Source organism: Bacillus sp. ISL-35, from assembly GCF_018613355.1.
Classification (GTDB): domain Bacteria; phylum Bacillota; class Bacilli; order Bacillales; family Cytobacillaceae; genus Mesobacillus.
Genome location: NZ_JAGGQK010000016.1, coordinates 1 through 56,116, shown reverse-complemented (window position 1 = coordinate 56,116; position 56,116 = coordinate 1). Strand labels below are relative to the sequence as shown.

Here is a 56,116-nt window from a genome sequence, read left to right as displayed (position 1 = left end):
GTGAAAAATATGACCAGGAAGGCCAGATGGCGGTTGAAAGAGGATCCAAGCATCCACGAATTCAGTTCTTTGTGGACTATGATGATGGTGAAAGAGATTATTTTTATATATTATACTTTGACCCGCATAATGAGGAATTTTATACAGAAACCTTCGACGAAGAGCTTGAGCAGCCAGCCAGAGTGATTCTTTCGGATATTGATGACATTGTTGATGCGGTCCATGAGGGCTTCCATGATTACATAAACGATGAAGAGGAAATTGAAGTTGTTTATGAAGCGGAGGATGATGACACCTTATACATGGACACTGACGAAGAAGACGATGATGATCTTTATATGACTGAAATCATCGATGATGACGACATCCTTGAAGAAATCGATGTTGAGTGGGAAACCCCTGAGGTCACCGCCTTTTATAAGGAAGATGACGTGGAAGTGACGTACCAATTCGGACTGGTCGAGGCAACTGGAGACGGTGTTCTTCGCCGGATCAACCGAATTTGGACCGAAGACGATGAAATGATTAAAGATGAAACCAACTTCATTTTTACCAAAGAAGAAGCACCAACGATCATCGCAATGATCGCGAGCCATTTGGATTCGATGACGGGTTACGAGGATTAATTGATGTAAGCGGAGGCAGAGAATGATGCCTCTGCTTTTTAATTAGGCTGGTTTTCGCATCAGTTATTTCTTTGCGAAATGATTTTGGACGTAAAAGATGAGCATTTCGAGTTCGCGACTTTCCTTTCGGTTAAAAAAAACAAGGATCGCCTCCCCCTACCTATGTTTCTTACACTATAAAATTTTTTATTGGCGATTTTCCATTTTTATTGGCGGTTTTCACGATTTTATTGGCGATAATCCCTTTTTATTGGCGATAATCTATTTTTATTGGCGAAAATCAGGATTTATTGGCGAACTGGAAATTCCGCGCGTTTTTTTCCAGTTAACGGCCTACCACTACCTATAAAAGGTTCATCTTTAACAGCGCAACGAATCAAAAAAAGACCCCCAACCAAATTGGTTGAGAGCCTTTGAAGCGCCAAAAATTAACGCTTTGAGAACTGAGGTGCACGACGAGCGCCTTTAAGACCGTATTTCTTACGTTCTTTCATACGAGCGTCACGAGTAAGAAGTCCTGCACGCTTAAGTGTTGGACGGAATTCTGGATCAGCTTGAAGCAATGCACGAGAGATACCGTGACGGATTGCGCCAGCCTGGCCAGTGTATCCACCGCCATTTACGTTAACGTGGATATCGTAGCTTCCTACAGTTTCAGTAGCAACAAGCGGCTGCTTAACTACTTCACGTAGTGCTGCGAATGGGATATAATCTTCAATTTCACGATCGTTGATTGTAATTTTTCCAGTGCCTGGTACTAAACGAACTCGCGCAACGGAGCTCTTACGACGACCGGTACCGATATATTGAACCTGTGCCAAGTTAATTACCTCCTTAATAATTATCCGCGAAGTTCGTAAACTTCAGGTTGTTGTGCTTGATGTGGATGCTCGTTACCAGCATATACATGAAGCTTTTTAAACATTTGGCGTCCAAGAGAGTTCTTTGGAAGCATGCCTTTGATTGCAAGTTCAAGCATCTTTTCAGCGTAGTTTGTACGCATTTCAAGAGCTGTTCTTTGCTTCAATCCACCTGGGTGCATTGTGTGGCGGTAGTAGATTTTGTCAGTCAATTTCTTGCCTGTAAGTTCGATCTTAGATGCGTTGATGATGATTACGTGATCACCAGTGTCAACATGTGGTGTGAAAGTTGGTTTATGTTTACCACGTAGAATAGCTGCTACTTCAGTAGAAAGGCGACCTAGAGTCTTGCCTGCAGCGTCAACTACGTACCATTTACGTTCGATATTGTTGGCATTTGCCATAAACGTTGTACGCATGAGTTTCCCTCCTAAATAGTCAAAAAAAAATCAAGTTCATTGTTGGTATATTTTCAAACACGATAAAGCTCTTCCGGGGCTGATCGTGGGTTTAAAATACATACATATGATATCTTAACCTGTGGTTGAGAGATTGTCAACACCAGGATTAGTTGTCATATCACTTTTTTGAAATTAATTTTCGAATTGGTGATCTTCTTCCCCATAAAAAACCTTCCATAGATACAGACCATGTCCAGGTGCGGTCTTCCCGGCCCGGGTACGGTCTTGTGCCTGAAGCAGCTGAAGCATGCTGTCGGCAGCTCTCCTGCCTGTTCCTACCTCCAGCAAGGTTCCGACAAGGATTCTTACCATATTGTACAGGAAGCCATTACCGACAAACCTGAATACCAGCAGACCGTTCTCTTCGAAAAAATCGATTTCCTGCAAGGTCCGCACACGGTCTTCCACTTCTGTTTTCGCCGAACAAAAACTAGTGAAATCATGTGTGCCAAGCAGCAGCCTGGCCGCTTCCTTCATAGCCTCCAAATCTTGTTCATACGGAAATTGATAGGCATAATTCCGCTGGAAGGGATCGCGATGCTTTGACGGCAGCAGAAAGTAGCGGTACTCCTTGCCAACCGCATCAAAGCGAGCATGAAAATCAGGCCTGGCCAATTCCACCGAATGGACGGCAATGTCGTCAGGCAGCAGGGAATTGAGCGCGATTTGCCATCTGGCAGGCTCAATTTCCAGCATCGTGTCAAAATGGATCACCTGGCCGCGTGCATGCACTCCTGCGTCTGTACGGCCTGATGCGCTGACCCTGATGCTTGTCCCCTTATTCAGCTTCTCCAGGGCCTTTTCAAGCTCACTCTGAACCGTCCTTTTGCCTGGCTGCACCTGGTAGCCGTAAAAACCGGTGCCATCGTATGAAATTATACATTTGATTCGCGGCATAATGATTACCCTCTTAAAACGAATAATAGAACCGTGACAGCTGCCAGGAAGAGAAGCATCGAGGTATCGACCATGCCCCATGTCAACTGGCGGTATTTGGTTCGTCCTTCGCCGCCCTTATAGCCTCTTGCCTCCATTGCGACAGCAAGCTCCTCGGCCCGCTTGAACGAGCTGATGAACAGCGGAATCAATAAAGGCACGATCGCCTTGATCCGCTCTTTGACAGGGCCGCTGTTATACTCTACTCCGCGTGCAGTCTGAGCCTTCATGATTTTATCGGTTTCCTGCATGAGTGTCGGAATGAATCTCAGCGAAATGGACATCATCAAAGCCAGCTCGTGAACAGGGAATTTGAGTTTTTTCAATGGATTCAGCAATGTCTCGAGTCCATCAGTAATCTCGATTGGCGTCGTCGTCAGGGTCAGAAGTGAAGTCATGAGAATAAGCAGCAGGAATCTGAGGGATATGAAAATCCCTTGCCTGAGGCCTTCCTCATGAATTTTCAGCCACCCAAGCTCGAAGACGATATCGCCTTCTTTGGTCATGAAGATATGGAGCAGGAATGTAAACAGCACGAGCAAAAACACTGGCTTTAGCCCGCCATACAGAAACCTTAACGGAATCCTCGACAATCCTACCATCAGGAATGTGTAGGCCGCCAGCACAGCATAGGTTGGCACATTGTTGGCTATAAATACAACGATGACAAACAGGAAGACCATGACCAGCTTGGAACGCGGGTCCATCCGGTGAAGGAGGGAATCTCCCGGCACGTAACGGCCAAAAATCATTTTCTCCATCATTTTTGACCGCCTCCTTTCACGAACCCTGCGACCATTTCCGCGAGCTCTTCTTCTGAAAGGCTGATCTTACTGAATTTCGTATCAAAGGCTTTTTCTATCTTCAACTGCAGGCCGACAACTTCCGGTACATCGAGCCCAAGCTCCAGCAAAGCGACTGGATCGGAAAAGATCTGATCGGGTGTTCCTTTTGTAAAAACCTTGCCCTGATGCATGACAACTATTTCATCCGCATACCTGGCAGCGTCCTCCATGCTATGGGTGACAAGAACGGTTGATAAATTCCTTTTTTTATGAAGAGTATAAAATAAATCCATAATTTCTTTCCGTCCGCGCGGGTCCAACCCTGCAGTCGGCTCGTCCAGCACGATGACTTCAGGCTCCATCGCCAGTACACCCGCGATGGCTACACGCCGCATCTGCCCTCCTGAAAGGTCAAATGGCGACTTTTCAAGGATGTCTTCAGGCAATCCTACCAACTTGAGCGCTGCGATGGCACGAGCCTTCGCGTCTCTTTCCGTAACACCGAAATTCATCGGGCCAAACATGATATCCTTTTCCACTGTCTCTTCGAATAACTGATGTTCCGGAAATTGAAAGACAATGCCTACCTTTTCGCGGACACCCTTCAGATTCTTCTCTTTCCGTCCTGCCTTGATCTCCCGGCTGCCAATCAAGACCGCGCCTTTTGTTGGTTTCAAGAGCGCATTCAAATGCTGGAGAACGGTAGACTTCCCTGAACCTGTATGGCCGATCACTGCAAGGTATGTTCCAGAAGGAATATCAATGGAAACATCGGAAATCGCAAGACGTTCGAACGGGGAATCAGCCTGGTAACGATATTCTATATTTTTGAGTGAGATGTCCATAATTCCGTCACCAGCTCTTCTTCTGTTAAATATGTTTTCGGAAGTCCTATTCCTTTTTGACGCATGATTTTGCTCATTTTTACCGGGAAAGGGATATCCAGACCCAGCTTGACAAGCTCCTCATCCATCTCGAAAATCTGTTCAGGAGTTCCTTCACGATAGAGCTCCCCTTTGTTCATGACGATGATCCTGTCTGCTTTGGCAGCCTCTTCAAGGTCATGTGTGATCGAAATGACCGTGATGTTTTCACGGTCTTTCAATTCACGTACGGTTTCGATTACTTCTGCACGTCCGCGTGGATCAAGCATTGATGTTGCCTCGTCCAAGATGATGATGGCCGGCTGCAAGGCAATCACACCCGCGATGGCGACACGCTGCTTCTGGCCGCCTGACAGATGGTGCGGCTCTTGATTCAGAAAGGTTCCCATTTTGACTTTATCAAGTGAAGTCTGCACACGCTCTACCATCGTCTCCCGTGGCACGCCGTGATTTTCCAGACCAAAAGCCACATCATCCCTTACCGTTGTTCCAACAAACTGGTTATCAGGATTTTGAAAGACCATTCCTACATTTTTTCTTACTTCCCACACTGTATCTTCAGACAGCACAGTTCCGCATACTGTGATCGTGCCTTCCTGCGGAAACTGAAGCCCGTTCAATAATTTTGCCAGCGTCGATTTGCCTGAACCATTATGACCGACAATTGCCAGCCATTCGCCTTCTAAAATATCAAAGCTGATATTTTTCAGTGCAGGCGTCTGCTGTCCTTCATAGCTAAAGGATACACCCTCTATGCTTACTAGTGGTTTGCTCATCTCCGCCCTCCTCTCAACTCTTCTTCACTGTCTCTTCTCTTTTTGATTTTCTATCATCCATCATTATACAAAAATCTCTGGATATAAAAAAAGCCTGCACCTCTCCCCGAGCGGAAGCGATCCGCGAATTGCAGGTCCTTAAAAGGACTGGGGAGAAGTGCATGAGCTAGACGAGACAGGCAGAACAGCTCCGGTACGTGATCGATTCATGATCAATCCGCTGCCGATCCAAAGTTCTTCAAGTTCCCTGGAATAACCGGCCGATGGGGCCAGTGAACTCTTCTTTCCCAGTGGCCTGCGCATCATAACGCTCGTTTTTGGCTTGTGCTGCTTTTTTTAAGTTTTCGCAAGGGTCTTGCCCTTATAGTAAAAAAAGGGGATGAAACAAGTTTGTATAAACTGTCCATCGCCCTTGTTTGAGTGTTTAATGGTATTAAACTAACTCGATAATTACCATTGGCGCACCGTCACCGCGGCGTGGTCCAAGTTTCATGATACGAGTGTATCCACCTTGACGCTCTGCGTAGCGTGGAGCGATGTCAGCGAATAGTTTTTGAACTGCATCCTGGTTTGTTTCAGCGTTTGCAACTTCGTGGCGAACCCAAGCAGATGCTTGACGGCGAGCGTGAAGGTCTCCGCGCTTTCCAAGAGTAATCATTTTCTCAACAACTGAACGAAGTTCTTTCGCACGTGTTTCAGTAGTTTCAATACGCTCATTGATAATCAAATCAGTTGTTAAGTCACGTAGCATTGCTTTACGCTGGGCACTTGTGCGTCCTAACTTTCTGTATCCCATGAGTGTTTCCCTCCTTTGTTGAAGTCGTAAGCCGGCAGTGATAGGACTGACAGCAAAATGCCTAGTTAATCAATAACTAGTCATCTTTGCGTAAGCCTAAGCCTAGCTCTTCTAGTTTTGCTTTCACTTCTTCTAGTGATTTTCTGCCAAGGTTACGCACTTTCATCATATCTTCCTCTGTCTTGTGAGCAAGCTCCTGGACAGTGTTGATACCAGCACGCTTTAAGCAGTTATATGAACGAACAGAAAGATCCAGTTCCTCAATCGTCATCTCAAGGACTTTTTCTTTTTGGTCTTCTTCTTTCTCTACCATGATCTCAGCATTTTGAGCTTCGTCAGTCAAACCGACAAAAATGTTCAAGTGCTCAGTCAGGATCTTTGAACCTAGTGCAATGGCTTCCTTAGGACCAGTGCTGCCATCTGTCCATACGTCAAATACCAGCTTGTCATAATTCGTCATTTGCCCTACGCGTGTATTTTCTACTTGATAAGATACTCGTGAAACCGGTGTGTAGATAGAGTCGATTGGAATGACACCGATCGGCTGGTCTTCACGCTTGTTCTGGTCAGCAGGATTGTATCCGCGTCCTCTTCTTGCATTCAGGCGCATACGCAATGAGCCCTTGCTTGATAGAGTTGCAATGTGAAGATCTGGATTCAGGACTTCAACATCACTGTCATGCGTGATGGATGCTGCAGTGACTGGACCCTCGCCCTGTACATCGATTTCAAGTGTCTTCTCTTCATCAGAGTAGATTTTCAACGCTAACTTCTTAACGTTTAGAATGATTGATGTTACATCTTCTACGACGCCTTCAATTGTTGAGAACTCATGAAGTACTCCATCGATTTGAATCGATGTGACAGCTGCACCTGGGAGTGAGGATAATAGGATACGACGTAAGGAGTTACCCAAAGTTGTACCATATCCACGCTCAAGCGGTTCTACGACAAACTTGCCGTACTTGGCATCATCGCTGATCTCAACCGTTTCGATTTTTGGTTTTTCTATTTCGATCATCAAATATACCCTCCTTCAAAACGTCGAAACCCCGGCAGGTTTTTTCCCTTACCGAAATTCCCCCATGTATACGTTCCCGTTTGTGCACAACAACTGGATTAATGATTTCTGTATACCTAGAAAATATTTGTATCATATCCCATTATAGACAGGAGTACAAATTCTATACAGAAAAATTAAACACGGCGACGTTTTGGCGGGCGGCAGCCGTTATGTGGAACTGGAGTTACATCTTTGATTGCTGTAACTTCAAGACCTGCTGCTTGAAGAGCACGGATAGCTGCTTCACGACCAGCACCTGGTCCTTTAACAGTAACCTCAAGAGTTTTCAGACCATGTTCCATAGAAGTCTTAGCTGCAGTTTCTGCTGCCATTTGTGCTGCGAATGGAGTGGATTTACGTGAACCCTTGAAACCAAGCGCACCTGCACTAGACCATGATAATGCGTTACCATGTACGTCTGTAATTGTTACGATAGTGTTGTTGAAAGTTGAACGAATATGCGCAACTCCACTTTCAATATTCTTTTTGACGCGGCGTTTGCGTGTATTAGTTTTACGAGCCATTTAAATGTTACCCTCCTTTACGGATTATTTTTTCTTGTTAGCTACAGTCTTACGAGGACCTTTACGAGTACGTGCGTTGTTCTTCGTGTTCTGTCCGCGAACAGGCAATCCACGACGATGACGCAAGCCACGGTATGAACCGATCTCCATTAGACGCTTGATGTTTAGTGAAACTTCACGGCGAAGGTCACCTTCAACCTTTAACTTGTCGATGATATCACGGATTTTGTTAAGTTCTTCTTCAGTAAGATCGCGAACGCGAGTGTCTTCAGAAACACCAGCCTCAGCAAGAACTTTTTCAGCAGTTGATCTGCCGATTCCGAAAATATATGTTAAAGCAATAACTACACGCTTTTCACGTGGAATATCTACACCAGCAATACGTGCCATCTAGATGCGCACCTCCTTTAATATTAACCTTGTTTTTGTTTATGTTTAGGGTTTTCACAGATCACCATTACTTTGCCTTTTCTGCGGATAACTTTGCACTTTTCACAGATTGGCTTAACAGATGGTCTCACTTTCATTACTCTAACCTCCTTGATAGTACGGAGTCACGGTTTATTTAAAGCGGTAAGTAATTCTTCCGCGAGTCAAATCATATGGAGAAAGCTCAACTGTTACTTTATCTCCAGGCAGGATCCGAATGAAGTGCATTCTGATTTTGCCGGAAACATGAGCCAACACTGTATGACCATTCTCTAATTCTACCTTAAACATTGCATTAGGCAAAGTTTCTATTACTGTGCCTTCAATTTCAATTACATCATCTTTCGCCATAAACTGGTCTCCCTTCTTTATTCAAATTCGTATTAAATCATAGCCCGCTAACGCGGAATGGAACTTTCTATTTGTGATACGGCATGCAATCGAGAATATTGATGAAAAATATTCAACCTTATGATTATAACATAAAGCTGGCTTCCCGTCCGCATAGAAAAATCATTTTTGCCTATTTAAAGACTAAAAAACAGAATCAGACGGCTGAACACCGGATCAGGCTTTTGTTAAAACCTCAAAACCTGTTTCAGTGATCGCGATCGTATGCTCAAAATGGGCACACATTTTACCGTCAACCGTTACAACAGTCCAATTATCGGCTAACGTATTCACATAGCGGCTTCCAGCATTCACCATCGGTTCTATGCATAGAACCATTCCAGGCTTCAGCCTAGGTCCTCTGTTAGGAGGGCCGTAATGAGGAATTTGCGGGTCTTCATGCAATTCTTGCCCAATTCCATGGCCAACATACTCACGAACAATAGAAAAGCCTTCTGATTCCACATACGTTTGAATTGCATGGGAGATGTTCGAAAGACGTTCCCCTGGCTTAGCTTCCTTCAGGCCTTTGAACAATGACTCTTCCGTCACGTCCAAAAGACGCTGGGCTTCCTCATCAACCTTTCCAACCGGGTAAGTCCAGGCGGAGTCCCCGTGGTATCCGTTGTACTTTGCACCGATATCGATGCTGATGATGTCGCCTTCTTTAAGAACCCGATCTCCAGGTATCCCGTGAACTAGTTCTTCATTAACGGATGCACAGATGCTGCCGCGAAAACCATTATAACCTTTAAAAGAAGGAGTTGCACCTTGTTTGCGGATAAAATCCTCAGCGATGGCATCCAGCTCTTTGGTTGTAATGCCGGGAGCAACATGTTTCTTTAACTCCTGGTGTGTCAGCGCTACAATGCGACCTGCTTCCCGCATAATTTCTATTTCACGAGGGGTTTTGCATATGATCATTAATTTAAGCCCCCAAGCAATTCCTCGATATCAGCAAAAACGACATCAATGTCCTGCTGACCGTTGATATTGCGTAAGTAACCTTTATCTTCATAGAAGTTCAACAGAGGCTTTGTTTGCTGGATGTTAACGTCCAGACGGTTTTGAACTGTTTCTGCATTGTCATCAGCGCGCTGGTAAAGCTCGCCTCCACAACGGTCACAAACGCCTTCCTTTGCAGGAGGGTTGAACACAAGGTGGTATGTCGCTCCACAGTTTTTACAAATCCTGCGTCCTGTCAAACGCTCCATTAGGATACTCTGATCCACATCAATGTTGATGACATAATCAATTTTTTTGCCAAGATCAGCAAGCATGCTGTCCAGAGCTTCAGCCTGTGCAACTGTGCGCGGGAATCCATCAAGAAGGAATCCATTTTCACAGTCTTCTTTGCTTAAGCGTTCACGGACAATCCCGATCGTTACTTCATCAGGTACAAGCTCTCCCTTGTCCATAAATGATTTTGCCTGTAATCCAAGTTCCGTTCCTTCTTTGATAGCTGCACGGAACATATCTCCAGTTGAGATATGAGGGATGTTGTATTTACCAACAATTTTATCGGCTTGCGTGCCCTTACCGGCACCCGGAAGCCCCATCAGAACCAAATTCACAAGTTTTCCCCCCTCAGTCTCTATTAAAGATTCAAGGGACACAAGTCCCCTAAATCTTATTTTATAAAGCCTTTATAATGGCGTTTTACAAGCTGAGCTTCAAGCTGCTTCATCGTTTCAAGCGCAACGCCGACAACGATCAGCAAGCTAGTTCCGCCAATCTGTACCGATTGAGGCAGACCAGCGAATTTAATGAAAAACACTGGCAGCACAGAGATTACTGAAAGGAATATCGCACCAACCAAAGTCAGGCGGTAAAGGACCCTTGTCAAGTATTCCTGTGTATTTTTTCCCGGGCGTATGCCAGGAACATATCCGCCCTGCTTCTTCAGGTTCTCGGCGACTTGTTCAGGATTGACCTGGATGAACGCATAGAAATACGTGAACGCGACGATTAATGCCACATAGACAATCATGCCGATCGGCTGTGTGTAATCGAACGTCTTCTGAATCCAGAGTGTCACATCATTCGTGCCGAAGAACTGAGCGATTGTCGGAGGTGTAACGATAAACGAAATCGCGAAGATAACCGGGATGACACCAGCTGCGTTCACTTTCAAAGGAAGGTGAGTGTTCTGGCCGCCAACCGCGTTGTTTCCTACGCTCATGCGTTTAGCGTACTGAATCGGTATTTTACGTGTTGCCTGCTGGATGAAAATAACACCCACAATGATTGCGATAACAGCAATCAGAATCAACAATACAGTCACAATGCGCAAGAACAGAGCGTCACCTGCATCAGAGAACTGCTGTGCATAAATCTGATTGACCATTGTCGGAATTCCGGCAACGATACCTGCAAAGATAATGATTGAAATACCGTTTCCTACGCCTTTTGCTGTGATCTGCTCACCAAGCCACATTAAGAATGCAGTTCCAGCAGTCAAGACCGTCGCAATCAGCAAGTAAGAAGCGATATTGGCATTCTGGATCAATAATCCTCCTGCCATATTGTTAAAGCCATAAGACATACCGAATGCCTGGATAAAACCAAGAACGATCGTGAAATAGCGGGTAAACTGAGCTAATTTACGGCGTCCGACTTCTCCTTGTTTGGACCATTCAGTAAACTTTGGCACAACATCCATCTGCAAAAGCTGGATGATGATTGAAGCAGTGATGTACGGCATGATTCCCATCGCGAAGATAGAGAAGTTCTGCAGTGCACCGCCGCCAAAAGTATTCAGCACACCGAAGACACTCATGTCATCCTGTGCTTTCAAAATATCTGCATTTACGTTCGGTACAGGAATAAATGTACCGAGACGAAATACAATCAACATTAAAAGGGTGAAGAGAATTTTATTTCTAATTTCACCCACGCGCATAAAATTGGAGATTGTCTGGAACATTAAATCACCTCAGTTTGACCGCCGGCAGCTTTAATCGCTTCCTCGGCTGCAGAGGAGAACTTATGAGCTTTAACAGTCAATTTCTTCTCAAGGCTTCCCTTAGCAAGGATCTTAACACCTGCTAGTTCTTTCCTGACAAGACCTGTTTCGATTAGAAGTTCTGGAGTTACTTCTGTTCCATCTTCGAATACGTTCAGGCTATCAAGGTTAACGACTGCGTATTCTTTGCGGTTGATGTTCGTGAAACCGCGTTTAGGCAAGCGTCGGAATAAAGGAGTTTGACCACCTTCAAAACCAGGGCGTACACCGCCGCCAGAACGAGCGTTTTGACCTTTATGACCTTTACCAGCAGTTTTACCTTGACCAGAACCGATACCACGTCCAAGACGTTTGCGTTCTTTACGGGAACCTTCTGCAGGCTTTAATTCATGAAGTTTCATGTTGGCACCTCCTTATTTTAAAAAGGTTAAATTATTTTTCAGTTACTGTAACCAGGTGAGAAACTTTGTTGATCATGCCGCGGATTGCTGCATTATCTTGTTGCTCAACTGTTTGGTTCATTTTACGTAAGCCAAGAGCCTTAACTGTTTCGCGCTGATCTTGCGGACGACCGATCAGGCTGCGAGTGAGGGTAATTTCTAATTTGTTAGCCATTTGATTTCCCTCCTTATCCTAACAGTTCTTCCACAGATTTACCGCGAAGTTTTGCTACGTCTTCTGCACGCTTAAGTTGAGAAAGACCTTCAAGAGTTGCACGAACCATGTTGATTGGAGTGTTAGTTCCAAGTGACTTAGACAGGATGTCAGCAACACCTGCTAATTCTAGTACCGCACGAACTGGTCCGCCAGCGATAACTCCTGTACCTTCAGAAGCAGGCTTCAGAAGGATTTCACCAGCACCAAAGTGTCCGATAACCTGGTGTGGAATTGTAGTACCAACCATAGGTACTTGGATTAGGTTCTTCTTCGCATCTTCGATAGCTTTGCGAATCGCTTCAGGTACTTCTTGTGCTTTACCAGTACCCATGCCGACATTACCGTTTTTATCTCCAACTACTACTAGAGCAGAAAAACGGAAACGGCGTCCACCTTTAACAACTTTAGCAACACGGTTAATCGTAACTACGCGTTCTTCAAGTTCAAGTTTGTTTGGATCAATACGACGCATCTTTGTATGTCCCTCCTTTTTCTATTAAAATTCTAAGCCGTTTTCGCGGGCAGCATCAGCAAGTGCCTGGATGCGGCCATGATATAGGTATCCGCCACGGTCAAATACTACTGACTTATAACCTTTTTCCACAGCACGCTTAGCGATCAATTCACCGATTTGCTTTGCTGCTTCCAGGTTATTGCCTTCAACATTCACTTCTTTATCTAAAGTAGAAGCACTCGCTAGAGTTACTCCCTTTACATCGTCGATTAGTTGAGCATAAATGTGCTTGTTAGAACGGAACACATTTAGACGAGGACGAGCTTCAGTTCCGCTAAGTTTCGCACGGACACGACCGTGTCTTTTACGGCGAGTAGCGTTTTTATCAGCCTTCGTAATCATTTACGTCACTCCTTTCGTTAACCTATGCGGCATTACTTACCTGTTTTACCTTCTTTGCGGCGTACATATTCGCCTTCATAACGAATACCTTTGCCTTTGTAAGGCTCTGGTGGACGTACGTCACGGATGTTAGCAGCCAATGCGCCAACACGCTCTTTATCAGTACCTTTAATAACGATCTTCGTATTAGAAGGAACTTCGACTTCAAGGCCTTTTTCTGCCTCGATTTCTACCGGATGAGAGTATCCTACGTTAAGTACAAGCTTGTTACCTTGCTTAGAAGCACGGTAACCGACACCTACTAGCTCAAGACCTCTTTCGAATCCTTTAGATACACCCTCAACCATGTTAGCAAGAACCGCACGAGTCGTTCCGTGCAATGCACGATGTTCTTTGTTATCAGTTGGGCGAGAAATGTTGATTACGTTCTCTTCGATCTTGATTTCGATGTCAGAGTGAAAAGTACGAGACAATTCACCTTTTGGTCCTTTTACTGTTACGTGATTGTTATCAAGAGTAACAGTAACACCAGCTGGAATTTCAATTGGTTTTTTACCTACGCGTGACATTTGTTGCACCTCCATTCATTCAGAAAAATCTTTTACCAAACGTATGCTAAAACTTCTCCGCCCACTTGCTTAGCGCGAGCTTCTTTGTCAGTTAAAACGCCGTTTGAAGTTGATACTAGTGCGATACCTAAACCGTTAAGTACCTTAGGTACTTCGTTTGATTTTGCATAAACGCGAAGTCCTGGCTTGCTGATTCTCTTAAGACCAGTGATAACACGCTCATTGTTTGCACCGTACTTCAAGAAGATACGGATGATACCTTGCTTATTGTCTTCGATATATTCAACGTCACGCACGAAACCTTCACGCTTAAGGATCTCAGCGATTTCTTTTTTCATGTTAGAAGCAGGTACTTCTAATTTTTCGTGACGAACCATATTCGCATTACGAATACGAGTTAGCAAATCTGCAATCGGATCTGTCATGACCATTTAATTTACCTCCTTCCAGAGCTTTCAGTTTTACCAGCTAGCTTTTTTCACACCAGGAATTTGTCCTTTGTATGCTAATTCACGGAAACAAATACGGCAAAGCTTAAATTTGCGGTATACAGAGTGCGGACGGCCGCAGCGCTCACAGCGAGTGTACTCTTGTACTTTGTATTTAGGCGTGCGTTTTTGTTTCGCAATCATTGATTTCTTAGCCACGTTTTCGCCTCCCTCTTATTAGAGATTACTTTTGAAATGGCATTCCGAATTGTGTTAATAGTTCACGAGCTTCTTCATCAGTGTTAGCAGTCGTTACAATAACAATGTCCATGCCACGTACTTTGTTTACTTTATCGTAATCAATTTCAGGGAAGATTAACTGTTCTTTAACACCAAGTGTGTAGTTACCGCGTCCGTCGAAAGACTTCTTAGAGATACCGCGGAAGTCACGTACACGTGGTAAAGATACTGAAATTAACTTGTCGATGAATTCGTACATGCGCTCACCGCGAAGAGTTACTTTCGCACCGATTGGCATACCTTCACGAAGGCGGAAGCCAGCGATTGATTTCTTAGCACGAGTCACAACTGGCTTTTGACCAGAGATCGTTGCCAATTCCTCAACTGCAACATCAAGAGCTTTAGCGTTGGCAACAGCGTCACCTACACCCATGTTGATTACGATCTTTTCAAGTTTAGGAACTTCCATGATTGACTTATAGTTAAACTTGCTCATAAGAGCAGGAGTAATTTCATTGTTGAACTTTTCTTTTAGGCGGTTCATCGATTGTACCTCCCTTCTTCAATAGACTATTTATCTAGAACTTCACCGGATTTTTTAGCAACGCGTACCTTCTTGCCGTTCTCGACAGTGTAACCAACTCGGGTTGGCTTGCCGGATTTCGGATCTACAGGCATTACGTTTGATACATGGATAGGTGCTTCCTGGTTCAAGATTCCACCTTGTGGATTTACTTGAGAAGGCTTAGCGTGTTTTTTCACGATGTTGATTCCTTCTACAAGAACACGGCTTTGCTTTGGATAAGCTTCAAGGATGATCCCTGTTTTGCCTTTGTCCTTACCAGAGATGACCATTACTTTGTCACCTTTTTTTACATGCATCTGTGTGCACCTCCTTAAAGGCATTTGAAATAGATTATAGTACTTCTGGAGCTAATGAAACGATCTTCATGAAGTTGTTGTCACGAAGCTCACGTGCAACTGGTCCGAAGATACGAGTACCACGAGGACTCTTATCGTCACGGATGATTACACAAGCATTCTCGTCAAACTTAATGTAAGTACCGTCAGTACGGCGCATACCAGTTTTTGTACGAACGATAACTGCTCTGACAACGTCACCTTTTTTAACAACGCCACCTGGTGTTGCCTGTTTCACTGTACAAACGATAACGTCTCCGATATTAGCAGTCTTACGGCCAGAACCGCCAAGAACCTTAATAGTAAGAACCTCACGTGCACCTGAATTATCAGCAACTTTTAAACGTGTTTCCTGTTGGATCATGCGAGTAACCTCCCTTCGGAATAAACCTTAATCCGAACAATTAGATAATAACAGCTTTTTCCACCACTTCTACAAGGCGGAAACGTTTTGTGGCAGATAGCGGACGAGTTTCCATGATACGAACTACATCGCCGATCTTTGCCTCATTTTGCTCATCATGAGCCTTGAACTTCTTAGAGTATTTTACACGCTTGCCGTATAAAGGATGCTTTTTGTAAGTCTCAACAAGAACAGTAACAGTTTTGTCCATCTTGTCAGATACTACGCGTCCAGTATAAACTTTGCGTTGGTTGCGTTCACTCATTGTGAGAACCTCCTCTCAATTATCTGTTAACGCCGATTTCTCTTTCACGAATTACAGTTTTCATGCGAGCAATCGCTTTGCGTACTTCACGAATGCGAGCTGTGTTTTCAAGTTGTCCAGTCGCTAATTGAAAGCGCAGGTTGAATAGCTCTTCTTTTAAAGATTTAACTTTTTGTTCAATTTCAGCAGTGGTAAGGTCACGAATTTCATTAGCTTTCATTAGATTCACCACCAATTTCTTCTCGTTTAACAAACTTGCACTTTACAGGAAGCTTGTGTGCTGCAAGGCGTAATGCTTCACGAGCGATCTCTTCAGAAACGCCAGCTACTTCGAACATTACTTTGCCTGGTTTAACAACTGCTACCCAACCTTCAGGAGCACCTTTACCAGAACCCATTCGGACTTCTAGAGGCTTTGCAGTATATGGCTTGTGAGGGAAAATCTTGATCCAGACTTTACCGCCACGTTTCATGTAACGAGTCATTGCAATACGGGCAGATTCGATTTGGCGGTTCGTGATCCAAGAAGCTTCAAGAGCTTGCAAACCGAATTCACCGAAATTTACTTCAGTACCGCCTTTAGCTTGACCGCGCATCTTGCCACGGTGTTGACGGCGATATTTAACGCGTTTTGGCAATAACATATTATTTGCCTCCTTCCTCAGTTTTCTTCTTCGTAGGAAGGACCTCTCCACGATAAATCCATACTTTAACGCCTAGCTTACCGTAAGTTGTATCTGCTTCAGCAGTAGCATAATCGATATCGGCACGAAGAGTATGAAGTGGAACTGTTCCTTCGCTGTAATGTTCTGAACGAGCGATGTCTGCACCGCCTAGACGGCCGGATACCATTGTCTTGATACCTTTAGCGCCAGCACGCATTGCACGTTGGATAACTTGCTTCTGTGCGCGGCGGAAAGATACACGGTTCTCCAATTGGCGTGCGATGTTTTCAGCAACCAATTTCGCATCGATATCAGCTTTTTTGATTTCAAGAATGTTTATATGAACACGTTTGCCTGTTAGTTCGTTTAGCGCTTTACGAAGTGCTTCAACTTCTGTACCACCCTTACCGATAACCATTCCTGGCTTCGCAGTGTGGACAGTTACATTCAAGCGGTTTGCAGCACGCTCGATTTCTACTTTAGAAAGAGAAGCATCGCGTAAACGCTTAGTGATGTACTCACGAACCTTAAGGTCTTCGTGTAAAAGATCAGCGTAGTCTTTGCCTGCGTACCATTTTGATTCCCAATCACGGATGATTCCGACACGCAAACCGACTGGATTTACTTTTTGACCCACTGATTATCCCTCCTTCTTTTCTGATAAAACGATTGTAATGTGGCTAGTACGTTTGTTAATTGCACTTGCACGGCCCATAGCACGTGGACGGAAACGTTTCAACGTTGGTCCTTCGTTAGCGTAAGCTTCGGATACGACAAGGTTATTAACATCCATCTCATAGTTGTGCTCTGCGTTTGCTAATGCAGATTTCAACACTTTTTCTACGATTGGAGAAGCTGCCTTTGGGGTAAGGTTTAAGATAGCAACTGCTTCACCAACTTGCTTTCCTCGAATTAAATCTAGAACTAAGCGAGCTTTACGAGGAGCAATACGAACTGTTCTTGCAACAGCTTTAGCTTGCATTTGGATGCCCTCCTCTCATTAACGTCTTGTTTTCTTATCGTCATTACCATGTCCTTTGTAAGTACGAGTTGGAGCGAATTCTCCAAGCTTGTGGCCTACCATGTCTTCAGTGACATAAACAGGTACATGTTTGCGACCATCGTAGACAGCAATCGTGTGTCCGATGAATTGTGGGAAGATCGTAGAACGGCGAGACCAAGTTTTAACAACTTTCTTGCCTTCAGTTTCATTTAACTTTTCGATCTTTGTGATTAAGTGCTCATCAACAAAAGGTCCTTTTTTTAAGCTGCGACCCATGATTGAACCTCCCTTCGTGATTGCCCTACGGTTCCCGCGAACCGTAGCTCAATCCCGTTATTTTTTACGACGACGTACAATAAACTTGTCGGATTTGTTCTTCTTCTTACGAGTCTTGTATCCAAGAGTCGGCTTGCCCCATGGTGACATTGGTGATTTACGTCCGATTGGTGAACGTCCTTCACCACCACCGTGTGGGTGATCGTTAGGGTTCATTACAGATCCACGAACTGTTGGGCGCTTGCCTAACCAGCGTGAACGACCTGCTTTACCGATGTTGATCAATTCGTGTTGTTCGTTACCAACTTGACCAACAGTTGCACGGCACTCAGAAAGGATCATACGTACTTCGCCAGAGTTCAAACGAACTAATACATATTTGCCTTCTTTACCAAGAACCTGTGCTGAAGTTCCTGCAGAACGAACCAATTGTCCGCCTTTGCCAGGCTTCAATTCGATGTTGTGTACTACAGTACCAACTGGGATGTTTGTTAGTGGAAGAGAGTTACCTACTTTAATGTCAGCTGTTGGGCCAGACATAACTTCCATACCTACTTCTAGGTTTTTAGGAGCTAGGATATATCTCTTTTCACCATCTACATAATTAATTAACGCAATGTTTGCTGAACGGTTTGGATCATACTCAATTGTGGCAACGCGTCCTGGAATGCCATCTTTTGTACGTTTGAAATCAATGATTCTGTACTGACGCTTATGGCCGCCACCTTGATGACGAACAGTTAACTTACCCTGGTTGTTACGACCGCCTTTTCTGTGCAACGGAGCAAGCAAGGATTTTTCCGGCTTGTCAGTTGTAATCTCAGCAAAATCAGATGCTGTCATATTACGACGACCGTTGGAGGTAGGTTTGTACTTTTTAATCGCCATTTCGTTTCCCTCCTCTTCTTATTGGATTATTATACTTCGAAGAATTCGATTTCTTTGCTGTCTTGAGTAAGCTTTACGATAGCTTTACGACGCTTATTAGTGTAACCGCCGAATTTGCCCATACGCTTGAACTTACCTTTGTAGTTCATGATGTTAACTTTTTCAACTTTTACGCCGAAAATAGTTTGAATAGCATCTTTAACTTGAGTTTTGTTCGCTCTTGTATCGACTTCGAAAGTGTATTTCTTCTCAGCCATTAGATCTGAAGAACGTTCTGTAATAACGGGGCGCTTAATGATATCACGTGCATCCATTATGCAAGCACCTCCTCTACTTTTTCAACAGCTGCTTTTGTCATGATCAGCTTATCATGATTTAAAACATCTAGTACGTTGATTCCATCAGCAGTAACAACAGTTACTCCAGGAATGTTACGTGCAGATAGTGCGACGTTTTCTTCAAGACCTGCTGTTACGATCAATGCTTTCGTGTTAACTGAAAGACCAGTTAGTACACTCTTGAATTCCTTTGTCTTTGGAGCTTCGAAAGCTAGGCTCTCAAGAACAAGGATGTTCTCAGCTTGCACTTTTGATGATAAAGCAGATTTGATTGCCAAACGACGAACTTTCTTAGGCAATTTATAGCTGTAGCTGCGTGGAACTGGTCCGAAAACAGTACCGCCGCCGCGCCATTGTGGAGAACGGATAGATCCTTGACGCGCACGTCCAGTTCCTTTTTGTTTCCACGGCTTACGTCCACCGCCCGCTACTTCAGAACGAATTTTAGTTTTGTGAGTACCTTGACGTAATGAAGCTCTTTGCATTACAACTGCTTCGAACATTACGTGGTTGTTAGGCTCAATACCAAATACTGAATCGTTAAGTTCGATTTCTCCAACTTGTGAACCAGCTTGGTTGAATAATGCTACTTTAGGCATTCTTGTTTCCTCCTTTCCTGTAAAAATTACTTAGCTTTTACAGCAGTTTTGATTTTTAGAAGGGCTTTTCTAGCACCTGGAACGTTTCCTTTGATTAGAAGAAGGTTACGTTCAGCGTCAACTTTGACGATTTGCAGGTTTTGAACAGTGATCTGCTCTCCACCCATGCGTCCAGGTAGCAATTTACCCTTGAATACGCGGTTTGGAGCAACAGGACCCATTGAACCAGGGCGGCGGTGGTAACGAGAACCGTGAGCCATTGGTCCGCGAGATTGTCCGTGACGCTTGATAGCACCTTGGAAACCTTTACCCTTTGAGATTCCTGTAACATCTACGATATCGCCTTCTGCGAAAATATCAACTTTGACTTCCTGACCAACTTCATATCCTGCTACTTCGACACCGTTGAATTCCTTAACGAAGCGCTTAGGAGCAGTGTTTGCCTTTGCAACGTGTCCCTTTTCAGGCTTGTTGGAAAGCTTTTCGCGCTTGTCATCAAAACCTAGCTGGATCGCTTCGTAGCCATCTGTTTCAGCAGATTTCACTTGAAGAACAACGTTTGGAGCAGCTTCTACAACAGTTACCGGGATAAGGTCGCCGTTTTCAGCAAATACTTGAGTCATACCAATCTTTCTTCCTAAGATTCCTTTGGTCATTTCAGTCACACCTCCTGTGAATTATAATGTTTTATTGATTAAAGTTTGATTTCGATATCTACACCTGATGGCAGGTCTAAACGCATTAGTGAATCGACCGTTTGCGGAGTCGGATTGATGATGTCAATCAGACGCTTATGCGTACGCATTTCGAACTGCTCACGAGAATCCTTGTACTTATGCACCGCACGAAGAATTGTGTAAATTGACTTTTCTGTAGGTAGTGGGATTGGACCAGACACCGCCGCACCAGAACGTTTCGCTGTTTCAACAATTTTCTCTGCAGATTGATCAAGAATCCTGTGATCATAAGCTTTCAAACGGATACGAATTTTTTGTTTTGCCATTACTTTCCCTCCTTTTCGCCTATTTTAAAATAGACATTCTCCGCGAAAATTTCCCACACACTCGCCATGGCAAAGCGGCCGGGTGTGTCAGCAACCTTCCGCATCATCGCAGTCAAAGACCAACATTGTCTATTATACATAAAACATAACCCAAACGCAAGAAGTATTCCGCTTTTTAATTATGTTCAACACACTTTTACTATTATAGCGGGCTCAATCGTATTTTACAAGTGGGGAAAGAGATTTCTAACTATTTGGACGTGGAGAAAATAATTCCTTTTGAACGTGGATGATGACTCTGGAGAAAAAACATGCTGGTTTTAGAATTGTTTATATTATAGAAGGAACTGATGCAGGATTCTGTTTTTAAGGTGCGGTATTAACTCATGTAGTTACTCTCATTACTTAATAACTACACTATATAGAAACAAACTGTTCATCACTTAATCGCAAGTTGATCGTTTCTTTATGGTTTCCTTTCATGCGACCGCCAGTTTCCGTTTTTTACTTTCACGGAAACATGTTTCTCTTTTATGTGACCGTCAGCTCCTGTTTTCCACTTTCACGGGCACATGTTTCTTTTTTATGTGACTGTTAGCTTCCGTTTTTTACTTACCCGGGCAGATACTTCCCTCTAAAACTTCCTCTTTCATTCTCGGACAGAAACAAGATCATTGATTTCTTTTTATAATAGATGTTTATCAATCATTTTTCTTTTCAATCATTTTTTTAAATAGCACAATAAAAAAAGCAGCTGGATCGTCATCCAGCTGCTTTCATTGTTTCTATTTAAAATTACTCTTGGATAGTCGCAACTACGCCAGCGCCTACAGTACGGCCGCCTTCACGAATTGAGAACTTAGTTCCTTCTTCGATAGCGATTGGAGCGATTAGTTCAACAGTCATTTCGATGTTGTCGCCAGGCATAACCATTTCTACGCCTTCAGGAAGATTACAGATACCAGTTACATCAGTTGTACGGAAGTAGAACTGAGGACGGTAGTTAGTGAAGAATGGAGTGTGACGTCCACCTTCTTCTTTTGAAAGAACGTATACTTCAGCTTTGAACTTTGTGTGTGGCTTAACAGAACCTGGCTTAGCAAGTACTTGGCCACGTTGGATATCTTCACGAGCTACTCCACGAAGAAGTGCACCGATGTTGTCTCCAGCTTCTGCATAGTCAAGAAGCTTACGGAACATTTCTACACCTGTTACAGTAGTAGATTTTGGCTCTTCAGTCATACCGATGATTTCTACAACGTCACCGACTTTAACTTGTCCACGCTCAACACGTCCTGTAGCAACTGTTCCACGGCCAGTGATTGAGAATACGTCCTCAACAGGCATCATGAAAGGCTTGTCAGTGTCACGTTCTGGAGTTGGGATGTACTCGTCAACTGCAGCCATAAGCTCGTTGATTTTTTCTTCCCATTCTGGAGCTCCTTCAAGAGCTTTAAGAGCAGAACCTTTGATAACTGGGATGTCATCGCCAGGGAAGTCGTATTCAGAAAGAAGGTCACGTACTTCCATTTCTACTAGTTCAAGAAGTTCTTCGTCGTCAACCATGTCACACTTGTTCATGAATACAACAAGGTAAGGTACGCCTACCTGACGAGAAAGAAGGATGTGCTCACGAGTTTGTGGCATTGGACCGTCAGCAGCAGATACTACAAGGATACCGCCGTCCATTTGTGCAGCACCAGTGATCATGTTCTTAACATAGTCAGCGTGTCCTGGGCAGTCAACGTGTGCATAGTGACGAGTTGCAGTTTCGTACTCAACGTGTGCAGTTGAGATTGTGATTCCACGCTCGCGCTCTTCTGGAGCAGCGTCGATTTGGTCGTAACCGCGTGCTTCACCGCCGCCTACTTTAGAAAGAACAGTAGTGATAGCAGCTGTTAGAGTTGTTTTACCATGGTCAACGTGACCAATTGTACCGATGTTAACGTGTGGCTTAGAACGATCGAATTTAGCTTTTCCCATTAGAAAAATCCTCCTTTGATATATGAAAATTAAGTATATTTTAATGTGCTGTGGAGTCGGATAGCCTACTCCACAGCGTATGCTTACATTAGTAGTTATACTTGATTAAAGAGTGAAAATCAATTATTCACCTTTATTTTTTTTGATGATTTCTTCAGAAACTGATTTAGGAACTTCTTCGTAGTGGTCGAAGTGCATTGAGAATACACCGCGTCCTTGTGTGCTTGAACGAAGAGCAGTTGCATAACCGAACATTTCTGATAGTGGAACCATCGCACGAACAACTTGTGCGTTACCACGAGCATCCATACCTTCGACGCGTCCGCGACGAGCAGTAATCATACCCATGATATCTCCAAGATATTCTTCAGGAATAACAACTTCAACCCTCATGACAGGCTCAAGGATGACTGGCTTACACTTGGAAGCCGCATTCTTAAGTGCCATTGAAGCAGCGATTTTAAACGCCATTTCAGAGGAGTCAACATCGTGGTAAGAACCATCGAATAGTCTTGCTTTGATGTCAACAAGTGGATATCCTGCAAGTACTCCGCGATCAAGAGCGTCTTCAAGACCAGCTTGAACCGCTGGGATGTATTCACGTGGAACTACACCACCGACGATACCGTTCTCGAATTCGAAGCCTTTTCCTTCTTCGTTTGGAGAGAACTCGATCCAAACGTGTCCGTATTGACCACGTCCACCGGATTGACGAGCGAATTTACCCTCAACGTTAGCTGATTCGCGGAAAGTTTCACGGTATGCAACCTGAGGTGCACCTACGTTTGCTTCCACTTTAAATTCACGCTTCATACGGTCAACGATGATGTCAAGGTGAAGTTCACCCATTCCTGCGATGATAACCTGTCCAGTTTCCTGGTCAGTGTGTGCGCGGAATGTAGGATCTTCTTCTTGAAGCTTTTGCAATGCAGTTGTCATCTTGTCCTGGTCAGCTTTTGACTTAGGCTCAACTGATAACTGGATTACTGGTTCTGGGAACTGCATGGACTCAAGAATAACTAGAGACTTTTCGTCACATAGAGTGTCACCAGTAGTTGTATCTTTCAAACCAACAGCTGCTGCGATGTCACCTGCATAAACCTTTGAGATTTCCTGACGGCTGTTCGCGTGCATCTGAAGGATACGTCCAATACGCTCACGCTTTCCTTTAGTTGAGTTCTGGACATATGAACCAGACTCAAGAGTACCTGAGTAAACGCGGAAGAACGTTAACTTACCAACATATGGGTCAGTCATAACTTTGAACGCAAGAGCAGAGAATGGCTCGTTGTCGTCTGAATGACGCTCAACCACTTCATCTGTGTCCGGCAGATGACCTTGGATAGAAGGTACATCAAGTGGAGATGGAAGGTAGTCGATAACAGCGTCAAGCATTAGCTGAACACCTTTGTTTTTGAACGCTGAACCACAGATAACTGGGTAGAATTCAACATTCGTTGTACCTTTACGGATAGCAGCTTTGATCTCTTCGATTGTCAGCTCTTCTCCACCAAGGTATTTTTCCATTAGCTCTTCATCAAGCTCAGCTACCGCTTCAATTAGCTTTTCACGGTATTCTTCAGCTTGAGCCATGTATTCTTCAGGAATGTCCCCAACAGTGATTTCTGTTCCAAGGTCATTACCGTAGAAGACTGCTTTCATTTCAACTAGGTCGATGATTGCTTCGAACTCATCCTCAGCACCGATCGGAAGTTGGATCGGGTGAGCGTTCGCTTGAAGACGATCATGAATAGTTGATACAGAGTATAGGAAGTCCGCGCCTAGCTTATCCATTTTATTAACGAATACTACACGTGGAACTCCGTAAGTAGTAGCCTGGCGCCAAACTGTTTCAGTTTGTGGCTCAACACCTGACTGTGCGTCAAGTACAGCTACTGCACCATCAAGTACACGAAGGGAACGCTCAACCTCAACAGTGAAGTCTACGTGTCCTGGTGTGTCGATGATGTTAACGCGGTGTTCTTTCCAAGATGCTGTAGTTGCAGCAGAAGTGATCGTGATCCCACGCTCTTGTTCCTGCTCCATCCAGTCCATTTGAGAAGCACCTTCATGAGTTTCGCCGATTTTATGAATACGGCCTGTATAATAAAGAACACGCTCAGTTGTTGTTGTTTTACCAGCATCAATGTGAGCCATGATTCCAATATTACGAGTTTTTTCTAAGGAGAACTCTCTTGCCATTTGGTCTTTCTCCTTCCTAGTATGAGTGTTTTTAGATTGAAGGTAAGATTACCAACGATAGTGAGCGAATGCTTTGTTTGCTTCCGCCATTTTGTGTGTATCTTCGCGCTTCTTAACAGAAGCACCAGTGTTGTTAGCAGCGTCAAGAATTTCGTTAGCAAGACGCTCTTCCATTGTCTTTTCCCCACGAAGACGTGAGTAGTTAACCAACCAGCGAAGACCAAGAGTTGTACGGCGGTCTGCACGCACCTCAACTGGTACTTGGTAGTTAGCTCCACCTACACGGCGTGCTTTTACTTCTAGAACAGGCATGATGTTCTTAAGAGCTGCATCGAATACTTCGATTGGCTCCTTGCCTGAACGCTCACGAATGATATCAAAAGCTGAATAAAGGATCTTTTGTGATTTACCTCTCTTACCATCGATCATCATTTTGTTGATCAAGCGAGTGATAAGCTTTGAGTTGTAAATCGGATCTGGCAATACGTCTCTCTTTGCAACTGGACCTTTACGTGGCATGTAATTTCCTCCTTTCAAAAAGGGTTAATAGTTTAGTTTATTATTTCTTAGCTGCTTTTGGTCTCTTAGTACCGTACTTAGAACGGCCCTGCATACGGTTGTTTACACCAGCAGTATCAAGAGCACCACGTACGATATGGTAACGTACACCCGGTAAGTCTTTTACACGTCCTCCGCGGATAAGAACAACGCTGTGCTCTTGAAGGTTGTGCCCGATACCAGGGATATAAGCTGTTACCTCGATTCCGTTAGTCAAACGTACACGAGCGTATTTACGCAACGCTGAGTTCGGCTTCTTTGGAGTCATAGTACCAACACGAGTACATACCCCACGTTTTTGTGGAGATGAAACGTTAGTTTGTGCTTTTTTGAAGCTGTTGTAACCTTTATTAAGCGCTGGAGATTTTGACTTCTCCTCTTTAGAGCTACGTGGCTTGCGCACTAATTGGTTAATTGTAGGCATGATTGTTTTCCTCCCTTCACATTTTGTGTAAGCCCACACATCCAGGTGGTTCATTTTTTAACAAAAAACAAAGTTCTTGCAGTCCACTGCAAAAACAGTTTTTACTTTGTTATCGCTACAGCTGAGGCTCCGACGGCAATCCCGCATGCCTTCCCTAATTTTTTCATAGAGTCGACATAGGTGATGGCGGTTTTCATTTCCCTGGCGGTTTGCAATAGGTTTGCTGTCACTTTCATGTCAGCATCCTTCGCAATGACCAGTTCGATTACTTCGCCAGCCTTCAGTGCTTTCACTGTTTGCTTTGATCCTACTATAATCTTGTTAGCTTGAGCTACTTTTTCATAAGACATCGATATCCTCCAAAGTAACCGGTAAATAGGAGCACCTTTGAAATAGTAACATTTAGCGCAAGGGATGTCAACACCATTAAAAAACTTTTTCCGCTAAAACTATTCTTTATTCATAGATCGGCTCTTTTTTCTTTAAAAAGGCGGCACTTTCTGCCGTAGCAGAGAGTACCGCGCTTTATTTTAATCTACAGTGATGGCATCTTCGGCATTTTCTTCTTCCTTTGAAATTGGCTCAGCTCTTCTGTAGCGCTGCATACCAGTTCCTGCTGGAACAAGTTTACCGATGATAACATTTTCTTTCAGACCAAGAAGCTCATCGCGCTTGCCTTTGATCGCTGCATCAGTAAGCACTCTTGTTGTTTCCTGGAAGGATGCTGCAGACAGGAATGAATCCGTCTCAAGTGAAGCTTTTGTGATACCAAGCAATACTGGACGTCCTGTTGCCGGCATTTTGCCTTCAAGAAGTGCTTTGCGGTTAGCGTCAGTGAACTGATGGATCTCAAGCAATGTGCCTGGGAGTACATCTGTTTCACCAGCGTCGATCACCCTGATTTTGCGCATCATCTGGCGAACCATTACTTCTACGTGCTTGTCGCCGATTTCAACACCCTGCATACGGTATACTTTTTGAACTTCCTTCAATAAGTATTCCTGCACGGATTGAACATCTTTGACTCTTAAAAGTTCCTTAGGGTCAATTGAACCTTCAGTGAGTTCCTGACCGCGTTCAACATGGTCATTCACAGCAACCTTCAAGCGGGCTGTGTATGGCGCATTGTATGTGCGGCTTTCGATTTCTCCCTGAATGACAATCTCCTGCTGACGGTCTTTTCCTTCGTTGATGCCGACAACGACACCTTCCAATTCCGTGATGACAGCTTGCCCTTTAGGATTACGAGCTTCGAACAATTCCTGGATACGCGGAAGACCTTGTGTGATATCGTCTCCTGCAACACCGCCGGTATGGAATGTACGCATCGTCAACTGTGTACCTGGCTCACCGATTGACTGGGCAGCGATGATACCGACTGCTTCGCCAACTTCGACTTCCTGGCCAGTCGCAAGGTTGCGTCCGTAACACTTCTTACATACGCCGTGACGTGTATTACATGTGAATGCAGAGCGAATCCAAACTTCTTCGATACCTGCTTCAGTGACTTCAACAGCCAGGTCTTCTGTGATCAATCCGTTTTCAGGTACAATCACAGCTTTAGTTTCAGGATGCTTGATAGCCTTTCTTGCATAACGGCCAATCAGACGCTCATCAAGAGGTTCGATTACTTCAGTACCATCTTTAAGCGATTTGATAAACAAGCCTCTGTCTGTTCCGCAATCGTCTTCGCGAACGATGACATCCTGGGCTACATCTACAAGACGGCGTGTCAGGTAACCTGAATCCGCAGTCTTAAGTGCTGTATCGGCAAGACCTTTACGAGCACCGTGAGTGGAGATAAAGTATTCCAATACTGTCAGGCCTTCACGGAAACTTGACTTGATCGGCAATTCGATGATCCGTCCAGCCGGGTTGGCCATCAGACCACGCATACCAGCAAGCTGCGTAAAGTTGGACGCGTTACCACGGGCACCGGAGTCACTCATCATGAAGATAGGGTTGGAATTATCCAGTGATTTCATCAGCTTAGCCTGGATATTATCCTTCGCCTGGCTCCAGATAGAAATAACACGGTCATAACGCTCATCCTCGGTAATCAAACCGCGTCTGAACTGCTTAAGAACATTATCTACCTTCGTTTGTGCTTCTGAAATGATTTCTTGCTTCTCTTTAAGAACAACGATATCAGCTACACCGACCGTAATACCCGCTTTAGTGGAGTATTGGAATCCTAGACCCTTCATACGGTCAAGCATTTTTGAAGTTTCAGTGATCTTGAACTTCTTGAAAACTTCCGCAATGATGTTTCCAAGAATTTTCTTCTTGAATGGATCAACCAATGGCATACTCTTGATAGCTTCCTTGATATCAGCGCCTTTTTCCACAAAATACTTCTCAGGAGTTTTCTCCTCGAGGTTTTGCTTGGAAGGCTCGTTGATATAAGGGAAGGATGCTGGAAGGATTTCATTGAAAACCAACTTACCAACAGTCGTGATCAAGAGCTGGCCATTTTGCTCTTCCGTGAATGTCTGGTTGCCAAGTGATGATGCGGCAACAGCAACACGTGTATGAAGATGCACATAGCCATTCTGATAGGCAATCAATGCTTCGTTTGTATCCTTGAAGACCATACCTTCACCGACAGCGCCTTCTCTTTCAAGTGTCAGGTAGTAGTTACCCAATACCATATCCTGTGAAGGAGTTACAACTGGCTTGCCGTCCTTAGGGTTCAGGATGTTCTGTGCTGCAAGCATCAACAAGCGTGCTTCTGCCTGAGCTTCAGCAGAAAGCGGAACGTGGACAGCCATCTGGTCACCGTCGAAGTCAGCGTTATATGCTGTACATACGAGCGGGTGAAGACGGATTGCTCGTCCTTCTACCAATGTAGGCTCGAATGCCTGGATACCCAGTCTGTGAAGAGTCGGGGCACGGTTCAGCAATACTGGGTGCTCCTTGATGACATCTTCAAGTACATCCCAGACTTCCGGCTGGACGCGCTCGATTTTACGCTTGGCAGACTTTATATTATGGGCTAAGCCCTTTTGGACTAGCTCTTTCATGACGAACGGCTTGAACAGCTCAAGAGCCATTTCTTTTGGCAGTCCGCACTGGTACATGTGCAAGTTAGGCCCTACGACGATAACAGAACGGCCAGAGTAGTCAACACGCTTACCAAGAAGGTTTTGACGGAAACGACCTTGTTTACCTTTCAGCATATGAGAAAGGGACTTCAATGGACGATTACCTGGTCCTGTTACCGGACGTCCGCGGCGGCCGTTATCGATCAGCGCATCAACAGCTTCCTGCAGCATACGCTTTTCGTTCTGTACGATGATGCTAGGAGCACCAAGGTCAAGAAGACGCTTAAGACGGTTGTTACGGTTGATTACACGGCGATACAGGTCATTCAGGTCAGACGTTGCAAAACGACCGCCATCAAGCTGGACCATCGGGCGAAGTTCCGGCGGGATAACAGGGAGAACATCAAGGATCATCCATGATGGCTCATTGCCTGACCCACGGAATGCTTCTACTACCTCAAGACGCTTGATCGCACGAGTACGACGCTGGCCTTGGGCAGTTCGCAATTCTTCTTTCAGCATATCTGCTTCTTTATCAAGGTCGATATCAGCAAGCAGCTTTTTGATGGCTTCAGCTCCCATCGCAGCCTGGAACTTATTGCCGTATTTTTCACGGTAAGCACGGTATTCTTTCTCTGATAACAATTGCTTCTTTTCAAGAGCAGTGTCACCAGTTTCCGTTACCACATACGAAGCAAAGTAAATAACTTCTTCAAGTGCACGCGGAGACATATCAAGGACTAGTCCCATGCGGCTAGGAATACCTTTGAAATACCAAATGTGAGAAACAGGAGCTGCAAGCTCAATGTGTCCCATTCTTTCACGACGGACTTTTGCACGAGTTACTTCAACACCGCATCGGTCACAGACAACGCCCTTATAGCGGACTCGCTTGTACTTTCCGCAGTGACATTCCCAGTCTTTTGTCGGTCCGAAGATCCGCTCACAGAACAAGCCGTCTTTTTCCGGCTTTAAAGTACGATAGTTGATTGTTTCCGGCTTTTTAACCTCACCGAAAGACCATGAACGGATCTTGTCTGGTGAAGCGAGGCCAATTTTCATGTACTCAAAATTATTAACATCTAGCAAGGGGCCTACCTCCCTTTTAATCTAGGGTTTTACCCTTATGGCCATCCAAAAAGGAACACACGTGGACAATACTGTTATTCAACTGTTTGTACACGTGTGCCAATTAGATGGACCTATTCTTTCATTCCCACTTTTTCTGAATCCATTTCTTCTGCTTCTGGAGCAATTGTCAATGTTTCAGCATGCTGCATCTCTTCATCATCATCGAAGTCGCGCATTTCGATTTCTTTTTCATCGCCTGAAAGGATCTTGACGTCCATACCAAGACTCTGAAGTTCTTTCATCAATACTTTGAATGACTCAGGAACACCTGGTTCTGGTACGTTTTCCCCTTTAACAATCGCTTCATATGTTTTAACACGTCCAACAACATCATCGGACTTGACAGTTAAGATTTCCTGCAATGTGTATGCAGCGCCGTATGCTTCAAGCGCCCAAACCTCCATCTCCCCGAAACGCTGTCCGCCGAACTGGGCTTTACCGCCAAGTGGCTGCTGCGTAACAAGTGAGTATGGTCCAGTAGAACGAGCATGAAGCTTATCGTCTACCATGTGTGCAAGCTTGATCATATACATGACACCGACAGAAACACGGTTGTCGAATGGTTCGCCTGTGCGTCCATCATACAGGATGGTCTTCGCATCCCTTGCCATGCCTGCTTCCTCGATCGTCGCCCATACATCTTCCTCACGGGCACCGTCGAATACTGGTGAAGCAACATGGATTCCAAGGTAGCGTGCAGCCATACCAAGATGAAGCTCAAGCACCTGACCGATATTCATACGTGATGGTACCCCTAGTGGGTTAAGCATGATATCGACTGGTGTTCCGTCCGGCAAGAAAGGCATATCCTCTTCCGGAAGGATTTTTGAAATAACCCCTTTGTTACCGTGGCGTCCTGCCATTTTGTCACCTTCAGAAATCTTACGCTTCTGAACGATGTAAGCACGGACAAGCTGGTTTACGCCAGGAGGAAGCTCGTCGCCATCTTCACGGTTGAACACTTTGACGTCAAGGACAATTCCGCCGCCGCCGTGAGGAACGCGTAGTGATGTATCACGTACTTCCCTTGCTTTTTCACCGAAGATTGCATGAAGGAGTCGTTCTTCCGCAGTCAATTCAGTAACCCCTTTAGGTGTTACCTTACCTACCAGAAGATCTCCATCTTTTACTTCAGCACCAACACGGATGATTCCGCGTTCGTCAAGGTTTCTTAATGCATCTTCCCCGACGTTCGGGATATCACGTGTGATTTCTTCAGGTCCAAGCTTTGTATCGCGGGACTCTGACTCATATTCTTCTATATGGATCGATGTATACACATCGTCCTTAACGAGGCGCTCACTCATGATGATCGCATCCTCGTAGTTATAACCATTCCATGTCATGAAGCCAACAAGGACGTTACGGCCAAGTGCCAGTTCTCCCGCTTCCATAGAAGGGCCATCTGCAAGGATTTCCCCTTTGGTTACATGGTCGCCAACGCTTACGATTGGGCGCTGGTTGTAGCATGTACCCTGGTTGGAACGGATGAACTTCAGCATACGGTACTTATCAAGGTCACCCTTGACTTCCTGTCCGTCTACTTCCTTGACGCGGCGTACCCAAACTTCACGCGCTTCAACATGCTCGACAATCCCTTCGTGCTTACAGATGACTGCCGCACCGGAATCTTTTGCAGAAACGTGTTCCATTCCAGTTCCGACTCTTGGTGCTTCAGGCTGCATCAATGGAACAGCCTGACGCTGCATGTTCGCACCCATCAAGGCACGGTTGGAGTCATCGTTTTCAAGGAACGGGATACACGCAGTCGCTGCGGATACTACCTGCTTAGGTGATACGTCCATGTAATCGACGCGGTCACGTTTGACAACAGTATTTTCACCGCGGAAACGGGCAATTACTTCATCATCTTCGAAGGAACCATCATCAGCAAGACGAGCATTCGCCTGTGCCACTACATAGTTATCTTCTTCATCAGCTGTTAAGTAATCGAAATGGCTTGTCACTTTACCTGTTTCAGGATCAACACGGCGGTACGGAGTCTCAATGAATCCGAAGCGGTTAACCTTCGCGAAACTTGAAAGTGAGTTGATCAAACCGATGTTTGGACCTTCAGGCGTTTCGATCGGGCACATACGTCCATAGTGGGAGTAGTGAACGTCACGCACTTCAAAGCCTGCGCGTTCACGTGTAAGACCACCAGGTCCCAATGCAGAAAGACGCCTCTTATGTGTCAATTCAGCCAGCGGGTTTGTCTGGTCCATGAACTGTGAAAGCTGTGAGCTTCCAAAGAACTCTTTAATGGACGCAATCACCGGGCGGATATTGATTAATTGCTGTGGTGTAATCGTGTTTGTGTCCTGGATGGACATTCTTTCACGGACTACACGCTCCATTCTGGACAAACCAATACGGAATTGGTTCTGCAACAGTTCGCCAACAGAACGAAGGCGCCTGTTTCCTAAATGGTCGATATCATCCGTGTCGCCAACACCATGCAGCAAGTTAAAGAAGTAGCTGATGGAAGCAATGATATCAGCAGGCGTGATGTTTTTGATTGGTTCAGGGACATAGGCGTTTCCTAAAACATTAATTTCTTTCTCGCCCTCAACATCGTTCGGAGAGTAGATTTTAATGCTTTGCAGTGTTACATCCTCTTCAACCACGCCGCCGTAAGGGCTGATTGTCTTGAAGCCAACATTGTTCTCAAGCGCAGGGATAATCTTATCCAAAGTACGGCGATCAAGAGTGACGCCTTTTTCTGCGATGATTTCTCCTGTTTCAGGATCGACCAATGTTTCTGCAAGCTTTTGCCCGAATAAACGGTTTTTAATATGAAGCTTTTTGTTGATTTTATAACGCCCTACATTTGCAAGGTCATAGCGCTTTGGATCAAAGAATCTTGATACCAGAAGGCTTTTTGCATTGTCAACTGTAGGCGGTTCGCCAGGACGGAGACGCTCGTAAATTTCAAGAAGCGCTTTTTCCGTACTTTCCGTATTGTCTTTTTCAAGAGTATTACGGATATATTCGTTATCACCGATCAGATCAATGATTTCTTGATCAGAACCGAACCCTAATGCACGCAAAAGAACCGTAACAGGGAGCTTCCTCGTACGATCGATCCTTACATATACAACATCCTTGGCATCTGTTTCATACTCTAACCAGGCGCCGCGGTTAGGAATAACGGTTGCAGTGAACCCTTTTTTCCCGTTCTTATCAAGTTTTCCACTGTAGTACACACTTGGTGAACGCACTAACTGGGAAACGATAACCCTTTCAGCACCGTTAATGACAAACGTGCCAGTTTCTGTCATAAGCGGGAAATCGCCCATGAAGACATCCTGGTCCTTTACTTCACCTGTTTCCTTGTTCACAAGGCGGACCTTTACTCGCAATGGTGCAGAGTAAGTGACATCTCTTTCTTTTGATTCTTCCACTGGATATTTCGGTTCGCCAAGACTGTAATCGATAAACTCTAACGATAAGTTACCAGTAAAGTCTTCAATCGGTGAAATGTCCTGGAACATTTCACGGAGGCCCTCATCAAGAAACCACTGATAGGAAGAGGTTTGAATTTCAATCAAATTCGGCAATTCCAAAACTTCACTGATGCGAGCATAACTTCTACGTTGGCGGTGTCGTCCATACTGAACTAGTTGACCTGTCAACTGATTCACCCCTCAAATCAAGCGTTATTATTCATCTATCCCTGTCTTGTCCATGAAGTTTCCTCCATTTCAAAAGACAAAAAGAAAAAGGGTTTTCACCTAAAAACCACATTTCCTGCAACGAACAATTATTTTGTTAGTTTTCCCTTTATGCCCAAAATTATACAACTTTCGATGAAAATAGCAATTGAAAAGGAAACTAATATATTGGCATTTTATAATATTAACATAGCGGTTTTCTCACGTCAACATTTAACAGATTTGAGAATAAAGTATCCTTTACTTTTCGCCTCAACCTCTACTTCGCCAAAAAGTTCTTTCATTTTTTCCATCGCGGATGGCGCACCCTGCTTCTTTTGGATGACCACCCAAAACTCTCCGCCTTCTGCTAAATGCTGAAAACTTTGTTCAAAAATATCATGGACCACTTTTTTGCCGGCACGGATCGGCGGGTTGGTGAGGATTGCGGTGAATCCGTCTTCCTCCACTCCATTCAGCCGGTCACTTTCATAGATTTTCACATTGTCCACTTTATTTTCGGACGCATTTTCTTTTGCAAGCATAATCGCTCTTTCATTGACATCCACCATGTGGACCATCGCTTCTGGAAAGGCCCTGGCAATTGAAAGCCCGATCGGCCCATAGCCGCAGCCTACATCAAGAACCAACCCATCAGCTTTATTTAGTTCGAAGGTGTCGATCAATAAGCTTGAGCCAAAATCGACTTCCTTTTTCGAAAAAACGCCGCTGTCTGTCTTGAAGCGGAAGGTGTTCCCCTTCAATTCACTTTGCCATTTGACAGGATTGCTTTCAGTGCTGGGTTTGCGGGAGTAATAATGTTCAGTCAAAATCTCTCACCTCCACGGGGACTCATTTGAAGAATGCGATCGCGGATTGCATTGCTACTGCGGTATTATAAACTTTTAACTACTAAAAAGCAAAGTTTGAAACTAATAAAGCGAAAAAAAAGCCCGCTTTAGCAGCGAGCTTTTTATTGTAAGGTTGATTACTTAACTTCGACGTTAGCTCCAACTTCTTCAAGCTTAGCTTTGATTTCTTCAGCTTCTTCTTTAGAAACGCCTTCTTTAAGAGCTTTAGGAGCGTTGTCAACAACTTCCTTCGCTTCTTTAAGACCAAGACCTGTGATTTCACGAACAACTTTGATAACCTTGATCTTCTGGTCGCCAGCAGATGCAAGAACTACGTCAAATTCAGTTTGCTCTTCAGCAGCGCCGCCAGCAGCAGCTCCGCCCATCATTGCTACTGGTGCAGCAGCAGTTACGCCGAATTCTTCTTCGATTGCTTTTACTAGATCGTTAAGTTCTAAAACAGTCATATTTTTAACTGCTTCAATGATTTGTTCTTGAGTCATGATTTGTTTCCTCCTAATAGGTTGATTTTTTTATTGTTAAACGGTGATGATTTCTAACTTACGCGCCTTGCTCTTCTTTCTGGTCTGCAACAGCTTTTGCAGCAAGAGCAAGATTGCGGATTGGTGCTTGAAGTACGCTGAGTAGCATAGAAAGTAGACCTTCGCGAGACGGCAGGTCTGCAAGTGCCTTGATTTCTTCTACTGTAACGATGCTTCCTTCAACTACACCCGCTTTGATTTCAAGCGCTTCGTGTTTCTTAGCGAATTCGTTAAGGATCTTAGCTGGTGCAACGACATCTTCAGTACTGAACGCGATCGCGTTAGGACCTGTCAAAGATGTGTTTAATTCAGCTAGTTCTGCAGCTTCTGCAGCACGGCGTGTCATAGAGTTTTTGTAAACCTTGAATTCAACGCCAGCTTCGCGAAGCTCTTTACGAAGTTCAGTTACTTCAGCAACTGAAAGTCCACGGTAATCAACAACGATAGTTGATTTGCTTTCTTTAAGTTTGCCAGCAATCTCGTCAACGATTTGCTTTTTCGCTTCGATAATTGTGCTCATCCTTACACCTCCTGTAGATTTCTGCATTTATACCGATCAAATAAAAACCTCCGCATCAAGGCAGACGCGGAGGAAGTATACAATAGCAAGTATGTTGCTCTATCGTATGACCTCGGCAGGATATTAAGCATTAAGCCCCTGCTGTCTGCGGTACAAATGTAATTCTATTTTCACAACAAGAAGAATTATATCCAATCCTTCGTTGATTGTCAAATACTATTATTTTACAGTTGAAGGATCAACTTTAACGCCAGGTCCCATTGTAGTAGAGATCGTAACGTTCTTCATGTATGTTCCTTTAGCTGCAGCTGGCTTAACCTTCATCATTGTTTCGAAGATTGTGTTGAAGTTTTCAACAAGCTTGTTGTCTTCGAAAGAAACTTTTCCGATAGGTACGTGAATGTTACCAGACTTGTCAACGCGGTATTCTACTTTACCAGCCTTGATTTCGTTAACTGCTTTTGTTACATCGAAAGTAACTGTGCCAGTCTTAGGGTTTGGCATCAAGCCTTTAGGTCCCAATACGCGACCAAGCTTACCAACTTCACCCATCATGTCAGGCGTAGCAACGATTACATCGAAATCGAACCAGCCTTGCTGGATCTTGTTGATGTATTCTGAATCGCCAACATAGTCTGCACCAGCAGCTTCTGCTTCTTTTAGTTTTTCGCCTTTAGCGAATACTAGTACACGTTGAGTTTTACCAGTTCCGTTTGGAAGCACAACTGCTCCACGGATTTGCTGGTCAGCTTTCTTAGGGTCTACGCCCAGACGGAAAGCAGCTTCAACTGTAGCGTCAAATTTAACTGTGCTTGTCTTTTTAGCAAGTTCAATTGCTTCAGTAGCTGTATATGCTTGAGAGCGATCTACAAGCTTAGCAGCTTCAAGATACTTTTTACCTTTTTTAGCCATTTTTAGTTCCTCCTGTATTGTGGTTTTAACGGAATAACCTCCCACTTTGAAAAGCGGAGACGCCTTGGCTCAAGAAGCCAGGCGTCGGAGCTAGACAACGAAAGCGGTGGCACCTTCAACGGCACCAGAGCTCGAAAAGCGAAGGCGCCATAAAGGCGCCGTTTCAGACAAAAGGTTGCGGGTGAAATCTAATTCAGCTCCGCAACCCATTCATCCTCTGCAGCAGAAATTAGTCTTCGATATTGATTCCCATGCTGCGTGCAGTACCTTCAACCATGCGCATTGCTGCTTCAACGCTAGCTGCGTTCAGGTCAGGCATTTTCTGTTCAGCAATCTCACGTACTTTATCACGCTTGACTGTTGCTACTTTATTACGGTTTGGTTCACCAGAACCAGACTGGATTCCAGCTGCTACCTTCAAAAGAACTGCAGCAGGAGGAGTTTTCGTAATAAATGTAAATGAACGGTCTTCAAAAACCGTGATTTCAACAGGAATGATCAATCCAGCTTGATCAGCTGTACGAGCGTTAAATTCCTTACAGAATCCCATGATGTTAACACCGGCTTGACCTAGTGCAGGTCCAACTGGTGGTGCCGGATTGGCTTTGCCAGCAGGGATTTGCAATTTAACCATTTTAATTACTTTTTTAGCCACGAGACACACCTCCTTAAAGTCCGTGATGTGGTAATAGGGGATTTTCCCCTCCCACTCATAACAAAAGTCTTTATATAAAATAAAGAACTTGACATATATCTGTCAATCGTCCAAGACATACTGACCTATGAAATATTAACACTTTTTAAAGTTGATTTCAAGTTATTTCAGATTATAATTTTTCAATCTGGGAAAATTCAAGCTCAACCGGAGTATCGCGGCCGAACATATTGACAAGAACTTTAAGCTTCGCTTTATCCTTATCGATCTCTTCAATTGTGCCCGTGAAGTTCGCAAACGGCCCTTCGCTGACCTGTACTGTCTCGCCAAGTTCGAAGTTGACATCTACCCTTTTCTCTTCAACGCCCATGCGCTTAAGGATAAAGGTTACTTCCTCAGGCAGCAGCGGTGTAGGTTTTGATCCAGCACCCGAAGAGCCGACAAAGCCTGTTACGCCTGGCGTATTGCGGACAACATACCAGGAATCATCCGTCATGACCAACTCTACTAAAACGTAGCCAGGGAAAGTCTTTCTCTTCACAACTTTCTTTTTGCCATTTTTGAAATCTGTTTCTTCTTCTTCAGGTACGATCACACGGAAGATCTTATCTTGCATGCCCATTGTTTCAACACGTTTTTCAAGATTCGTCTTGACCTTGTTCTCGTAGCCCGAGTAAGTATGCACTACATACCAATTCTTTTCCATTATCGAGGACTAAATCGTCCGTCCCTCCCCATTTCCAAACGTCCGGGTATTACAGTTGAACAAACACTGCAGCCCAGGCATTGAATGCGAATTTTTTTCAAGCAAATAAAAAACCCGTTATCCGGGCTTTTAAACTTGTCCTGCGTTTATATTTTCCATTATACCATGAGTGTACAGTGGTTATTCAAGAATTAAGCGAATCAATTCAGAAATACCAAGGTCTAACACTGCGAAGAACAGAGCAGCAAAAGCAACTGTAGACAGAACTGTAATCGTGTAGCGAGTCAGTTCCTTGCGTCTAGGCCAGCTGACCTTTCTCATTTCACGTCCAACTTCACTGAAAAACTTAGTGATGCGCTGCATTTTGTAACCTCCAACTTATCGGAATTCCATATGATGATCTATCTGAAAACCTTATTTCGTTTCCTTATGAACTGTATGGGCACCACAGTTGCTGCAGTACTTTTTCAGCTCCAGCCGTTCCGTTTGCGTTTGCTTGTTGCTCGTAGTGGAATAATTGCGGGATCCGCATTCCTGACAAGCAAGAGTCACTTTGTTGTTCATTGACATCTACACCCGCTTCAACAGGCCGATTTCTATGAAACCGCCATCTATTATATCTTTAAAAAGATAACACGGCTGATAGATTGTGTCAATAAGCGCTTTCGGGAGTAAAAGTCAGTTTTGTGGCTATTTTTCGTCAATTTCGCCTATACTGACAGCTCTCTCAGTTCAAGATACCTTTCAAGCTTCCGTTTCACGCGCTGAAGCGCATTGTCGATTGACTTAACATGGCGATTCAGTTCTTCGGAAATCTCCTGATAGGATTGTCCGTCCAAATACAGTGCGAGCACTTTTCGTTCAAGGTCACTCAGCAGCTCTGACATTTTCACTTCAATCTGGTCAAACTCTTCCTGATTAATAAATAACTCCTCGGGGTCCATCACTTTGGCTCCGGATAAAACATCCATCAGTGTCCTGTCCGATTCTTCATCATAAATTGGCTTGTCCAGGGAAACATAGGAGTTAAGCGGGATGTGTTTTTGCCTTGTGGCCGTCTTGATGGCCGTAATGATCTGACGGGTAATGCATAGTTCTGCAAATGCTTTGAATGATGTAAGCTTGTCCTCACGGAAGTCCCGGATCGCCTTATATAAGCCGATCATCCCTTCCTGCACGATGTCCTCTTTATCTGCTCCAATCAAGAAATATGACCGCGCTTTCGCCCGCACAAAATTCCTGTATTTGTGAATCAGAAAATCAAGTGCATCGCTTTCTCCTCTGTGCACTGCTTCTACAATTTCTTCATCTTCCAGCAATAAATAAGCGTCATTTAAACGATTCCCGATGTCAGCACTCATTTCGATCCCCCCGCCCGCACATACAGTTAGAAATATTATACAGCAGGCTTTTTTAAGGCGTCAACAGGTCATTGCTCTCCTCTGCGCCATTTTTCAAAAATTTCTGCCACTTCTTTTGTAAGCGGAATCTTTGCACTTGGCTTTTTTTCCTGGATCACTTTCACGCTTTTTTCTATTTTTTTACTGATTAAATTTGTTTCGTTAAGCAGCTCTCTCGCTGATTTCCTCAAGGCTCCCTGTCCAAAAATTGCCCATTGCTCGGTATAGTCAGAGGTAGCTACATGGATTTGCGTTTGGCGGTTGTTCAGTTCGATTGCCAGCCTTTCAATCCGTTCATCCGCCGTTTCATTTTCTTTTGTAAAAATTACATCCACCTTATAATTTTTATATTTCTTTTGTGTGCCTGATACAAAATGAGCGTCGAAAACGATAATGACGCGATAGCCGGTATATGCCTGGTATTCAGCCATGATTTCCACCAGCCTGTCCCTGGCCGCTGAAAGTTCTTTCTTCTTGAGGCTGACCAGCTCCGGCCATGCGCCGATAATGTTGTAGCCGTCAACAAGCAGGATATCCATTCCTATTCCCCTAGCGGTTGACGTTTGCGGTAAACTTCATACATCAAAAGCGCCGCGGCCACTGATGCATTCAAGGAAGTCACATGTCCAGCCATCGGCAGGCTCAATAGGAAATCACATTTATCACGAATCAGCCTTCCCATTCCTTTTCCTTCGCTGCCAATTACCAGGCCAAGAGGCAATGTGCCATCCATTTGGCGATAATCCTGTTTTGCGGATGCATCGGTTCCGGCAATCCAGACACCGCGTTCCTTCAGTTCATCGATTGTCTGCGCCATATTTGTGACCCTTACAACCGGGATATATTCAATTGCACCGGTAGATAGTTTTGCTACTGTAGCCGTCAATCCTACAGCTCTCCGCTTAGGAATGATAATTCCATGCGCTCCTGAGGCATCAGCTGTCCTCATGATTGATCCAAGATTGTGGGGATCCTCAATTTCATCAAGGAGCAAAAAGAAAGGAGCTTCATTTTTCTTTTCTGCTGCCGCGAACAGATCATCTATCTCCGCATATTCGTAGGCTGCTACCTGGGCGATGACACCCTGATGATTTCCATCGGCAAGCTGGTCGATCTTTTTTTTCGGAACGAATTGAACCATGACATTGGCTTCCCTCGCCATTCCAATGACCTGCTGCATCTGTCCGCTCTGGGAGCCTTCGGCAATCAGGATCTTGTTGATATCACGATCTGATTTCAGCACTTCGATGACCGGATTTTTGCCAATGATGTAATCCTGGTTTTCATTTTGCTCTTGCTGTTGTTCAGGTTTTTGCCTTTGCTTCATGTCACGGCCAGCTGCGGGTTTCTGGACACGCTTTGTATCATGGTCCTGGCTCCTGGCTTGTTTTCTCTTTTGTTTGTCATCATGTTTCTGCGCCAGGTTCCGGGCAGGTTTGCGGTTTTTATCGTCATCCTGCTTCTGCCTGGTGTTCCGGTTCTGTTTTTGTTTTTGTCTCTGGCTCATCTGGAACCCTTCCTCCTATCTATTCTTCAGCGAGTGCAAATACTTTGGCAATCAGTTCTTCTATCCGTTTTTCGTTCCCTGCCAAATGCAAAGAACCGATTAAGGCCTCGAAGGCCGTACTGTAACGATATGTTTGGACATCGGTGTTTTTCGGAACTGAGCCTGACTTCGCATTGCGGCCCCGTTTTACAATGGCCATTTCTTCATCTGACAGCTCATCCATTTCCATCAGTTTATGAAGGTACTTCGCCTGCGATTTTGCTGAAACATAGGCAGTCGCTTCCTTGTGCAGCTGGTTTGGCCGCACCTTTCCGCTGTGCAGCAGGTGATGCCGGACATACAGTTCGTACACCGCATCACCCATATAAGCAAGCGCAAGGCTGTTCAATTGTTTTTCATCCACTCGTTTTTCGTAATGCAGCATCATTTAGCCTCTTTTCCATCTGATGCCCTGAGGAGTGTCCTCGATGATGATGTTCATTTCCTTCAGCTGGTCACGGATTTCATCTGCCAGCTGGAAGTTCCTTTCCTTCCGTGCCTGTGTCCTTTTTTCGATCAGCGCCTCGATTTCTTCATCCAACAGCTCTTCATCCTTCAGTGACAGACCGAGCACGCTGAACAAAGCTTCAAATTCACTCATGAAAGACTGAATCACTTCTGCAGAAGTATTCTTCTCCATCAAGTACAGATTGGAGAGCTTCGACAGGTCGAACAATACGGATACTCCATTCGCTGTATTGAAGTCATCATCCATTTCCTTGATGAACTGACTGCGGAGCGCAGCGATTTTATCGAGCCATTCCTGATTGTTATCGGTCAATTCAGCACTTGCATCCATACGGTGTTTCAGATTCTGGTAGGAAGTCTTCAGACGTTCGAAGGCGGCCTTCGTATTTTCAAGCAGTTCCTCGCTGTAGTTGATTGGATTGCGGTAATGCACGGACAGCATGAAGAACCTTAACACTTGCGGATCATGCTGTTTGATGATGTCATGCACGGTGACAAAATTGCCAAGTGATTTGGACATCTTCTCATTATCGATATTGATATAACCATTATGCATCCAGTAGCGGGCAAACGTCTTTCCTGTCAACGCCTCTGACTGAGCGATTTCATTTTCATGGTGAGGGAATGCAAGGTCCTGGCCTCCTGCATGGATATCGATGGTATCTCCCAGATATTCACGTGCCATTGCCGAGCACTCGATATGCCAGCCCGGGCGGCCTTTGCCCCAAGGACTGTCCCAGGAAATCTCGCCTTCCTTTGCTGTTTTCCAAAGAACGAAATCAAGGGCGTCTTTCTTCTTCTCACCGATCTGGATTCTTGCTCCAACCTTCAGCTCTTCGATCGATTGGTGTGAAAGCTTCCCGTATCCTTCGAATTCCCTCGTGCGGTAATAGACATCCCCGCCAGATTCATAGGCAAAGCCTTTTTCAATCAGCACGCTGATAAACTCAATGATTAAATCCATTGTCTCGGTCACCCTTGGATGAGCATCAGCAGTTTTGCAGCCAAGTGCGTGGACATCCTCGAAATAGGCATTGATGAAGCGCTGAGCAACGGTCGGGACATCTTCACCGAGTTCGTTCGCGGCTTTGATGAGTTTATCATCGACATCTGTGAAATTAGAGATATATCTGACATCATACCCGCGGAATTCAAGGTAGCGGCGCACCGTGTCAAAAACAATAGCAGGACGGGCATTTCCGATGTGGATATAGTTATAGACAGTAGGTCCGCAGACATACATCTTCACTTTTCCCTCTTCCAGTGGGATAAACTCTTCTTTATTGCGGGTAAGTGTATTATAAATTTTGATTCCCATTTTCCATGCCCCTTCCTTGTTTCACAACTTCAATCTCTTCTTGTAATTTCACTAGTTCAAGTTCTTTTCTTAGTTTAACCAGTTCCTTTTCGATTTCCTGGCATCGGTCTGAAACAGGGTCCGGCAAATCACGATGATTGAAGTCCTTTTTAACCCTGACGCCATCCTGGATGACGATTTTTCCCGGGATGCCGACCACAGTGGAGTTCGGCGGGACATCCTTCAGGACAACCGACCCAGCCCCGACTTTAGAATTCTCCCCAATCGTGATCGAACCTAAAACCTTCGCGCCAGTCGCAATCAGCGCATTGTCCATCACCGTTGGGTGGCGCTTGCCTTTTTCCTTGCCGGTCCCTCCGAGGGTAACCCCCTGGAACACCGTCACATTATCACCGATCTCACAGGTTTCGCCGATGACGACGCCCATCCCGTGATCGATAAAGAACCTTCTGCCAATCTTAGCACCCGGATGGATTTCAACCCCCGTGAAAAAGCGGCTGATCTGCGAGATGGCTCTGGCGATAAAATAAAACTTGCGCTTATAGAAAGCATGCGCCAAACGATGAGACCAGATCGCATGCAACCCAGCATAAGTCAAAATCACTTCCAGCGCGCTTCTCGCAGAAGGATCTTGTTCAAACACAACTTCTATATCTTCCTTCATCATTTTAAACATGGTGAAACCCTCCTTCTTTTAAAAATTGATTGGAATTCTGCTCAGTAGTGAGCACCTTTAGAGCCGAGATTCGGCTATAGACTGATTGCTTTGGATGTATGTGACCGAAATCTTGCTCCTTCGGCTTTTTCGGGCACATGTTCCTCGTTTTTGTGACCGGTAAATTGTGATTCCAGCCTTTTCGGGCACATATCCGTGTTTTATGTGCCTCGTTTTCATCTCTTGACCGAGACCGGGCACATATCCGTGTTTATCTGACTGGAAAGTGGCCACTCAGACTTTTCAGGCTACATAAGCCCGAATTTTTTTTAACGGAGTACACCATATAAAAAAGCGCCCCTGTCGTAAACGACAGAGACGCTTGGTATGCGCGGTTCCACTCTGTTTAGGCCGCCTTTAAATCATGGCAATGGCCTCAACTTTCACCTGTTAACGGGAGGTCCCGCCCAATACTACTAAGGTATGTTTGCCTTTTCGCACAGGGACTCTGAGGCGCATTTCAAAAAATGAGAGGCCTGAACCACTTTCAGCCGGTGATGGTTCTCTCTAATAAGCGTCATTCTTCTACTTTTCCTCTTCAACACTTTGGTTTTATAGAATTACTCTTACTATATTACATTTTTGAATTTCTGTTAACTAAAACAGCTTAAAAAAGTTATTAGCCTAAAAGTTTCTGGACTCTTTCCTTGACCTTGTCTTTGCCGATCAATTCCATCGCAAGCATCAGGTCTGGTCCATGGGTCTGGCCTGTCGCAGCCGCGCGGATTGGCATGAACAGCTTCTGGCCTTTATGGCCGGTGCCTTTTTGGACTGCCTTTACCGCGGCCTTAATTCCATCTGCCTTGAATTCTTCAAGCTGGTCGATTTCGACAAGGAATGCTTTCAGCACTTCAGGAACCTGTTCGCCTGCAAGAACTTCTGTTGCTTCTTCATCATAGTTTACCTCATCGCGGAAAAATAAATCCGACATCTCGACGATTTCCGCTCCGAAGCTCATTTTATCATGATACAGGGAGATGAGGTTGCGTACCCATGCTTCCTCTTCTGCATTACGGTTCTCGCTGACCTTTCCAGCTTTGACGAGATGCGGCAGTGCAAGCTCGACAACCGTGTCAAGGTCTGCCTTTTTCATATATTGATTGTTCATCCAGGCAAGCTTCTGCTGGTCAAAGAGCGCCGGAGATTTTGAAAGTCTGGCAGGGTCGAAAATCTCGATGAACTCATCCTTTGAATAAATCTCTTCCTCGCCTGATGGAGACCATCCAAGCAGGGTAATGAAGTTGAACAGTGCCTCAGGCAGATACCCTAGCTCCTCGTACTGCTCAATGAACTGGATGATGGACTCGTCACGCTTGCTCAGCTTCTTGCGGCTTTCGTTGACAATCAGCGTCATATGGCCAAACACAGGCGGCTCCCAGCCAAGCGCTTCATAAATCACAAGCTGCTTCGGTGTATTGGAGATATGGTCATCCCCGCGAAGAACATGGGAAATCTTCATTAAATGATCATCCATGACAACCGCATAGTTGTAAGTAGGCGTTCCATCCTTCTTGACGATAACAAAGTCACCCATTCCGTCTGATTCAAAGCTCACGTCGCCTTTTACCATATCATCGAACTTCAGGATCTTGCCTGCAGGGACCTTGAAGCGAAGGCTCGGCTGGCGTCCTTCCTGTTCAAACTGCTCGCGCTGTTCTGGCGTCAGGTTGCGGCAGCGCCCTGAATAATGTGGAGTCTCGTTTCGTGCAGCCTGCTCCTCGCGCTCAGCCTCAAGCTCTTCCTCGGTGCAATAGCACTTGTAGGCATGACCTTTATCAAGAAGCTCCTGATTGTATTGCTCATATATGTGATTACGCTCTGACTGGCGGTATGGTCCATATTCGCCGCCGACATCGACGCTCTCGTCCCAGTCGATTCCAAGCCACTGAAGGTACTTCAATTGGCTCTGCTCTCCGCCTTCGATATTGCGTTTTTTATCTGTATCTTCAATACGGATGATGAACTTTCCGCCTCTGTTGCGTGCGAATAGATAATTGAATAATGCTGTACGGGCATTCCCGATATGTAAATGTCCAGTCGGACTCGGAGCGTAACGCACCCGGATATCTGATGACATAGTGAATCCTCCTCTAATATAGCTGTTCATTATTGTATCATTATCGATATATAAAGCGGAAGTAGCTCCTGATTTATTTCTCTGTCTGCTTGAGCAGCACGGTTGCCTGGGAAGCAATACCTTCTCCCCGTCCCGGGAACCCAAGCTTTTCTGTTGTCGTCGCTTTGACGTTCACCTGGTCTGGGGTTCCTTCCAGCAGCCCTGCAATCCTTTCACGCATCGCTTCAATATGCGGTGCCATCTTTGGCTGCTGGGCGATGATCGTGCAGTCGATGTTGACGAGCTCATAACCCTTTCCCTTCACAATCTTCCAGACATGCTCAAGCAATTTTGCCGAATCGGCGTCCTTGAATTCAGGGTCGGTATCTGGGAAATGCCGGCCGATATCCCCTTCGCCGATTGCTCCCAGGCATGCATCTGCTACCGTATGTAAAAGCACATCAGCATCGGAGTGGCCAAGCAGCCCTTTTTCATATGGGATCGTGATTCCGCCAATGATCAGCGGGCGTCCTTCCGTCAGTTGATGCACATCAAAACCTTGTCCAATTCGAAACATAGTGAATGACTCCTTTAAAAGTGCTGTTTTTTCCGTTCTATTTTCAAACACCGGATTCATTCCGCTTGCGCAGAATGGCCTCGGCAAAATATATATCTTCTGGTGTTGTCAGCTTTATATTATCATAGTCTCCTTCTATGATGCTCACAGGATGAGGGATGCGTTCAACCAGGCTTGATTCATCTGTCCCGATGAATTGGTCCCTCGCTGCCTTGTTATGCGCTTCGAGCAAAACAGAGACGCGAAACGCCTGCGGAGTCTGGACGGACCATAGACTGGAGCGTTCAACGGTTTCAGCAACCTGGTTGTTGACCGCTTTCTTGATGGTATCTTTTACAGGAACAGCTACGATTGCTCCGCCATCCTTGCTTGCCGCATCCACGAGCTTGTGGATCGTCTCGATTTTAATGAATGGGCGGGCCGCATCATGCACAAGCACGACCCCATCCAGGGAACTTACTGCCATCAGCCCATTGTAGACACTGTCCTGCCTTTCCTTTCCACCAGTGACAAGTGAAGATACCTTATGTATACCATACTCATTCAATAAAGACTTAAACTCTTGCTCATCATCGGGATGGATCGCAAGAATGATGCCAGAGCACTCTGGATCGGCTTCGAACACCTTTAGCGTATGGATGAGAATCGGGCTTGCTTCCAGCGTAAGCAGCAGCTTATTTTTCCCTGCCCCCATCCTCTTCCCCTGACCTGCAGCAGGAATAATGACCTGATAAGGCATATAAAAAAACTCCTATCTTTTTTTCTGCTCATTCGTAACATACGAAGGGGCAGCCGAAGCCCTGCTTCATGCCTTCAAGGAACCGGTGAAGGAAGCGGGGATCAACTGCCCATAAAGGCTTTTTCGTCATGTGAAAATCAACTGATTACGCTTTTTTCCACGAGTTTTGGTTTCGCGAAAATCATTCTTCCTGCAGATGTCTGCAGGACGCTTGTTACGAGTACATCAATGCGCTTTCCGATGTAATCGCGGCCTTCTTCGACAACGATCATGGTACCATCATCAAGATAGGCGATGCCCTGGTTATGCTCTTTTCCATCCTTGATGACCTGGATATTCAGCTCTTCTCCAGGCAGGACGACTGGTTTGACCGCATTGGCAAGATCGTTGATATTCAATACGGCAACCTTCTGCAGTTCACAGACTTTGTTCAAATTGAAATCATTCGTGACGACAACGCCATTGGTCAGCTTGGCCAGCTTCACTAGCTTGCTGTCGACTTCCTGAATGTCATCAAAATCGCCTTCATAAATTTCAACCTTGATCTTAAGCTCCTTTTGAATACGATTAAGGATGTCCAATCCGCGTCGGCCGCGATTGCGCTTCAACACATCCGATGAATCAGCGATATGCTGCAGTTCTTCGAGGACAAACTGCGGGATGACAATCGTTCCTTCAAGGAATCCAGTCTGGCAGATGTCGGCAACCCTTCCATCAATAATCACGCTGGTGTCGAGAATTTTCCATTCTCTTGGACGTTCTTCTTTTTCCGTCTCTTCTTCAGCACCCTTTTTCTTTGACCTTGAAAATAAACCAAGCAGCTCATCACGTTTTTTGAAGCCAACCTGGAATCCCAGATAACCAAATAAAAGTGTCAAAAGTGTCGGGGCAACAGTATTCACGACCGGCACCTGGATGGCATTCAATGCAAAACCAACCAAAAACGCCACGAGCAAACCAAAGAAAAGTCCGACACTGCCGAAAAGGACATCCGTGATAGGTGCCTTGATCAGCGATTCTTCAGCCCACTTCACAAAATTGGTCACAGGATCGACGGCCCAAAAAGTAAGAAGATAAAAAATAAGTGCGCCCAAAACAGCTGTTACATAAGGATTATTGATGAGCGTCATATCTTCTGCGTTCATCAATGATAATAAATCAGGAATTAAGAATATACCAAGCGTTCCCCCAATGATCAGGAAGCAGGCTTGAATGATACGTCTTAACATCCTTTCACCTCCTTTTACTCATTATAAACAACTTCTAAAATTTGAAACCCTGCATATTGAAAACATTTTCGTTTTCAATCTATTTAATATACCCAAAGATTTATACGTTTCAACCTATCAAAAAGTTACGTTATTTGGCCGACAATTTTAAAAGAAGCAGCTGTTAAAATTTTCCTTTAAGCATAGTAGTTAGCCAATATCCCTATAGGAGTAATCTCTTCTTTAAATTAGCACCGGCAAATGCGAGTGTCAATTAATAGCAAACCGCCGGTGTCCTGGATTACATTTGGCGGTCTGCCATCAGCTGATCCCTGATTAGTTTAAAGCCTTCTTTGATTTTCCGCGCCCTTACTTCTCCGATTCCCTCGACATCGTCCAGTTCCTCGACAGATGCGGAAATCATATTGGTGAATTTCCCAAATCGGGTGACCAGATTTTCAATGATAATCATCGGCAGCCGCGGAATCTTATTGAGCATCCGATATCCTCTTGGACAGATGAATTCGTCCATGTGCACATATCCTTGGTGTCCGAGCAGTTTCAGGATGGTAGAATCCTCTATGACTCCCGACTTCGACAAATCCTGAAACCTCGCCATCACATCATCTGCCTTTACCTCGTTTTCAGCAGAATAATCCTTTATCACCAGCAGCGCCTCTCGTTCCATCTCTGATAACAACTCCTGCATTTGCAGGCGGATCAGCCGCCCTTCCATACCAAGCTCGCTCAGGTAGGTAAACAGCTCTGTCTTGATCCTTAGCACCATTTCGAAACGGTGGATGACCTGCAGCAAATCATTATAGGTAACAAGATCCTCAAATTCGAGGATTCCCAGATTGGTAATGCTCTGCTCGAGAACCACTTTGTATTTTTCGAGTGTCTGGATTGCCTGATTAGCCTTTGTTAAAATGACGCCAATATCCTTCAGGGCATAGCGCAGGTTTCCCTGGTAAAGGGTGATGACATTCCTCCGCTGGGAAATCGCAATGACCAGAGCCTTCGTCTGGCGCGCCACGCGTTCCGCTGTCCTGTGCCGCATCCCGGTTTCAGTTGACGGAACACCTGTATCGGGGGCAAGCTGGGCGTTGGCGAACAATATTTTGCTGCCTGTCTCGTTAAGAATGATCGCACCATCCATTTTCGCCAGTTCATAGAGAAAGCTCGGACTGAACCTGCAGTTAATCTCAAACCCGCCGTCTACAAGGTTTTTCACCTTCTCATTGTAGCCAAAAACTATCAGCCCGCCGGTATTGGCACGGAGAACATTATCGATTCCGTCCCTGAGCGGCGTACCGGGAGCGATAAACCGGAGGATTTCACCCAACGCTTTTTCTTCAAGCTGCTTTTGTTCCAATCCATCAACCCCCTAAGGTGACTTTAAGTGCATGGCTGACAGATGATACACCAATCAACTCCACTCCCTGTGGAGGAGTCCATCCGCCAAGATTATTTTCCGGTAAAATAATTCTTTCGAAGCCCAGCTTCGCTGCTTCCTGGACACGCTGCTCGATCCTTGATACCCTTCGGACTTCCCCTGTGAGGCCAACCTCACCGATGATGCAATCAGAAGCACGGGTTGGCTTATCCCTGAAACTCGATGCGATGCTCACCGCTACCGCAAGGTCGATTGCCGGTTCATCCAGCTTCACCCCGCCAGCCACCTTCAAATACGCATCCTGGTTGGCCAGAAGCAAGCCAACGCGCTTTTCCAGCACCGCCATCAACAGCGACACCCGATTATGGTCAATCCCGGTAGCCATCCGCCGAGGATTCCCAAAACTCGTCGGCGAAATCAGCGCCTGGATTTCAACCAGGACCGGCCGAGTTCCTTCCATCGAAGCGACAACCGTCGAACCGGAAGCGCCCTGCGATCTTTCTTCCAAAAAGATCTCCGATGGGTTCGCTACTTCCTCAAGCCCCGCTTCCTTCATCTCAAAAATGCCCATTTCATTCGTCGAGCCAAAACGGTTTTTCACCGCCCTGAGAATCCTGTATGTATGGTGCCTTTCTCCCTCAAAATAAAGAACGGTATCCACCATATGCTCAAGCAGCCTTGGACCGGCAATCGAACCTTCCTTCGTCACATGTCCGACGATGAAGATGGCGATGCCTTTTGTCTTCCCGATGCGCATCAGTTCCGCCGTACATTCCCTAACCTGCGACACACTCCCCGGTGCAGAGGTAACTTCCGGATGAAAAATCGTCTGAATGGAATCGACAATAACAAAATCCGGATTGCTGTTTTCGATTGTCAGGCTGATTTCATGCAGATTCGTTTCCGAATAGACAAATAGATTGTCAGATGTGACACCAAGCCGGTCAGCACGCAGCTTCGTTTGCCTCATTGATTCCTCACCTGAAATATAGAGGACAGAATGAGCCTTTTTCGCCAGTTGATAGGATACCTGGAGCAGGAGCGTCGATTTCCCGATACCCGGGTCTCCGCCAATCAAGACAAGCGACCCCCTGACAACGCCTCCGCCAAGCACGCGGTTCAATTCATTGAGGTCCGTCTTAACCCTCGGTTCACTGACTGTTTCAATTGTAGTGATTGGAGTCGCCTTCGCGGCTACAGTAGTATTCCCCGTGTTGGCAAAAGCTCCCCTTCTTGTCGAGCCAGTGCTTTCCACTTCCTCGACCATCTTATTCCATTGTCCGCAGCCCGGACATTTGCCCATCCATTTTGGAGATTCATAGCCGCATTCCTGGCACATGAATTTCGTTTTTCTTTTAGCCATTTTCTTAGCCTCTCAGTGTAAAAGTAGTTACCTCTATAATAATGCTTATCAAGCAATAAAAGAAATGATAGCGGTTGGAGGATACATGTAATTTTTTCATGGTCATTTCAGAAAGACCAGTTCATATTTCCTGTTGTTCTTATTCCACTTTTTTCTGCTTATCTAAAAACAAATTGAAAAAAGGGGTACACGCATTTAAGTACGTATACCCCTTGAGTTTCACATGTTACGCGATATTAGGACTTTGCGGATCCTTCCGGAGTCTTGACGACGAATTTGCCTTCTTCGACATCAATGACAACATTTTGCCCTGTGAGGACTGTTCCTTTCAGCAACTCTTCCGACAGCTGGTCTTCGATATGCTTCTGGATTGCCCTGCGTAATGGACGGGCGCCGTATTCCGGATCATAGCCTTCTTCAGAAATCTTATCTTTTGCAGCATCAGTGAGCTCAAGCGTGATTTCCTGTTCTCTCAAACGCTTCACAAGCTGATCGGACATCAGTGTAACGATTTCTTTCAGATGCGGTTTTTCAAGAGCATGGAACACGATAATTTCATCGATACGGTTCAGGAATTCAGGACGGAAGGCTTTTTTAAGTTCCTCCATCACTTTGCCCTTCATATCTTTGTAATCCTGCTCCCCATCCTGGATATTGAAGCCGACGTATTTATTGCGCTTCAACGCTTCGGCACCGACATTGGATGTCAGGATCATGATCGTGTTGCGGAAATCGACTGTGCGGCCTTTAGAGTCTGTTAAGCGGCCATCCTCAAGGACCTGCAGCAAAATATTGAACACATCTGGATGTGCTTTTTCGATCTCATCAAGCAGGATGACGGAATATGGCTTCCTGCGGACCTTTTCAGTCAGCTGGCCGCCTTCATCATAGCCTACATAGCCTGGAGGTGAGCCGACCAGACGTGATGTCGAATGCTTTTCCATATACTCGGACATATCGACGCGGATCATCGCATCCTCATCGCCAAACATGGACTCGGCAAGCGCCCTTGCCAATTCCGTTTTACCCACACCTGTCGGCCCAAGGAAGATGAATGAACCAATCGGGCGTTTAGGATCTTTCAAGCCTGCGCGTGCACGTCTGACAGCTTTTGAAACAGCCTTGACCGCTTCATCCTGTCCAATTACACGTGAGTGAAGGATTTCTTCCAGATTCAACAGCTTATCTGTTTCAGTTTGTGCCAGCTTAGAAACAGGGATATTCGTCCAGCTGGAGACAACATTCGCGATGTCTTCCACGGTAACTTCGCTGTTTTCCTTGCCTTGCTTTTCTTTCCAGGTCTTCTTCGTATTCTCAAGCTGCTCTCGCAGGCGTTGTTCTGTGTCTCGTAAGGAAGCTGCTTTTTCAAACTCCTGGCTTTGGACGGAAGCATCTTTTTCCTTCCGCACTTCCTCGAGCTTCACTTCAAGCTCCTTAAGGTTTGGCGGTGTTGTATACGAGCGCAGGCGGACCTTTGAACCCGCTTCATCAATCAAGTCAATTGCTTTATCCGGAAGGAAACGATCTGAAATATAACGGTCAGACAGTTTTACTGCTGCTTCGATTGCCTCGTCTGTGATCGATACTCTGTGGTGCGCCTCATAGCGGTCACGCAGTCCTTTTAAAATCTGGACAGATTCCTCTGCAGTTGGCTCATCCACTGTGATTGGCTGGAAGCGTCGTTCCAGTGCAGCATCTTTTTCGATATATTTACGGTATTCATCCAATGTCGTCGCCCCGATACATTGGAGCTCACCGCGGGCAAGTGATGGCTTCAGGATATTGGAGGCATCGATCGCACCCTCAGCTCCGCCGGCACCAATCAGCGTATGAAGCTCATCGATGAAAAGAATGATATTCCCGGCCTGTCGGATTTCATCCATGACCTTTTTCAGGCGGTCCTCAAATTCACCGCGGTATTTTGTACCTGCAACAACAGTACCCATATCAAGTGTCATGACGCGCTTATCTCGGAGGATTTCAGGTACCTCGTTATTGACGATTTGCTGTGCCAGCCCTTCAGCAATCGCTGTTTTACCGACACCCGGCTCCCCGATTAGTACAGGGTTATTCTTTGTCCGGCGGCTCAGCACTTCAATCACACGCTGGATTTCCTTGCTTCGGCCGATGACCGGGTCAAGACTGCCTTCTCTTGCTATGGCTGTCAAATCCCTCGCCAGGCTATCAAGTGTTGGGGTATTGGCATTTGCCGCCCCGCCACCCTGATGTCCGGAAGTTTCATTGCTGCCAAGCAGCTGAAGGACCTGTTGGCGCGCTTTATTGAGGCTGACACCAAGATTGTTCAGCACCCTGGCTGCAACGCCCTCTCCCTCACGAATCAAGCCAAGAAGGATATGCTCTGTGCCTACATAGGAATGACCAAGCTTTCTCGCTTCATCCATGGAAAGTTCAATCACCTTCTTGGCTCTAGGAGTATAGTGGATTGTTTGCGATGTTTCCTGGCCGCGGCCGATCAAGTTTTCCACTTCCTTCTGGATCTTCTCTGCACCAAGGCCGAGACCATAAAGCGCTTTTGCTGCTATGCCCTCACCTTCACGTACCAGGCCAAGTAAGATGTGCTCTGTACCGATATTGTTATGTCCAAGGCGGATTGCCTCTTCCTGTGCGAGTGCCAATACTTTTTGTGCTCTCTCTGTAAATCGTCCAAACATCATAAGATCATCCTCCTGACTCGTCTTTTGTTTCCATTTTTAATCGTTCTCTTATTAAAGCAGCTCTGCGGATATCCCGCTCATTCGGTCTTAGCGGCCCTCCCGCATATTGCTGCAAAAAACCCGGCTGAGTCAAAATCATCAATTCATTCAAAATCGATTTCGATATATTCTTTATATAACCCATATCTATACCAAGCCTTAAATCAGACAGGCATCGCGCAGCTTCCTTTGTCTCGATAATTCTGCTGTTGGCAAGCGTTCCGTAAGAGCGAAACACTCTGTCTTCTAATTGTATGTTCGAAGTTTTCGCTAATGCTTCCCGTGCCGACCTTTCCTGAGATATTATCTGGCTGACGACACTTTTCAAATCATCCACAATATCATCTTCCGATTTTCCAAGCGTAATCTGATTCGATATTTGAAAGATATTGCCTAGCGCTTCACTGCCCTCACCGTAAATACCTCTTACCACCAAACCCAGCTGGTTAATCGCCGGGACAATCCGGTTCATTTGCTGAGTCAAAACGAGTCCTGGCAGATGCATCATCACAGATGCCCTCAGGCCAGTTCCTGCATTGGTCGGACAGCTGGTCAGATAACCAAATTTTTCATCAAAAGCATAATTCACATACTCTTCAAGCCAATCATCGATTTCATTGGCAGCCTTTAAAGCTTCAGTTAACTGGAAGCCCGGGAATAAACATTGAATCCTGATATGGTCCTCTTCATTGATCATGATGCTGACCTCTTCATTTCCCGATAATAGGACCGCACCATGAACCGCGTTTTCCGCTAAATGCGGGCTGATTAAATGCTTCTCGACCAAAACCCTTTTTTTCAAGGGCGGAATTTCATCCATTTTGATCAATTCCAGCTGTCCAAAGCCAGCTGCAGAAGTTTGGCTGGCACGTTCCATGATTGTGCCGATGACCGCCTCTGCCTCTCCATTGGTGAACAATGTGGGAAAATTATATTCATCAAGGTTCCGTGCAAAGCGGATGCGAGAGCTTAGGACAATATCTGAATCAGGACCATCATCACTCATCCAGGAGCTGACAGCCTGATTGATGAACTTCTCCAATGACAAGGCTACTCCCCTCCCTCTTGACCTGCTGACAATTTCCTTTCAAGTTCCCTGATCTGGTCCCTCGTCCCGGCAGCTTGCTCAAATTCTTCCTCCGAAATTTGGTGCTTCAGGGTTTGCTTAAGATGATCGATTGTCTTCCTTAAATGAAGGTCACCGCCGATTCTTTTTGGTATCTTTCCATTGTGCATGGAATTTCCGCTATGGAGCCTTCTGACAATGGGGGTCAATTGCTCCCGAAAAGCATCATAGCATGTCGCACAGCCAAACCGGCCTACTTTTACAAACTGCGGAAATGTCATCGAGCACTGTGGACACTGGGCAACTTGCTCAGTCTCAAAGGTTTCCTTTTTTTGTTCAGAAAAAGCAGGCTCCATATTCAATAAACCGGCCAGCAAGCTATTGATCGAAAAAGCCGGGCCATTGTTCATCATGAACAAATCACCTTTTTCCTGTGCACACTTTTCGCACAAGTGAAGTTCCGACTTTTCTCCATTTGAGTAATTCGTGAAGTGCAGCGTTGCCGGCCTTTGATTGCACTGTTGGCAAATCAATGCCCTCACCTCTTTGTCTGCTTTGGTATTATTTATACTTTAATGCCATCAGCATCGCCTTCAACATTCTCGCCCGCAGCTCATCCCGCTGCGGCAGCTCGATATACAGGACAGACCTGTCGAGTACACTCAGCATGATTTTTGCCTCACGGTCTGTGACGACATCTTCCTCGACAAGCCGGTAGATGACATCATCAGCACTGCTTTGCGAAATTCTCGTTCGAATCAAAGACAGTAAATCATCAATCAAGTGCGCATGATCATAAGCCTGGACTTTGATGATCCGGATGTAGCCGCCGCCACCCCGTTTGCTCTCAACAAGATAGCCTCGTTCAATCGTGAATCTTGTATTGATGACATAATTGATCTGGGACGGCACGCATTGAAATTTATCGGCGATTTCACTTCGCTTGATTTCCAAGATGTCCTTATCGCTCATTTCCAAAACCTGCTTAAGGTAATTCTCAATGATGTCCGATATATTCCTCACTAAACCTCCCCCAATCTGACTTTGACTATATTTGACATTAATTATACAAAAAATCTTTTTTCGTTGCAATTAATGCATCCGGAATTATTTTCGCCAAAATTATGTATGCCAAAACATGCCAATGAGGGTTGTGTTGGTTATTATACCCATTTTGGAGGGGGTGGAAACTTGAAATGAGAAAAGCAAGTGAGATTTTTCGTTACATTATATGGGCAGGGGGAGGCAAGAGTGACTATATGGGGAGGAAGCAGGATGGCGACCCTTGTATGTGGTCAAAAAGGGAATTTTGGTGTGGAAACTATTACAAGCAAAGCGGTTTTTGTTAAAAATGCTCGTTAAATGTTGAGATTTGTAACGGAAAAGGGTGTTTGAGAGTGGTTCACGAGCATCCATTTTGACGTTTTATTGGCGATTTTTTGATTTTATCGACCACATTTTTGAATATAACAGCGGATTTACAAATATATCGACCAAATCCACAGATATATCGACCACTTTGGCAAAGATATCGACCAACATGATAAAATGGAACAATTTATGCTGCTCATGAGAACGGATAAAAACACAAAAAAAGAACAGCCATTACAGCTGTTCTTTCGTGTGCCCGGCGGCGTCCTACTCTCACAGGGGGAAACCCCCAACTACCATCGGCGCTGAGAAGCTTAACTTCCGTGTTCGGTATGGGAACGGGTGTGACCTTCTCGCCATCGCCACCAGACTATTTGGTTTGAGGTTTTATT

Annotated in this window: 68 protein-coding genes, 1 rRNA gene and 2 other annotated features (1 of these 71 cut by a window edge); of the genes, 1 reads left to right on the top strand and 68 read right to left on the bottom strand. The window is 45.2% G+C overall.

Annotated features, from left to right (window positions below; translation table 11 throughout):
• Window positions 1-626, top strand: the 3' portion of a protein-coding gene (locus tag J7E38_RS19500) for a hypothetical protein (RefSeq protein WP_214710284.1). Its footprint begins 61 nt before the window's first position; 626 of the gene's 687 nt are visible here — the last part of the coding sequence; its start codon lies beyond the left edge, outside the window; its stop codon occupies window positions 624-626.
• A gap of 428 nt (window positions 627-1,054) precedes the next feature.
• On the opposite strand, the gene rpsI is transcribed toward J7E38_RS19500, so the two are convergent.
• The 68 genes from rpsI to rrf form a co-directional block, all read right to left on the bottom strand.
• A complete protein-coding gene (gene rpsI, locus J7E38_RS19495; RefSeq protein ID WP_167834112.1) occupies window positions 1,055-1,447 on the bottom strand; it encodes a 30S ribosomal protein S9 in 393 nt (130 codons plus the stop codon).
• Between the two features lie 20 nt (window positions 1,448-1,467).
• A complete protein-coding gene (rplM, locus tag J7E38_RS19490) occupies window positions 1,468-1,905 on the bottom strand; it encodes a 50S ribosomal protein L13 (protein WP_079504238.1) in 438 nt (145 codons plus the stop codon).
• Between the two features lie 174 nt (window positions 1,906-2,079).
• Window positions 2,080-2,844 (bottom strand): tRNA pseudouridine(38-40) synthase TruA, encoded by a 765-nt coding sequence (gene truA, locus J7E38_RS19485; protein WP_214710286.1) that lies wholly within the window; start codon window positions 2,842-2,844, stop codon window positions 2,080-2,082.
• 5 nt (window positions 2,845-2,849) lie between these two features.
• Window positions 2,850-3,647 (bottom strand): energy-coupling factor transporter transmembrane component T family protein, encoded by a 798-nt coding sequence (locus J7E38_RS19480; RefSeq protein ID WP_214710287.1) that lies wholly within the window; start codon window positions 3,645-3,647, stop codon window positions 2,850-2,852.
• The gene (locus J7E38_RS19475) at window positions 3,644-4,513 is read right to left on the bottom strand and encodes an energy-coupling factor ABC transporter ATP-binding protein (RefSeq protein ID WP_214710288.1); all 870 of its coding nucleotides are present in this window, start codon (window positions 4,511-4,513) and stop codon (window positions 3,644-3,646) included. The genes J7E38_RS19480 and J7E38_RS19475 overlap by 4 nt, the downstream gene beginning before the upstream one ends.
• Complete coding sequence (locus J7E38_RS19470) at window positions 4,489-5,328, bottom strand: energy-coupling factor ABC transporter ATP-binding protein (protein WP_214710289.1); 840 nt, start codon at window positions 5,326-5,328, stop codon at window positions 4,489-4,491. The genes J7E38_RS19475 and J7E38_RS19470 overlap by 25 nt, the downstream gene beginning before the upstream one ends.
• A 433-nt stretch (window positions 5,329-5,761) precedes the next feature.
• Entirely contained in the window at window positions 5,762-6,124 is a 363-nt protein-coding gene (gene rplQ / locus J7E38_RS19465; protein ID WP_144481247.1) for a 50S ribosomal protein L17, read from the bottom strand.
• 76 nt (window positions 6,125-6,200) lie between these two features.
• Complete coding sequence (locus J7E38_RS19460) at window positions 6,201-7,145, bottom strand: DNA-directed RNA polymerase subunit alpha (RefSeq protein WP_144481248.1); 945 nt, start codon at window positions 7,143-7,145, stop codon at window positions 6,201-6,203.
• A gap of 176 nt (window positions 7,146-7,321) precedes the next feature.
• The gene (rpsK, locus tag J7E38_RS19455) at window positions 7,322-7,711 is read right to left on the bottom strand and encodes a 30S ribosomal protein S11 (protein ID WP_023626407.1); all 390 of its coding nucleotides are present in this window, start codon (window positions 7,709-7,711) and stop codon (window positions 7,322-7,324) included.
• 24 nt (window positions 7,712-7,735) lie between these two features.
• Window positions 7,736-8,101, bottom strand: a complete 366-nt coding sequence (rpsM, locus tag J7E38_RS19450; protein WP_214710290.1) for a 30S ribosomal protein S13 — start codon at window positions 8,099-8,101, stop codon at window positions 7,736-7,738.
• Between the two features lie 23 nt (window positions 8,102-8,124).
• A complete protein-coding gene (gene rpmJ, locus J7E38_RS19445; RefSeq protein WP_003156543.1) occupies window positions 8,125-8,238 on the bottom strand; it encodes a 50S ribosomal protein L36 in 114 nt (37 codons plus the stop codon).
• Between the two features lie 34 nt (window positions 8,239-8,272).
• Window positions 8,273-8,491, bottom strand: coding sequence for a translation initiation factor IF-1 (infA, locus tag J7E38_RS19440; protein WP_009791305.1), 219 nt, complete (start codon window positions 8,489-8,491; stop codon window positions 8,273-8,275).
• Between the two features lie 216 nt (window positions 8,492-8,707).
• Window positions 8,708-9,454, bottom strand: a complete 747-nt coding sequence (map, locus tag J7E38_RS19435) for a type I methionyl aminopeptidase (protein WP_214710291.1) — start codon at window positions 9,452-9,454, stop codon at window positions 8,708-8,710.
• Complete coding sequence (locus J7E38_RS19430) at window positions 9,454-10,104, bottom strand: adenylate kinase (protein ID WP_144481251.1); 651 nt, start codon at window positions 10,102-10,104, stop codon at window positions 9,454-9,456. The genes map and J7E38_RS19430 overlap by 1 nt, the downstream gene beginning before the upstream one ends.
• A gap of 56 nt (window positions 10,105-10,160) precedes the next feature.
• Window positions 10,161-11,456 (bottom strand): preprotein translocase subunit SecY, encoded by a 1,296-nt coding sequence (secY, locus tag J7E38_RS19425; RefSeq protein WP_214710293.1) that lies wholly within the window; start codon window positions 11,454-11,456, stop codon window positions 10,161-10,163.
• Window positions 11,456-11,896, bottom strand: coding sequence for a 50S ribosomal protein L15 (rplO, locus tag J7E38_RS19420; RefSeq protein ID WP_214710295.1), 441 nt, complete (start codon window positions 11,894-11,896; stop codon window positions 11,456-11,458). Before rplO ends, secY begins: the two co-directional genes overlap by 1 nt.
• A 31-nt stretch (window positions 11,897-11,927) precedes the next feature.
• Complete coding sequence (gene rpmD / locus J7E38_RS19415) at window positions 11,928-12,110, bottom strand: 50S ribosomal protein L30 (protein ID WP_079504252.1); 183 nt, start codon at window positions 12,108-12,110, stop codon at window positions 11,928-11,930.
• Window positions 12,111-12,123: 13 nt separating this feature from the next.
• A complete protein-coding gene (rpsE, locus tag J7E38_RS19410) occupies window positions 12,124-12,624 on the bottom strand; it encodes a 30S ribosomal protein S5 (protein ID WP_041966517.1) in 501 nt (166 codons plus the stop codon).
• A 24-nt stretch (window positions 12,625-12,648) separates the two neighbouring features.
• Window positions 12,649-13,008: a 50S ribosomal protein L18 gene (gene rplR / locus J7E38_RS19405; RefSeq protein WP_023626415.1), complete on the bottom strand. Its 360-nt coding sequence runs from the start codon at window positions 13,006-13,008 to the stop codon at window positions 12,649-12,651.
• 32 nt (window positions 13,009-13,040) lie between these two features.
• The gene (gene rplF / locus J7E38_RS19400) at window positions 13,041-13,577 is read right to left on the bottom strand and encodes a 50S ribosomal protein L6 (RefSeq protein WP_214710296.1); all 537 of its coding nucleotides are present in this window, start codon (window positions 13,575-13,577) and stop codon (window positions 13,041-13,043) included.
• Between the two features lie 32 nt (window positions 13,578-13,609).
• Complete coding sequence (rpsH, locus tag J7E38_RS19395) at window positions 13,610-14,008, bottom strand: 30S ribosomal protein S8 (RefSeq protein WP_079504257.1); 399 nt, start codon at window positions 14,006-14,008, stop codon at window positions 13,610-13,612.
• A gap of 30 nt (window positions 14,009-14,038) precedes the next feature.
• A complete protein-coding gene (gene rpsN / locus J7E38_RS19390) occupies window positions 14,039-14,224 on the bottom strand; it encodes a 30S ribosomal protein S14 (protein ID WP_009499044.1) in 186 nt (61 codons plus the stop codon).
• Between the two features lie 25 nt (window positions 14,225-14,249).
• The gene (gene rplE, locus J7E38_RS19385; protein ID WP_214710297.1) at window positions 14,250-14,789 is read right to left on the bottom strand and encodes a 50S ribosomal protein L5; all 540 of its coding nucleotides are present in this window, start codon (window positions 14,787-14,789) and stop codon (window positions 14,250-14,252) included.
• A gap of 26 nt (window positions 14,790-14,815) precedes the next feature.
• On the bottom strand, window positions 14,816-15,127 hold the full coding sequence (gene rplX, locus J7E38_RS19380) for a 50S ribosomal protein L24 (protein WP_192472777.1): 312 nt from the start codon (window positions 15,125-15,127) through the stop codon (window positions 14,816-14,818).
• A 34-nt stretch (window positions 15,128-15,161) separates the two neighbouring features.
• Complete coding sequence (gene rplN / locus J7E38_RS19375) at window positions 15,162-15,530, bottom strand: 50S ribosomal protein L14 (RefSeq protein WP_044393899.1); 369 nt, start codon at window positions 15,528-15,530, stop codon at window positions 15,162-15,164.
• A 40-nt stretch (window positions 15,531-15,570) separates the two neighbouring features.
• The gene (gene rpsQ / locus J7E38_RS19370) at window positions 15,571-15,834 is read right to left on the bottom strand and encodes a 30S ribosomal protein S17 (RefSeq protein WP_023626421.1); all 264 of its coding nucleotides are present in this window, start codon (window positions 15,832-15,834) and stop codon (window positions 15,571-15,573) included.
• Window positions 15,835-15,853: 19 nt separating this feature from the next.
• Complete coding sequence (gene rpmC / locus J7E38_RS19365) at window positions 15,854-16,054, bottom strand: 50S ribosomal protein L29 (RefSeq protein WP_079504261.1); 201 nt, start codon at window positions 16,052-16,054, stop codon at window positions 15,854-15,856.
• Window positions 16,044-16,478 carry a 50S ribosomal protein L16 gene (rplP, locus tag J7E38_RS19360; protein ID WP_023626423.1) on the bottom strand — a complete coding sequence of 145 codons (435 nt, stop codon included), beginning with the start codon at window positions 16,476-16,478 and terminating at the stop codon, window positions 16,044-16,046. Before rplP ends, rpmC begins: the two co-directional genes overlap by 11 nt.
• 1 nt (window position 16,479) lies before the next feature.
• On the bottom strand, window positions 16,480-17,136 hold the full coding sequence (gene rpsC / locus J7E38_RS19355; protein ID WP_144481258.1) for a 30S ribosomal protein S3: 657 nt from the start codon (window positions 17,134-17,136) through the stop codon (window positions 16,480-16,482).
• A 3-nt stretch (window positions 17,137-17,139) separates the two neighbouring features.
• Entirely contained in the window at window positions 17,140-17,481 is a 342-nt protein-coding gene (rplV, locus tag J7E38_RS19350; protein WP_079504264.1) for a 50S ribosomal protein L22, read from the bottom strand.
• A gap of 18 nt (window positions 17,482-17,499) precedes the next feature.
• A complete protein-coding gene (gene rpsS, locus J7E38_RS19345) occupies window positions 17,500-17,778 on the bottom strand; it encodes a 30S ribosomal protein S19 (protein WP_044393904.1) in 279 nt (92 codons plus the stop codon).
• A 57-nt stretch (window positions 17,779-17,835) separates the two neighbouring features.
• Entirely contained in the window at window positions 17,836-18,666 is an 831-nt protein-coding gene (rplB, locus tag J7E38_RS19340) for a 50S ribosomal protein L2 (protein ID WP_214710298.1), read from the bottom strand.
• Between the two features lie 29 nt (window positions 18,667-18,695).
• Window positions 18,696-18,983 carry a 50S ribosomal protein L23 gene (rplW, locus tag J7E38_RS19335; RefSeq protein WP_214710302.1) on the bottom strand — a complete coding sequence of 96 codons (288 nt, stop codon included), beginning with the start codon at window positions 18,981-18,983 and terminating at the stop codon, window positions 18,696-18,698.
• Window positions 18,980-19,603 carry a 50S ribosomal protein L4 gene (gene rplD, locus J7E38_RS19330; protein WP_214710299.1) on the bottom strand — a complete coding sequence of 208 codons (624 nt, stop codon included), beginning with the start codon at window positions 19,601-19,603 and terminating at the stop codon, window positions 18,980-18,982. The genes rplW and rplD overlap by 4 nt, the downstream gene beginning before the upstream one ends.
• 26 nt (window positions 19,604-19,629) lie before the next feature.
• Complete coding sequence (gene rplC, locus J7E38_RS19325; protein ID WP_214710300.1) at window positions 19,630-20,259, bottom strand: 50S ribosomal protein L3; 630 nt, start codon at window positions 20,257-20,259, stop codon at window positions 19,630-19,632.
• Between the two features lie 38 nt (window positions 20,260-20,297).
• Window positions 20,298-20,606 carry a 30S ribosomal protein S10 gene (gene rpsJ / locus J7E38_RS19320; RefSeq protein ID WP_009791329.1) on the bottom strand — a complete coding sequence of 103 codons (309 nt, stop codon included), beginning with the start codon at window positions 20,604-20,606 and terminating at the stop codon, window positions 20,298-20,300.
• A gap of 795 nt (window positions 20,607-21,401) precedes the next feature.
• A complete protein-coding gene (gene tuf / locus J7E38_RS19315) occupies window positions 21,402-22,589 on the bottom strand; it encodes an elongation factor Tu (RefSeq protein ID WP_144481263.1) in 1,188 nt (395 codons plus the stop codon).
• Between the two features lie 123 nt (window positions 22,590-22,712).
• Window positions 22,713-24,791 carry an elongation factor G gene (fusA, locus tag J7E38_RS19310; protein WP_214705928.1) on the bottom strand — a complete coding sequence of 693 codons (2,079 nt, stop codon included), beginning with the start codon at window positions 24,789-24,791 and terminating at the stop codon, window positions 22,713-22,715.
• Window positions 24,792-24,839: 48 nt separating this feature from the next.
• On the bottom strand, window positions 24,840-25,310 hold the full coding sequence (gene rpsG / locus J7E38_RS19305) for a 30S ribosomal protein S7 (RefSeq protein WP_023626435.1): 471 nt from the start codon (window positions 25,308-25,310) through the stop codon (window positions 24,840-24,842).
• A 40-nt stretch (window positions 25,311-25,350) separates the two neighbouring features.
• Window positions 25,351-25,773 carry a 30S ribosomal protein S12 gene (rpsL, locus tag J7E38_RS19300; RefSeq protein WP_023626436.1) on the bottom strand — a complete coding sequence of 141 codons (423 nt, stop codon included), beginning with the start codon at window positions 25,771-25,773 and terminating at the stop codon, window positions 25,351-25,353.
• 101 nt (window positions 25,774-25,874) lie between these two features.
• On the bottom strand, window positions 25,875-26,123 hold the full coding sequence (locus J7E38_RS19295) for a 50S ribosomal protein L7ae-like protein (RefSeq protein ID WP_214705927.1): 249 nt from the start codon (window positions 26,121-26,123) through the stop codon (window positions 25,875-25,877).
• A gap of 180 nt (window positions 26,124-26,303) precedes the next feature.
• On the bottom strand, window positions 26,304-29,906 hold the full coding sequence (gene rpoC / locus J7E38_RS19290; protein WP_214705926.1) for a DNA-directed RNA polymerase subunit beta': 3,603 nt from the start codon (window positions 29,904-29,906) through the stop codon (window positions 26,304-26,306).
• A gap of 113 nt (window positions 29,907-30,019) precedes the next feature.
• Complete coding sequence (gene rpoB / locus J7E38_RS19285) at window positions 30,020-33,583, bottom strand: DNA-directed RNA polymerase subunit beta (protein ID WP_215038844.1); 3,564 nt, start codon at window positions 33,581-33,583, stop codon at window positions 30,020-30,022.
• 245 nt (window positions 33,584-33,828) lie between these two features.
• Complete coding sequence (locus J7E38_RS19280) at window positions 33,829-34,431, bottom strand: class I SAM-dependent methyltransferase (RefSeq protein WP_214705924.1); 603 nt, start codon at window positions 34,429-34,431, stop codon at window positions 33,829-33,831.
• Window positions 34,432-34,589: 158 nt separating this feature from the next.
• Window positions 34,590-34,955, bottom strand: coding sequence for a 50S ribosomal protein L7/L12 (rplL, locus tag J7E38_RS19275; protein ID WP_167834087.1), 366 nt, complete (start codon window positions 34,953-34,955; stop codon window positions 34,590-34,592).
• A 58-nt stretch (window positions 34,956-35,013) separates the two neighbouring features.
• Window positions 35,014-35,514 (bottom strand): 50S ribosomal protein L10, encoded by a 501-nt coding sequence (gene rplJ / locus J7E38_RS19270; protein ID WP_214705923.1) that lies wholly within the window; start codon window positions 35,512-35,514, stop codon window positions 35,014-35,016.
• 32 nt (window positions 35,515-35,546) lie between these two features.
• Window positions 35,547-35,683: a sequence feature (ribosomal protein L10 leader region), on the bottom strand.
• 50 nt (window positions 35,684-35,733) lie between these two features.
• Window positions 35,734-36,426: a 50S ribosomal protein L1 gene (rplA, locus tag J7E38_RS19265; RefSeq protein WP_214705922.1), complete on the bottom strand. Its 693-nt coding sequence runs from the start codon at window positions 36,424-36,426 to the stop codon at window positions 35,734-35,736.
• Window positions 36,427-36,655: 229 nt separating this feature from the next.
• Complete coding sequence (gene rplK / locus J7E38_RS19260; protein WP_144481271.1) at window positions 36,656-37,081, bottom strand: 50S ribosomal protein L11; 426 nt, start codon at window positions 37,079-37,081, stop codon at window positions 36,656-36,658.
• A 172-nt stretch (window positions 37,082-37,253) separates the two neighbouring features.
• On the bottom strand, window positions 37,254-37,787 hold the full coding sequence (nusG, locus tag J7E38_RS19255) for a transcription termination/antitermination protein NusG (RefSeq protein WP_079504282.1): 534 nt from the start codon (window positions 37,785-37,787) through the stop codon (window positions 37,254-37,256).
• Between the two features lie 180 nt (window positions 37,788-37,967).
• Window positions 37,968-38,150, bottom strand: coding sequence for a preprotein translocase subunit SecE (gene secE, locus J7E38_RS19250; protein ID WP_144481273.1), 183 nt, complete (start codon window positions 38,148-38,150; stop codon window positions 37,968-37,970).
• Between the two features lie 51 nt (window positions 38,151-38,201).
• On the bottom strand, window positions 38,202-38,351 hold the full coding sequence (gene rpmG, locus J7E38_RS19245; protein ID WP_079504286.1) for a 50S ribosomal protein L33: 150 nt from the start codon (window positions 38,349-38,351) through the stop codon (window positions 38,202-38,204).
• A 146-nt stretch (window positions 38,352-38,497) separates the two neighbouring features.
• Complete coding sequence (sigH, locus tag J7E38_RS19240; RefSeq protein ID WP_079504287.1) at window positions 38,498-39,148, bottom strand: RNA polymerase sporulation sigma factor SigH; 651 nt, start codon at window positions 39,146-39,148, stop codon at window positions 38,498-38,500.
• Window positions 39,149-39,216: 68 nt separating this feature from the next.
• A complete protein-coding gene (locus J7E38_RS19235) occupies window positions 39,217-39,726 on the bottom strand; it encodes an NYN domain-containing protein (RefSeq protein WP_214705920.1) in 510 nt (169 codons plus the stop codon).
• A 2-nt stretch (window positions 39,727-39,728) separates the two neighbouring features.
• Window positions 39,729-40,514 (bottom strand): 23S rRNA (guanosine(2251)-2'-O)-methyltransferase RlmB, encoded by a 786-nt coding sequence (gene rlmB, locus J7E38_RS19230; RefSeq protein WP_215038847.1) that lies wholly within the window; start codon window positions 40,512-40,514, stop codon window positions 39,729-39,731.
• A gap of 199 nt (window positions 40,515-40,713) precedes the next feature.
• Complete coding sequence (locus tag J7E38_RS19225; RefSeq protein ID WP_214705918.1) at window positions 40,714-41,118, bottom strand: Mini-ribonuclease 3; 405 nt, start codon at window positions 41,116-41,118, stop codon at window positions 40,714-40,716.
• A 3-nt stretch (window positions 41,119-41,121) separates the two neighbouring features.
• Window positions 41,122-42,519: a cysteine--tRNA ligase gene (gene cysS / locus J7E38_RS19220; protein WP_215038842.1), complete on the bottom strand. Its 1,398-nt coding sequence runs from the start codon at window positions 42,517-42,519 to the stop codon at window positions 41,122-41,124.
• Window positions 42,500-43,195 (bottom strand): serine O-acetyltransferase, encoded by a 696-nt coding sequence (gene cysE, locus J7E38_RS19215; RefSeq protein WP_214705917.1) that lies wholly within the window; start codon window positions 43,193-43,195, stop codon window positions 42,500-42,502. Before cysE ends, cysS begins: the two co-directional genes overlap by 20 nt.
• 350 nt (window positions 43,196-43,545) lie before the next feature.
• Window positions 43,546-43,785, bottom strand: a binding site (T-box leader).
• A gap of 68 nt (window positions 43,786-43,853) precedes the next feature.
• Entirely contained in the window at window positions 43,854-45,311 is a 1,458-nt protein-coding gene (gene gltX / locus J7E38_RS19210) for a glutamate--tRNA ligase (RefSeq protein WP_214705916.1), read from the bottom strand.
• 73 nt (window positions 45,312-45,384) lie between these two features.
• The gene (gene ispF, locus J7E38_RS19205) at window positions 45,385-45,867 is read right to left on the bottom strand and encodes a 2-C-methyl-D-erythritol 2,4-cyclodiphosphate synthase (protein ID WP_214705915.1); all 483 of its coding nucleotides are present in this window, start codon (window positions 45,865-45,867) and stop codon (window positions 45,385-45,387) included.
• A 43-nt stretch (window positions 45,868-45,910) separates the two neighbouring features.
• Window positions 45,911-46,606 (bottom strand): 2-C-methyl-D-erythritol 4-phosphate cytidylyltransferase, encoded by a 696-nt coding sequence (ispD, locus tag J7E38_RS19200; RefSeq protein ID WP_214705914.1) that lies wholly within the window; start codon window positions 46,604-46,606, stop codon window positions 45,911-45,913.
• Between the two features lie 137 nt (window positions 46,607-46,743).
• Window positions 46,744-47,835: a PIN/TRAM domain-containing protein gene (locus tag J7E38_RS19195; protein WP_214705913.1), complete on the bottom strand. Its 1,092-nt coding sequence runs from the start codon at window positions 47,833-47,835 to the stop codon at window positions 46,744-46,746.
• A gap of 280 nt (window positions 47,836-48,115) precedes the next feature.
• Window positions 48,116-49,189, bottom strand: coding sequence for a DNA integrity scanning diadenylate cyclase DisA (disA, locus tag J7E38_RS19190; protein ID WP_214705912.1), 1,074 nt, complete (start codon window positions 49,187-49,189; stop codon window positions 48,116-48,118).
• A gap of 4 nt (window positions 49,190-49,193) precedes the next feature.
• Window positions 49,194-50,573 carry a DNA repair protein RadA gene (gene radA, locus J7E38_RS19185; protein ID WP_214705908.1) on the bottom strand — a complete coding sequence of 460 codons (1,380 nt, stop codon included), beginning with the start codon at window positions 50,571-50,573 and terminating at the stop codon, window positions 49,194-49,196.
• Window positions 50,574-50,809: 236 nt separating this feature from the next.
• On the bottom strand, window positions 50,810-53,248 hold the full coding sequence (gene clpC, locus J7E38_RS19180; protein ID WP_214705907.1) for an ATP-dependent Clp protease ATP-binding subunit: 2,439 nt from the start codon (window positions 53,246-53,248) through the stop codon (window positions 50,810-50,812).
• Window positions 53,249-53,252: 4 nt separating this feature from the next.
• The gene (gene mcsB, locus J7E38_RS19175; protein ID WP_214705906.1) at window positions 53,253-54,335 is read right to left on the bottom strand and encodes a protein-arginine kinase McsB; all 1,083 of its coding nucleotides are present in this window, start codon (window positions 54,333-54,335) and stop codon (window positions 53,253-53,255) included.
• Between the two features lie 2 nt (window positions 54,336-54,337).
• Window positions 54,338-54,886 carry a protein-arginine kinase activator protein McsA gene (gene mcsA / locus J7E38_RS19170; protein ID WP_214705905.1) on the bottom strand — a complete coding sequence of 183 codons (549 nt, stop codon included), beginning with the start codon at window positions 54,884-54,886 and terminating at the stop codon, window positions 54,338-54,340.
• Between the two features lie 28 nt (window positions 54,887-54,914).
• Window positions 54,915-55,376, bottom strand: coding sequence for a CtsR family transcriptional regulator (locus J7E38_RS19165; protein WP_214705904.1), 462 nt, complete (start codon window positions 55,374-55,376; stop codon window positions 54,915-54,917).
• A 602-nt stretch (window positions 55,377-55,978) separates the two neighbouring features.
• A 5S ribosomal RNA gene (rrf, locus tag J7E38_RS19160) occupies window positions 55,979-56,094 on the bottom strand.
• Window positions 56,095-56,116 lie beyond the last annotated feature (22 nt).

Coding starts and splice junctions, on each gene's coding strand:
- rplM (WP_079504238.1), bottom strand. CDS start 1,905: ATGCGTACAACGTTTATGGCAAATGCCAACAATATCGAACGTAAATGG.
- truA (WP_214710286.1), bottom strand. CDS start 2,844: ATGCCGCGAATCAAATGTATAATTTCATACGATGGCACCGGTTTTTAC.
- J7E38_RS19480 (WP_214710287.1), bottom strand. CDS start 3,647: ATGATGGAGAAAATGATTTTTGGCCGTTACGTGCCGGGAGATTCCCTC.
- J7E38_RS19475 (WP_214710288.1), bottom strand. CDS start 4,513: ATGGACATCTCACTCAAAAATATAGAATATCGTTACCAGGCTGATTCC.
- J7E38_RS19470 (WP_214710289.1), bottom strand. CDS start 5,328: ATGAGCAAACCACTAGTAAGCATAGAGGGTGTATCCTTTAGCTATGAA.
- rplQ (WP_144481247.1), bottom strand. CDS start 6,124: ATGGGATACAGAAAGTTAGGACGCACAAGTGCCCAGCGTAAAGCAATG.
- J7E38_RS19460 (WP_144481248.1), bottom strand. CDS start 7,145: ATGATCGAAATAGAAAAACCAAAAATCGAAACGGTTGAGATCAGCGAT.
- rpsK (WP_023626407.1), bottom strand. CDS start 7,711: ATGGCTCGTAAAACTAATACACGCAAACGCCGCGTCAAAAAGAATATT.
- rpsM (WP_214710290.1), bottom strand. CDS start 8,101: ATGGCACGTATTGCTGGTGTAGATATTCCACGTGAAAAGCGTGTAGTT.
- rpmJ (WP_003156543.1), bottom strand. CDS start 8,238: ATGAAAGTGAGACCATCTGTTAAGCCAATCTGTGAAAAGTGCAAAGTT.
- infA (WP_009791305.1), bottom strand. CDS start 8,491: ATGGCGAAAGATGATGTAATTGAAATTGAAGGCACAGTAATAGAAACT.
- map (WP_214710291.1), bottom strand. CDS start 9,454: ATGATCATATGCAAAACCCCTCGTGAAATAGAAATTATGCGGGAAGCA.
- secY (WP_214710293.1), bottom strand. CDS start 11,456: ATGTTCCAGACAATCTCCAATTTTATGCGCGTGGGTGAAATTAGAAAT.
- rplO (WP_214710295.1), bottom strand. CDS start 11,896: ATGAAACTTCATGAATTAAAGCCTGCAGAAGGTTCCCGTAAAGAACGC.
- rpmD (WP_079504252.1), bottom strand. CDS start 12,110: ATGGCTAACAAATTAGAAATTACCCTCACTCGCAGCCTGATCGGTCGT.
- rpsE (WP_041966517.1), bottom strand. CDS start 12,624: ATGCGTCGTATTGATCCAAACAAACTTGAACTTGAAGAACGCGTAGTT.
- rplR (WP_023626415.1), bottom strand. CDS start 13,008: ATGATTACGAAGGCTGATAAAAACGCTACTCGCCGTAAAAGACACGGT.
- rplF (WP_214710296.1), bottom strand. CDS start 13,577: ATGTCACGCGTAGGTAAAAAACCAATTGAAATTCCAGCTGGTGTTACT.
- rpsH (WP_079504257.1), bottom strand. CDS start 14,008: ATGGTCATGACAGATCCGATTGCAGATTTGCTAACTCGTATTCGTAAT.
- rplE (WP_214710297.1), bottom strand. CDS start 14,789: ATGAACCGCCTAAAAGAAAAGTTCAACAATGAAATTACTCCTGCTCTT.
- rplX (WP_192472777.1), bottom strand. CDS start 15,127: ATGCATGTAAAAAAAGGTGACAAAGTAATGGTCATCTCTGGTAAGGAC.
- rplN (WP_044393899.1), bottom strand. CDS start 15,530: ATGATCCAACAGGAAACACGTTTAAAAGTTGCTGATAATTCAGGTGCA.
- rpsQ (WP_023626421.1), bottom strand. CDS start 15,834: ATGAGTGAACGCAACCAACGCAAAGTTTATACTGGACGCGTAGTATCT.
- rpmC (WP_079504261.1), bottom strand. CDS start 16,054: ATGAAAGCTAATGAAATTCGTGACCTTACCACTGCTGAAATTGAACAA.
- rplP (WP_023626423.1), bottom strand. CDS start 16,478: ATGTTATTGCCAAAACGCGTTAAATATCGCCGTCAACACCGTGGCAAG.
- rplV (WP_079504264.1), bottom strand. CDS start 17,481: ATGCAAGCTAAAGCTGTTGCAAGAACAGTTCGTATTGCTCCTCGTAAA.
- rpsS (WP_044393904.1), bottom strand. CDS start 17,778: ATGGGTCGCAGCTTAAAAAAAGGACCTTTTGTTGATGAGCACTTAATC.
- rplB (WP_214710298.1), bottom strand. CDS start 18,666: ATGGCGATTAAAAAGTACAAACCTACCTCCAACGGTCGTCGTAATATG.
- rplD (WP_214710299.1), bottom strand. CDS start 19,603: ATGCCTAAAGTAGCATTATTCAACCAAGCTGGTTCACAAGTTGGAGAA.
- rplC (WP_214710300.1), bottom strand. CDS start 20,259: ATGACCAAAGGAATCTTAGGAAGAAAGATTGGTATGACTCAAGTATTT.
- rpsJ (WP_009791329.1), bottom strand. CDS start 20,606: ATGGCAAAACAAAAAATTCGTATCCGTTTGAAAGCTTATGATCACAGG.
- tuf (WP_144481263.1), bottom strand. CDS start 22,589: ATGGGAAAAGCTAAATTCGATCGTTCTAAGCCACACGTTAACATCGGT.
- fusA (WP_214705928.1), bottom strand. CDS start 24,791: ATGGCAAGAGAGTTCTCCTTAGAAAAAACTCGTAATATTGGAATCATG.
- rpsG (WP_023626435.1), bottom strand. CDS start 25,310: ATGCCACGTAAAGGTCCAGTTGCAAAGAGAGACGTATTGCCAGATCCG.
- rpsL (WP_023626436.1), bottom strand. CDS start 25,773: ATGCCTACAATTAACCAATTAGTGCGCAAGCCACGTAGCTCTAAAGAG.
- J7E38_RS19295 (WP_214705927.1), bottom strand. CDS start 26,123: ATGTCTTATGAAAAAGTAGCTCAAGCTAACAAGATTATAGTAGGATCA.
- rplL (WP_167834087.1), bottom strand. CDS start 34,955: ATGACTCAAGAACAAATCATTGAAGCAGTTAAAAATATGACTGTTTTA.
- rplJ (WP_214705923.1), bottom strand. CDS start 35,514: ATGAGCACAATTATCGAAGCGAAAAAGCAAATCGTTGACGAGATTGCT.
- rplA (WP_214705922.1), bottom strand. CDS start 36,426: ATGGCTAAAAAAGGTAAAAAGTATCTTGAAGCTGCTAAGCTTGTAGAT.
- nusG (WP_079504282.1), bottom strand. CDS start 37,787: ATGGAAAAGAATTGGTATGTAGTGCATACTTACTCGGGCTACGAGAAC.
- secE (WP_144481273.1), bottom strand. CDS start 38,150: ATGCAGCGCATCACTAAGTTTTTCAGTGAAGTTGGACGTGAAATGAGA.
- rpmG (WP_079504286.1), bottom strand. CDS start 38,351: ATGAACAACAAAGTGACTCTTGCTTGTCAGGAATGCGGATCCCGCAAT.
- sigH (WP_079504287.1), bottom strand. CDS start 39,148: ATGAGTGCTGACATCGGGAATCGTTTAAATGACGCTTATTTATTGCTG.
- J7E38_RS19235 (WP_214705920.1), bottom strand. CDS start 39,726: ATGGATATCCTGCTTGTTGACGGCTACAACATTATCGGCGCATGGCCG.
- rlmB (WP_215038847.1), bottom strand. CDS start 40,514: ATGAAGCAAAGGCAAAAACCTGAACAACAGCAAGAGCAAAATGAAAAC.
- J7E38_RS19225 (WP_214705918.1), bottom strand. CDS start 41,118: ATGCTGCATTACGAAAAACGAGTGGATGAAAAACAATTGAACAGCCTT.
- cysS (WP_215038842.1), bottom strand. CDS start 42,519: ATGGGAATCAAAATTTATAATACACTTACCCGCAATAAAGAAGAGTTT.
- cysE (WP_214705917.1), bottom strand. CDS start 43,195: ATGTTTAAAATGATGAAGGAAGATATAGAAGTTGTGTTTGAACAAGAT.
- gltX (WP_214705916.1), bottom strand. CDS start 45,311: ATGTCATCAGATATCCGGGTGCGTTACGCTCCGAGTCCGACTGGACAT.
- ispF (WP_214705915.1), bottom strand. CDS start 45,867: ATGTTTCGAATTGGACAAGGTTTTGATGTGCATCAACTGACGGAAGGA.
- ispD (WP_214705914.1), bottom strand. CDS start 46,606: ATGCCTTATCAGGTCATTATTCCTGCTGCAGGTCAGGGGAAGAGGATG.
- J7E38_RS19195 (WP_214705913.1), bottom strand. CDS start 47,835: ATGTTAAGACGTATCATTCAAGCCTGCTTCCTGATCATTGGGGGAACG.
- radA (WP_214705908.1), bottom strand. CDS start 50,573: ATGGCTAAAAGAAAAACGAAATTCATGTGCCAGGAATGCGGCTATGAA.
- clpC (WP_214705907.1), bottom strand. CDS start 53,248: ATGATGTTTGGACGATTTACAGAGAGAGCACAAAAAGTATTGGCACTC.